General features: G+C 51.9%; 49 protein-coding genes, 2 tRNA genes, 1 pseudogene and 1 CRISPR repeat array. Of the genes and pseudogenes, 30 read left to right on the top strand and 22 right to left on the bottom strand.

The window, feature by feature from the left end:
- Positions 1-218: hypothetical protein (locus GDA54_05270; protein MBC6497712.1), on the top strand; the 218-nt coding region annotated here is incomplete at its 5' end.
- Complete coding sequence (locus GDA54_05265) at positions 215-985, top strand: sulfotransferase family 2 domain-containing protein (GenBank protein ID MBC6497711.1); 771 nt, start codon at positions 215-217, stop codon at positions 983-985. The genes GDA54_05270 and GDA54_05265, both read left to right, overlap by 4 nt.
- On the opposite strand, the gene GDA54_05260 is transcribed toward GDA54_05265, so the two are convergent.
- A tRNA-Val gene (locus GDA54_05260) sits at positions 936-1,010 on the bottom strand. The genes GDA54_05265 and GDA54_05260 overlap by 50 nt on opposite strands.
- A 173-nt stretch (positions 1,011-1,183) precedes the next feature.
- Here GDA54_05260 and GDA54_05255 point away from each other — a divergent pair.
- A complete protein-coding gene (locus GDA54_05255) occupies positions 1,184-1,942 on the top strand; it encodes a ubiquinone/menaquinone biosynthesis methyltransferase (protein ID MBC6497710.1) in 759 nt (252 codons plus the stop codon).
- Between the two features lie 33 nt (positions 1,943-1,975).
- Complete coding sequence (gene ubiB, locus GDA54_05250; protein MBC6497709.1) at positions 1,976-3,571, top strand: 2-polyprenylphenol 6-hydroxylase; 1,596 nt, start codon at positions 1,976-1,978, stop codon at positions 3,569-3,571.
- Positions 3,572-3,590: 19 nt separating this feature from the next.
- Here ubiB and GDA54_05245 read toward each other — a convergent pair whose 3' ends face one another.
- The 10 genes from GDA54_05245 to GDA54_05200 form a co-directional block, all read right to left on the bottom strand.
- Entirely contained in the window at positions 3,591-4,910 is a 1,320-nt protein-coding gene (locus GDA54_05245) for an insulinase family protein (GenBank protein ID MBC6497708.1), read from the bottom strand.
- 26 nt (positions 4,911-4,936) lie between these two features.
- Positions 4,937-6,235: an insulinase family protein gene (locus GDA54_05240; protein ID MBC6497707.1), complete on the bottom strand. Its 1,299-nt coding sequence runs from the start codon at positions 6,233-6,235 to the stop codon at positions 4,937-4,939.
- Positions 6,236-6,392: 157 nt separating this feature from the next.
- Positions 6,393-6,692 carry a hypothetical protein gene (locus tag GDA54_05235; GenBank protein MBC6497706.1) on the bottom strand — a complete coding sequence of 100 codons (300 nt, stop codon included), beginning with the start codon at positions 6,690-6,692 and terminating at the stop codon, positions 6,393-6,395.
- A gap of 70 nt (positions 6,693-6,762) precedes the next feature.
- A CRISPR array of direct repeats spans positions 6,763-6,996; the repeat unit is 36 nt; unit sequence GTCATAGCTTCCATTCCCACACGGCTGTGCTATACT.
- Positions 6,997-7,042: 46 nt separating this feature from the next.
- Positions 7,043-7,384 (bottom strand): CRISPR-associated endonuclease Cas2, encoded by a 342-nt coding sequence (gene cas2 / locus GDA54_05230; protein MBC6497705.1) that lies wholly within the window; start codon positions 7,382-7,384, stop codon positions 7,043-7,045.
- A gap of 91 nt (positions 7,385-7,475) precedes the next feature.
- Positions 7,476-8,393 (bottom strand): type II CRISPR-associated endonuclease Cas1, encoded by a 918-nt coding sequence (gene cas1 / locus GDA54_05225; protein ID MBC6497704.1) that lies wholly within the window; start codon positions 8,391-8,393, stop codon positions 7,476-7,478.
- The gene (gene cas9, locus GDA54_05220; GenBank protein MBC6497703.1) at positions 8,390-11,824 is read right to left on the bottom strand and encodes a type II CRISPR RNA-guided endonuclease Cas9; all 3,435 of its coding nucleotides are present in this window, start codon (positions 11,822-11,824) and stop codon (positions 8,390-8,392) included. Before cas9 ends, cas1 begins: the two co-directional genes overlap by 4 nt.
- A 164-nt stretch (positions 11,825-11,988) precedes the next feature.
- Positions 11,989-12,498, bottom strand: coding sequence for a signal peptidase II (gene lspA / locus GDA54_05215; GenBank protein ID MBC6497702.1), 510 nt, complete (start codon positions 12,496-12,498; stop codon positions 11,989-11,991).
- On the bottom strand, positions 12,495-15,356 hold the full coding sequence (locus GDA54_05210; protein ID MBC6497701.1) for an isoleucine--tRNA ligase: 2,862 nt from the start codon (positions 15,354-15,356) through the stop codon (positions 12,495-12,497). Before GDA54_05210 ends, lspA begins: the two co-directional genes overlap by 4 nt.
- Positions 15,357-15,368: 12 nt before the next feature.
- Complete coding sequence (gene ribF / locus GDA54_05205) at positions 15,369-16,361, bottom strand: riboflavin biosynthesis protein RibF (GenBank protein MBC6497700.1); 993 nt, start codon at positions 16,359-16,361, stop codon at positions 15,369-15,371.
- Positions 16,362-16,384: 23 nt separating this feature from the next.
- Positions 16,385-16,807 (bottom strand): MaoC family dehydratase, encoded by a 423-nt coding sequence (locus GDA54_05200; protein ID MBC6497699.1) that lies wholly within the window; start codon positions 16,805-16,807, stop codon positions 16,385-16,387.
- 142 nt (positions 16,808-16,949) lie between these two features.
- On the opposite strand from GDA54_05200, the gene rpiB reads away from it, so the two are divergent.
- The 12 genes and pseudogenes from rpiB to GDA54_05140 all read left to right on the top strand — a co-directional run bounded on the left by rpiB (position 16,950) and on the right by GDA54_05140 (position 28,203).
- Positions 16,950-17,417 (top strand): ribose 5-phosphate isomerase B, encoded by a 468-nt coding sequence (gene rpiB / locus GDA54_05195; protein ID MBC6497698.1) that lies wholly within the window; start codon positions 16,950-16,952, stop codon positions 17,415-17,417.
- 22 nt (positions 17,418-17,439) lie between these two features.
- Complete coding sequence (locus GDA54_05190; GenBank protein ID MBC6497697.1) at positions 17,440-18,738, top strand: serine hydroxymethyltransferase; 1,299 nt, start codon at positions 17,440-17,442, stop codon at positions 18,736-18,738.
- An 8-nt stretch (positions 18,739-18,746) separates the two neighbouring features.
- Positions 18,747-19,207, top strand: a pseudogene (nrdR, locus tag GDA54_05185) (transcriptional repressor NrdR).
- Entirely contained in the window at positions 19,188-20,300 is a 1,113-nt protein-coding gene (gene ribD / locus GDA54_05180) for a bifunctional diaminohydroxyphosphoribosylaminopyrimidine deaminase/5-amino-6-(5-phosphoribosylamino)uracil reductase RibD (GenBank protein ID MBC6497696.1), read from the top strand. The pseudogene nrdR and the gene ribD overlap by 20 nt, the downstream one beginning before the upstream one ends.
- 22 nt (positions 20,301-20,322) lie before the next feature.
- Positions 20,323-20,916, top strand: a complete 594-nt coding sequence (locus GDA54_05175; protein ID MBC6497695.1) for a riboflavin synthase — start codon at positions 20,323-20,325, stop codon at positions 20,914-20,916.
- Positions 20,916-22,058 (top strand): 3,4-dihydroxy-2-butanone-4-phosphate synthase, encoded by a 1,143-nt coding sequence (ribB, locus tag GDA54_05170; protein MBC6497694.1) that lies wholly within the window; start codon positions 20,916-20,918, stop codon positions 22,056-22,058. The genes GDA54_05175 and ribB overlap by 1 nt, the downstream gene beginning before the upstream one ends.
- Entirely contained in the window at positions 22,036-22,521 is a 486-nt protein-coding gene (locus tag GDA54_05165; protein MBC6497693.1) for a 6,7-dimethyl-8-ribityllumazine synthase, read from the top strand. The genes ribB and GDA54_05165 overlap by 23 nt, the downstream gene beginning before the upstream one ends.
- Positions 22,522-22,527: 6 nt before the next feature.
- A complete protein-coding gene (locus GDA54_05160) occupies positions 22,528-23,001 on the top strand; it encodes a hypothetical protein (protein MBC6497692.1) in 474 nt (157 codons plus the stop codon).
- On the top strand, positions 22,998-23,975 hold the full coding sequence (gene thiL, locus GDA54_05155) for a thiamine-phosphate kinase (protein MBC6497691.1): 978 nt from the start codon (positions 22,998-23,000) through the stop codon (positions 23,973-23,975). The genes GDA54_05160 and thiL overlap by 4 nt, the downstream gene beginning before the upstream one ends.
- A gap of 136 nt (positions 23,976-24,111) precedes the next feature.
- Entirely contained in the window at positions 24,112-26,211 is a 2,100-nt protein-coding gene (locus tag GDA54_05150) for a sodium-translocating pyrophosphatase (GenBank protein ID MBC6497690.1), read from the top strand.
- A gap of 58 nt (positions 26,212-26,269) precedes the next feature.
- On the top strand, positions 26,270-27,067 hold the full coding sequence (gene surE, locus GDA54_05145) for a 5'/3'-nucleotidase SurE (protein ID MBC6497689.1): 798 nt from the start codon (positions 26,270-26,272) through the stop codon (positions 27,065-27,067).
- Positions 27,068-27,159: 92 nt separating this feature from the next.
- Positions 27,160-28,203 carry a M23 family metallopeptidase gene (locus GDA54_05140; GenBank protein ID MBC6497688.1) on the top strand — a complete coding sequence of 348 codons (1,044 nt, stop codon included), beginning with the start codon at positions 27,160-27,162 and terminating at the stop codon, positions 28,201-28,203.
- Between the two features lie 20 nt (positions 28,204-28,223).
- Here GDA54_05140 and GDA54_05135 read toward each other — a convergent pair whose 3' ends face one another.
- Positions 28,224-29,081, bottom strand: coding sequence for an ATP-binding protein (locus GDA54_05135; GenBank protein MBC6497687.1), 858 nt, complete (start codon positions 29,079-29,081; stop codon positions 28,224-28,226).
- A 197-nt stretch (positions 29,082-29,278) separates the two neighbouring features.
- On the opposite strand from GDA54_05135, the gene yajC reads away from it, so the two are divergent.
- The 4 genes from yajC to dnaE all read left to right on the top strand — a co-directional run bounded on the left by yajC (position 29,279) and on the right by dnaE (position 35,863).
- Positions 29,279-29,611 carry a preprotein translocase subunit YajC gene (gene yajC, locus GDA54_05130; GenBank protein ID MBC6497686.1) on the top strand — a complete coding sequence of 111 codons (333 nt, stop codon included), beginning with the start codon at positions 29,279-29,281 and terminating at the stop codon, positions 29,609-29,611.
- Positions 29,612-29,618: 7 nt separating this feature from the next.
- Entirely contained in the window at positions 29,619-31,205 is a 1,587-nt protein-coding gene (gene secD / locus GDA54_05125) for a protein translocase subunit SecD (GenBank protein MBC6497685.1), read from the top strand.
- Positions 31,206-31,268: 63 nt separating this feature from the next.
- Positions 31,269-32,186 carry a protein translocase subunit SecF gene (secF, locus tag GDA54_05120; protein ID MBC6497684.1) on the top strand — a complete coding sequence of 306 codons (918 nt, stop codon included), beginning with the start codon at positions 31,269-31,271 and terminating at the stop codon, positions 32,184-32,186.
- 68 nt (positions 32,187-32,254) lie between these two features.
- Positions 32,255-35,863: a DNA polymerase III subunit alpha gene (gene dnaE, locus GDA54_05115; protein MBC6497683.1), complete on the top strand. Its 3,609-nt coding sequence runs from the start codon at positions 32,255-32,257 to the stop codon at positions 35,861-35,863.
- 52 nt (positions 35,864-35,915) lie between these two features.
- Here the strand turns inward: dnaE and GDA54_05110 are convergent, their stop codons facing one another.
- Positions 35,916-36,587: an NYN domain-containing protein gene (locus GDA54_05110; GenBank protein ID MBC6497682.1), complete on the bottom strand. Its 672-nt coding sequence runs from the start codon at positions 36,585-36,587 to the stop codon at positions 35,916-35,918.
- Positions 36,588-36,714: 127 nt separating this feature from the next.
- Here GDA54_05110 and folK point away from each other — a divergent pair, with 127 nt between their 5' ends.
- The 5 genes from folK (at position 36,715) to GDA54_05085 (ending at position 39,528) form a co-directional block, all read left to right on the top strand.
- A complete protein-coding gene (gene folK, locus GDA54_05105) occupies positions 36,715-37,212 on the top strand; it encodes a 2-amino-4-hydroxy-6-hydroxymethyldihydropteridine diphosphokinase (protein ID MBC6497681.1) in 498 nt (165 codons plus the stop codon).
- Between the two features lie 159 nt (positions 37,213-37,371).
- Complete coding sequence (rpoZ, locus tag GDA54_05100; GenBank protein ID MBC6497680.1) at positions 37,372-37,704, top strand: DNA-directed RNA polymerase subunit omega; 333 nt, start codon at positions 37,372-37,374, stop codon at positions 37,702-37,704.
- Between the two features lie 6 nt (positions 37,705-37,710).
- Positions 37,711-38,307, top strand: coding sequence for a DUF2062 domain-containing protein (locus GDA54_05095; GenBank protein ID MBC6497679.1), 597 nt, complete (start codon positions 37,711-37,713; stop codon positions 38,305-38,307).
- A gap of 55 nt (positions 38,308-38,362) precedes the next feature.
- Complete coding sequence (locus tag GDA54_05090; GenBank protein MBC6497678.1) at positions 38,363-39,109, top strand: pyridoxine 5'-phosphate synthase; 747 nt, start codon at positions 38,363-38,365, stop codon at positions 39,107-39,109.
- A 2-nt stretch (positions 39,110-39,111) separates the two neighbouring features.
- The gene (locus tag GDA54_05085) at positions 39,112-39,528 is read left to right on the top strand and encodes a holo-ACP synthase (GenBank protein ID MBC6497677.1); all 417 of its coding nucleotides are present in this window, start codon (positions 39,112-39,114) and stop codon (positions 39,526-39,528) included.
- A gap of 37 nt (positions 39,529-39,565) precedes the next feature.
- Here GDA54_05085 and GDA54_05080 read toward each other — a convergent pair whose 3' ends face one another.
- Positions 39,566-41,272, bottom strand: a complete 1,707-nt coding sequence (locus GDA54_05080; GenBank protein MBC6497676.1) for an acyl-CoA/acyl-ACP dehydrogenase — start codon at positions 41,270-41,272, stop codon at positions 39,566-39,568.
- Positions 41,273-41,297: 25 nt separating this feature from the next.
- Positions 41,298-42,560, bottom strand: coding sequence for a crotonyl-CoA carboxylase/reductase (gene ccrA / locus GDA54_05075; GenBank protein ID MBC6497675.1), 1,263 nt, complete (start codon positions 42,558-42,560; stop codon positions 41,298-41,300).
- Positions 42,561-42,790: 230 nt separating this feature from the next.
- On the opposite strand from ccrA, the gene GDA54_05070 reads away from it, so the two are divergent.
- Together GDA54_05070 and GDA54_05065 are read left to right on the top strand one after the other, a co-directional pair.
- Positions 42,791-44,836 (top strand): protein meaA, encoded by a 2,046-nt coding sequence (locus GDA54_05070; protein ID MBC6497674.1) that lies wholly within the window; start codon positions 42,791-42,793, stop codon positions 44,834-44,836.
- A 106-nt stretch (positions 44,837-44,942) separates the two neighbouring features.
- Positions 44,943-45,590, top strand: a complete 648-nt coding sequence (locus GDA54_05065) for a DUF502 domain-containing protein (protein ID MBC6497673.1) — start codon at positions 44,943-44,945, stop codon at positions 45,588-45,590.
- On the opposite strand, the gene GDA54_05060 is transcribed toward GDA54_05065, so the two are convergent.
- Both GDA54_05060 and GDA54_05055 read right to left on the bottom strand, forming a co-directional pair.
- Positions 45,578-47,719, bottom strand: a complete 2,142-nt coding sequence (locus GDA54_05060; GenBank protein ID MBC6497672.1) for an ATP-dependent DNA helicase RecG — start codon at positions 47,717-47,719, stop codon at positions 45,578-45,580. The genes GDA54_05065 and GDA54_05060 overlap by 13 nt on opposite strands.
- 115 nt (positions 47,720-47,834) lie before the next feature.
- The gene (locus GDA54_05055; protein ID MBC6497671.1) at positions 47,835-48,218 is read right to left on the bottom strand and encodes a hypothetical protein; all 384 of its coding nucleotides are present in this window, start codon (positions 48,216-48,218) and stop codon (positions 47,835-47,837) included.
- Between the two features lie 166 nt (positions 48,219-48,384).
- Between GDA54_05055 and GDA54_05050 the strand changes: the two genes are divergently transcribed.
- Together GDA54_05050 and mfd are read left to right on the top strand one after the other, a co-directional pair.
- Entirely contained in the window at positions 48,385-48,732 is a 348-nt protein-coding gene (locus tag GDA54_05050) for a succinate dehydrogenase assembly factor 2 (protein MBC6497670.1), read from the top strand.
- Complete coding sequence (mfd, locus tag GDA54_05045; GenBank protein MBC6497669.1) at positions 48,729-52,262, top strand: transcription-repair coupling factor; 3,534 nt, start codon at positions 48,729-48,731, stop codon at positions 52,260-52,262. Before GDA54_05050 ends, mfd begins: the two co-directional genes overlap by 4 nt.
- Here mfd and GDA54_05040 read toward each other — a convergent pair.
- The 5 genes from GDA54_05040 to GDA54_05020 form a co-directional block, all read right to left on the bottom strand.
- On the bottom strand, positions 52,259-52,873 hold the full coding sequence (locus GDA54_05040; protein MBC6497668.1) for a ribonuclease D: 615 nt from the start codon (positions 52,871-52,873) through the stop codon (positions 52,259-52,261). The two genes, mfd and GDA54_05040, sit on opposite strands and share 4 nt — an antisense overlap.
- A gap of 143 nt (positions 52,874-53,016) precedes the next feature.
- A complete protein-coding gene (locus GDA54_05035; protein ID MBC6497667.1) occupies positions 53,017-53,613 on the bottom strand; it encodes an HNH endonuclease in 597 nt (198 codons plus the stop codon).
- Positions 53,597-54,397 carry a site-specific DNA-methyltransferase gene (locus tag GDA54_05030; GenBank protein MBC6497666.1) on the bottom strand — a complete coding sequence of 267 codons (801 nt, stop codon included), beginning with the start codon at positions 54,395-54,397 and terminating at the stop codon, positions 53,597-53,599. Before GDA54_05030 ends, GDA54_05035 begins: the two co-directional genes overlap by 17 nt.
- A gap of 48 nt (positions 54,398-54,445) precedes the next feature.
- A tRNA-Leu gene (locus tag GDA54_05025) sits at positions 54,446-54,534 on the bottom strand.
- 4 nt (positions 54,535-54,538) lie between these two features.
- Positions 54,539-55,858 (bottom strand): adenylosuccinate synthase, encoded by a 1,320-nt coding sequence (locus GDA54_05020; protein ID MBC6497665.1) that lies wholly within the window; start codon positions 55,856-55,858, stop codon positions 54,539-54,541.
- A gap of 242 nt (positions 55,859-56,100) precedes the next feature.
- Here GDA54_05020 and GDA54_05015 point away from each other — a divergent pair.
- Positions 56,101-56,773 (top strand): formate dehydrogenase accessory sulfurtransferase FdhD (locus GDA54_05015; protein MBC6497664.1); only part of this gene is annotated, 673 nt, incomplete at its 3' end.

Genomic DNA, 56,773 nt, shown 5'->3' with positions numbered 1-56,773 from the left:
CCGAGAATATCTATGACACATTCAAGGGGATACGAGAGAAGGGCGCTGTGCGCCCGAAGAGTCTGACAGCGCGTGCGTGTTTCGAGGGTTTTCCAGAGGGTATAGAAAAGATAAAAAAGACCTATGCCATAGAGTTAGAAACGTTCGGTTATGACCTACCATGGTTGTCTGAGGGGCTCTCTGGGGGGCTCTCTGCTGAGGAAGAGCAACGGGTATGACGATTATTTCTTTCAAACACAGATTCATTTTCTTTAAGAGTGAGAAGGTGGCGGGGACAAGTTTAGAGATTGCTCTCTCCCATTTTTGTGGCAAGGATGACATCATGAGCAGGTTTGCATTTCCTAGAAGCAATACGTTAAGGGAGCGTCACTACCCGTATCCTGTGCGTTCCTTCTTAGATGTGGTGACAAATGGGGCAGTACGCAAGGTTAAGATAAATTCACCGATACCGGCTCGGAAGTACATGGGGGATGATACTTTCTTCTCTTTTCTCAAAATCTCTGTGACCCGCAACCCGTATGATAGAGCTGTCAGTGACTATGCTTGGCGTTGTAGGTCGAGGAGTGTTCAAGAGCGCTCAGTCTCTGACTTTAGAAATTGGTTTATGTGCCAAAAGACTCTGTATGCGCCCTATGCAACATTGACACTCGAGCGCCCCTATGATGCCGTTGATGTTATGATTCGTTTCGAGCATTTCGAGGAGGACCTCACAGCGCTTTCACGCAGGTTAGGACTAGCCGAGAATATCTATGATATATTCAAGGGGACACGGGCGAAGGGAGGTGTACGTCCGCCACAGCTCACGGCGCGCGCATGTTTCGAGGGTTTTCCAGAGGGGATAGCAAAGGTGAAAAAGAATTATGCCGTAGAGTTAGAAACGTTCGGTTATGACCTGCCATGGCTGTCGTCGGTGACGTCAGGAGGACAACAGGCGATGGTGGGCACGGCTGGGATTGAACCAGCGACCCCTACGATGTCAACGTAGTGCTCTCCCGCTGAGCTACGCGCCCTGATAAAAGCCCTTTGCAAAATGTCCTTCAGCTTTTTACTATGGAGGAAGAGAGAAGGCAAGGCAAAAGTGTGTGGTGCGCGGATGGCACATAGAGCCCATGCCATGTCCGTCCCATGCGCCTTGTTCTTTTTATAACCTCTATGCCAGCGCCTCTGTTTTGCCGTTCATGCCATGATGTCCCCGTCTCTTGTTCCCTTTGGCTTTCGCGACGTTACGAAGGAGGAGAAGCCATCTCTCGTTGATAGCGTGTTTTCTGACGTAGCCCATCGTTATGGCCTCATGAATGACGTCATGGCGCTAGGCATGCACAGGATATGGAAGACCATATTATGCGGGCGTATCCGCCTATCGTCCCCTATCCCCCCGTCCCCTCTTCATGTGCTGGACCTTGCATGCGGTGATGGCGACATAGGAATGCGTGTGGCGCGTGCTGGTGATGGCCGTCATGTCACGTTATGTGATGTGAATATTGCTATGTTACATGAGGGATACAAGAAGGCGTCTTCTCGTCACAGGTCTGTGACGTGGGTTAATGCGTCTGCTGATGCCCTTCCTTTTAGGCGTGAGTATTTTCATTGTGTGACCATAGGGTTTGGTTTGCGTAATATGGCGGATTATCGGGACGTGTTGCGTGAGATATATCGTTGTCTCAAGAAGGGAGGGCAATTGTTGGCCTTAGAGTTGAGCGCTGTGCGCGCTGCGTGTCTCGAGGATGTTTATCGTTGGTATGTCTTTCGTCATGTGCCAGCGATGGGGCGTCTTGTGGCGGGGCGTGAGGCTGCCTATCGTTATTTAGCCGAGAGCATCGAGCGCTTTGACTCGCCAGCGTGTGTCAGGGCGTCTATGGAAGAGGTAGGTTTTGTCAGGGCAACGGCTTGTCCCATGGGGATGGGCGTTGTTCATCTCTATGAAGGGTGGAAGGAGGAATAGGGCGATGGTCTCTTTAGATGGTGGCAGGTCTACGTGACAAAGGCAACGTTCATAAGTCGATGGGGGCGTTTGTTGCGTATGTGTTGGATTTTTGCTTGGCACGACAGCGCCTTTATTGTGGACATCGTGAGATTGCTTCCCACAAAGATGTCGATGGTGTCAAGGCGTGGCCGTTTTCCTACGTCGGGAGGCAAGGTTCGAGGCAAGCGTATCGCCACAGCCTTGACTCGTTTAGGCCCGGGTTTTATCAAATTGGGACAATTATTGGCGACTCGGGCGGACATCATCGGGCGTGATATGGCGGAAGAGCTCATGGCGTTGCAGGACAATCTTCCTCCTTTTTCCACCAAGCGGGCGCTCCAGAGCATCGAGACAGAATTTGGCAGGCCATGGCGTGAGCTCTATGCCCATATCGAAGAGAAGCCTATGGCGGCAGCGTCCATTGCCCAAGTCCATGCGGCGGTCACAACCGATGGCAAGCATGTGGCTGTTAAGGTGATTCGTCCCGATGTGGAGGCTATTTTTGCAAAAGATTTTGCTCTTTTTCGTTGGCTAGCGGCATGGCTGGACAAACGTCATCTGGTGATAAGGCGCTTATGTTTGCCGCAAGCTGTGGAAACATTGGAAGAGATTGTGCGGCGAGAGATGGATTTACGTATCGAGGCATCGATGGCGTGCGATATTAAGGGTTTTATGGCTGATGATAAGCGTTTTTATATTCCCGAGATTGATTGGACGAGGACATCGCGTCGGGTGTTGACGATGGAGCGTATTGAGGGGGTGCGTATTGACAATCATCAATTTGTGCAGGCCTCAGGGCTTTCTATGGAGACATTGGCGAAGACGTATGTAGAAGGTTTTTTTCACCAGCTCTTTATTCATGGGCTATTCCATGCCGACCTTCATCCGGGCAATGTCTTAGTGGATAGCAAGAAGCGTATCGTCTTGCTCGATTTTGGTATCACGGGGCGTTTAGATATGCGCAACCGCCATTATTTAGCGGAAATTTTCCGCGCCTTCCTAGAGAAGGACTATCGTCGCGTGGCGAGATTACATTTTATGGCGGGTTGGGTGCCTCTGGAGCAATCGGAGGATGCCTTCGTGGCGGCGTTGCGTGTGGTGGGTGAGCAGATCGTTGGCAAGTCATTGGACTCTATTGTCATCAGTGATTTGTTAGCGCATTTATTTTCTGTGGCGACAGAATTCGAGATGGCGATTCAACCTCCCCTGATGATGATGCAAAAGGGCTTGTTGTTGGTGGAAGGCGTGACGCGCGCCATGTGTCCTTCGGTGAATATGTGGGCATTGGTGCGTCCTCTCATTGAGAAATGGCAGAAGGACAGAGGGCGCATTGGGAAAAGGGTCGAGCGCATGGCGCATCGTTTATCCCTATGGCGTGATGACGTCCCGGGACGTCTTATGGCGTGGGCGAAGGATATAGAGTCTGTTGGACGGGACGGCATAAAACTTCATCCTGAGACCATAGAGGCATTGGCACAAGGCATGCAGAGGAGGAATCGTTCCCCTTCCCATCGTGTGACGCCAGCTTATCGCTTGACTCCACTCTTGCTGAGCGTTGCCATAGGCATGCTCTGTGGCGTTGCTCTTTATGTGTTGCTTCTAGGGTAGAGATGTCAGCGGCGGCAGTTCACTGACGCAAGACTGGCTGTCCTACGGCTGTGATAAGCCACGCATCGTCATGGAGGATGGAGCGCGCCACGCGCTGAATATCCTCTCTTGTGACGGCATGAAAGAGTTGCTCTCTTTTTTGCGGATAATCCTTACCGATACCCGTCATTTGCAGGTTAAGGGCAAAGCGCGCAAGGGACGAGGTGCGCACAAGGTTAAGGTAGAGGCTATGGATGACATAGGTTTTAGCGCCATCCAATTCTTCTTGGGTGATGGGTTCGTTGGCGATACGCTGTGTTTCCGCTTTAAGGATATCGAGGCTTGTTTGCACATGTTCGTTGGAGGTGGCAAGGGCGCCACGGAGCAAGGGAATGGCGTGGCTATCCCATAGAGACGTATAAACGCTATAGGCGAGTCCGCGTTTTTCCCGTATTTCGTCCATCAAACGTGCGCTAAAGCTGCCACCGCCAAGGATGTAGTTGAGGAGGTAATAGGCATAATAATCGGGATGGTGACGTGGCATGCCTTTTTTCCCAAAGGCGACCACCGTTTGCGGGATAGGGCGTTCCACGACATGGAGTGTTGGCGCTGGCAATGTCGCTTCGGGAAGGTCGGCGAGACGCCTGACGGCATGGGGAGTCCAATGGGCGAAGAGTCCATCAAGGATGGGTGCGAGTTCTTCCTGTGTGATGTCCCCTGCCACAGAGATAAGGAGGGTTTCTTGATTGAAGGCTTCTGTGAAAAAAGAGCGTATATCGTTCCTTGTGAGTCGCGCAATATCCTCTTCTTCACCAATGGATGGTGTCCCATAGGGATGGTTTGGAAAAGCGACACGTTGCCATTGCTCGTGGGCGACGGTTGCGGGGTCTTCTCGGCGTAGGCGAATGGAGGCGAGGCGTTCTTTTTTCAGTCGTTCGATGGCGTCTGCATCGAATCGTGGCTGTGTTGTTGCCAGCGTGAGGAGTTCCAGCCCTTTTTCCATGTCTTTCTTGAGCATTTTCATGCTTCCCCCGATTCTATCTTTGGATGTCCAGAAAGACAGAGAGATATTGTGTTCTTCTAGCGCCTCTTGAAAGGCTTTACTTGGGAGGTCTCCGGCGCCTTCCCGTAGCATATCCATCGTGAGGGATGTAAGTCCCTTTTTTCCTTGGGGGTCGAAGGCGCTTCCCCCCTCAATGGCGAATTGGATGGACACAATGGGGAGGTGATCGTCTTGGATAAGCCATGCGGTGACGCCTTTCTCACTTGTGACGTCTTGGATGTGGATACCGCTGTCTTTGGCGTGTGTGTCGTGGGTCGGAGAGAGCATAAAGAAGGCAGTGAGGAGGAAACGAAGCAAAAAGGAGGTTATGGGGCGGTGGCGTGTCATGGCGTGTTTGGGGGTTTGTCTTCTTTTTCTAGCCATGCAGTGAGGGCTTTATGTTCGCCTGAGAAGAGGCTCTGAGCGGCGCGCATGAGCTCTTTTTCTGTGACGTTAGAGACTTTCCGTGGATATGTTTCCACGTCATCGATGGTATGTCCAAGGACGAGGGCGTGTCCCATGATCATAGCGGGTCCCATCAGACTATCGCGGTCAAAGAGTGTTTGTGCAAGATAGGCATTTTTGATGCGTTTGACCTGTTGTGTGTCGAGGGGGGTTGTGAGGAAATCATCGAGGGCTTGGGAGATGGCGTCCTCTAGTGTGTCGAGGGAGACATTGGCGGCGGGAATGGCGACAATAGAGAAATGATCATAGTCGAGGGCGTGAGAGAAATAGGCGGAGACGGCAACGGCATGCTTTTGTTCGCGCACTAAGCGTGTGTAGAGGAAAGACGTGCTTCCTCCCCCTAGGACTTCGGCAAGAAGGTCGTAGACTTCTTCAGGTAAGCGTTCGCTATCGAGGTTCATGCTGGGCATTTTCCATAGGCGTTGCCATTTTTCTTGCATAACACGTGGGTCTTTGAGAGAGATACGTTGCTCTGTCCTTTGGGGCGGCGAGACACTACGTGGGCGTATGGCGGGTGAGGGTGTCTTTTTCACACTTGGAACAGCGCCATAATGTTTTTCGGCGAGGGTTTTGACTTCTTCTATGGATGTATCGCCACTGATAACGAGGATAGCATTATGGGGTTGATAATGTTGTCGGTAGAAGGCGAGGGCATCGTCTGTAGTGAGGCGCTGAATTTCATGTTCCCATCCTATGATAGGGTCGCTGTAGGGATGGTTAGGGTAGAGGGCGGCATCGACGGCTTCATCGAGGATGGATGTGGGGTCATTATCGACTCGTTGCTTGCGTTCCTCAAGGATAACGTCGCGTTCGGGATAGACTGTGTCGTCGGTAAGAATGAGTTGATGCATGCGTTCGGCTTCCATTTTCATGACGGTATCCAGCATATTTTTTGGGATTGTTTGAAAGTAGGCGGTGTAATCCTGTGATGTGAAGGCGTTATCGCGTCCTCCGTTGCGGGCGACAATTTTAGAGAATTCCCCTGGTTCGAGGTTTTTCGTTCCTTTGAACATGAGATGTTCGAAGAAATGGGCGATCCCTGATTTTCCATCTGGTTCGTCGGCAGCGCCTATTTTATACCAGACCATATGGGCGATGACGGGGCTTCTCTTGTTGGGGATGACAACGACATCCATGCCGTTATGAAGCGTCCATTGTTGTGCGCCAAATCCTGACATTGTGGGAGAGGCTTTGAGGGGCGTGTAAGGGATTATCATGAGGCAAGTGAAGAGGAAAAGACGATAAAAGCCCATAAGGGCGCGCGTGGATGTGCAAGATGTGAGTCTTGTAAGGCAACCAGAGGGTTTTTTTGTGTGACGTTTGTGTGTCGCCATGTCATTGTTGGGAGCGTTGTTCGTCTTGTCGCTTCTTTTTGATGTCCTGTATTTTGCGCGTTTGATATTTTTCATAAGCCTCGATTTGTTCTTGTGATGGTGGATTACCGCTTCTAGGCGCTTTGAGGGTGTATTCTGGGGGTATCGTGAGGGGAGGGACGCGTTTAATGGTGTTTTCGATTTCTGGCTTATCGAGTCCGACAGCTTGACGCATATCTTTACCACATCCCTGGACGATGAAGGCGGTGCAGATGATGGCGATCAAGGTATATGGGTGAGGGTAGTATGCGTGTTTGGTCATCGGTCTATGGGTCTTCATGGGTGGTTGTCATGTTCTGTGTATATCATATGCATTTTTTACGTGAATGCAAGTCATAGCTTCCATTCCCACACGGCTGTGCTATACTCATCGTTATATGCTTACTATCGGGGGCTTGGTCATAGCTTCCATTCCCACACGGCTGTGCTATACTATGACGGCAACACACAGAAGCGGTACACTTGTCATAGCTTCCATTCCCACACGGCTGTGCTATACTCTTAGTATGCTTATAGCGCTCGTAGCCCGCGTCATAGCTTCCATTCCCACACGGCTGTGCTATACTAGAGGGTGGTAAGGGGTTGATAGCACAGGGAAAATGGGGACATTGCTCAAAATAAAACGAGTTGATGTCCCCTTTTCTCATGGCGTTCCTGTCTTTTTTCTCGCGTTGTTCCCAACAGAATCTGCATGCGTCCATATTGGCGGTCTGTGATGTGAAGGAGGCGCACCGACCCTTTGGGCGGCACATGGGCTTTGAGACGCTCGATGTGCTTCTGGCTTCGCTCCAATCCGTTACATATCCGCACATAGTTCGACCACTGTAGCATCATATAACCATCACGCAAGAGAAATTGGCGGAATTGTGTCGCATGCTTACGCTCTTGCTTTGTTTTCACAGGCAAGTCGAACATGACCAATAACCACATGAATTGATCTCCGCGAATGCTCATCGTCCGTCACGTCATATCATGGCACATATGACGACATAAATACACCATACACGGAAATATAGGGGGGTGTGGCATACGTCATCCCTCTTGTTCATAAGGCGAAGGCGGGCATGTGGAGGGCATCAGCAGTCTTGAGGCGACTCGCCTTTTGCAAACTTTCCACCATACGCTCGATGGTCTCTGCCAAAGAATAGAGCTGTCCCGCCAACAGATATTGTTGTGTGGTGATGGAGAGGGCGGCATGCCTATCCTCACGGCTGAGGGTCTCAGGCACATGTCCATGCCATGTGTCAACCTTATGGTGGTAGGCAAGGATGTCACAGAAGGGACGCAGCACTTCCAACATATCATCGGCAAGATTAAAGGCATTCAATTTATTGCGATGATGTAAGCCAAAGGCGGGCAGAAAGCCATGGGCTACCAATGCGCGCGCCACCAACGCCCGCATAATAGCATAGGCGTAATTCAATAATCCGTTCAAACTGCACGTGCCGTGACGGCGAAAGCCATCGGGAAACAATACTCGCCAATAGAGGCGCGCTGCTTGTGCTTCATGGTTTTCCTTGTCCCCTGACAGCACATGGGACACCATCCTTTTTAAACGTTCATGGTCTTTGATGCCCAAACGTTGCAGGACATGGCTTTGGTTCGTGATTTTGGCGCGGATAATGGTCTGCCAACAGCGTTTGCGAAAGGCTGCTGACCATGCATGTTGTTGCCACGCCATGGCGGCTTGGCGGGAATGCTGGTGGAAGGGGAGCAACATGCCATTCGGCATATGGGTGGGGTCGCTTGTTACAACCACTGCCCCCATTCGCGCCATGTCCCCTAACATAGCGGATGACATGGTGACTTGGGGCGTGTCTAAAACAACGGCGAGGATGTCCTCCATAGGCACATGGTGGATGTCCTCCTCCTCCCCTTCCGTGTTTTTGAGGGCGATACGCAATTGGCGATGGTTGACGGACAGATATGCCCGCTGACTAAGGCTGACGACGCGCCACGTCACGCTAAGTCACGAGGCTTCTTCCCCTCTCTCTCCTTCTCCTCTACCATGTTACCAAAGTAATCCACATGGAATTTTTGTATCCGCAGCAGGGTTTTGACACCAACCCTATAAACAGTTTGGTCATCGCCCTTTGTTGTCGTCTGTGTGCTCGCCTTGGGGTCAAGAAGGGCGATAACTCCCGTAGCTCTATCTGTGCCGCAATAGTAGCCCTGCACGACCTCCCCTGTTTTCTTGGTGATGCGGACGAAATCTCTGGAATGGAGGGAGAAAAGGAATGTGTGTTTTTGGGGGTCGATGCTGTCCCAATCTTTTTCCTCTTTACCGTTGATAATGAGTTTTGTGGGGAGCTGTCCTTGCGTGACGTCCCACAGATAGACGGGACAGAGGCGATAGCCTTCGTCCTTGCCATGATACACATCGACTCGCACCATCGCCCCATGTTGAGCGGCCCCTTCTTTGATGTTGTCTCCTTTACCTCGCCGTACGGGAATCCACGTCTTTTCATCGGTACGTAGGCGTACGGAACGGATGATGGGCCCTTGACTGCCATTCTTCTTCTGTAGGTAGAGGGGATTTTTGGGGTCGCCGAAAGCCTTTTTGAGGTCAACCTTTTTCGTTGTAGGGTCTCTATGAGCCTCCAAGCGTTCCTTCAGCAGTTCGTAGAGCCATGCGTTATGTCCCTTCACCTTATCACCTTCCATACGCACCCCAACGATATGCTTGAGGCTTTTCTCCGTCAATTTATGGAGAGGGCGTCTCTCTACCGTATAGGTGGTGCCGCTCTCCTTGTCGTGGCGTATGGATTTTATGGTTTCCTCATGGATTTCGCCTGTATATTTGCGTTCTGGGCGATGATGGACCAACATTTTTTCACGTTGTGCCTTCGTATCCTCACGGAAACGAGGCCACGGGGGATGCGCGAAACGTAACGGGTCGTCTTTTCTTGCGCGGCGCTTCCATTCTGCTACTCTTTGCACCATAGATTGGGTGGAGGCGGCGACAACAAGGGCATCTATGGCGTGATGGCGGTTGTCATCCCGTTGTTTCTTGTCTGTTTGTTTGTCCTTTTTATCAAAATTGAGCCCCCATCTTTGACGCAATAAGGATGTGTGGTAACCCTTCCTCACCTGCACCCTGTCTTTATTGCCTTCTCGTCTGGGGAGATAGTCCCGAAGATGTTGAGACAGAACGCGCGCCATATAGCGGGTGTTATTGAGGGAACGCTCTAGCCAGCCATCCCTATCCACGTGCTTTGTCAGCAATTTTTTCTTCTTATGTATTGACATCAGGCCTGCTTTCACACATCTCGACACGAGGTGGGTAAATTTTTGCCATTCTTCGCTGTCGTCTTCCCCGCCAAGCCATTCATAGGGTGTCCTGTTACCCTTGTCTTGATTTGCTTTGGTAAAGCACAGCACCTTATTCGAATGGCTGTTATCGAAGGACTGACTGAGAGGAAGGGCATGGTCTATCTCGGTTCTCCCTTCATTCTTGAGGTCTTCTCCGCTGATCGTGTCCCCTGAATAAAGGCAACGGCGTTGCTGTTCGTCCCATAGTCGATATTTGTAAATACGTGGGTCGTTCTCATGTAAAGGGCCGAAGATTTCCTCTGCTTTTTCCCTGGCTTGTTTGTTACGCGCTTCGTTTTTTCTGTTTTGTATCTCGATCTCACGGCGTTCTTTGGCGCTATGGATGTCCCGCGCTAGCTCGATATGGATTCTGTCGATATTGCTGATCTTGTTGTCGCAATAGCACCGCACGATGGCATGGATGACTTTGCGTGTTTCCGCCAATGCTCTGTCCACCACGGGATTGCGGGTGGGGTCAAAGGGCGGTATGCGCTTGCCATCATCGGTCTTGTCGCGCTTCTTGTGGGCTTCTGTCATGCCTGCTTCCTCGCATGCCTCTTTGTATGTCAGTCCCTCCCTCAGACGGGGGATGAGTTCACGGCATGCCTTGCCTGAGAGATTGATGGTGCCCGTGAAATCATCAATCTCTTCACCGAGAGCTTGCACAAGGCTGGATTGGTCTGCAAGACATGGCTGTTTTTTGAGTTTGTCTTCTCTTTTCGCTTCATCTTTTTCGAAGGCGAGGATGCTGGCGATGGTATCCAACGCTTGCGGGTCTTCTTCGTGCACCTTGTGCCATAATGAGGGCGCATGCGTCTCGAAGAGGGCGCGCATCGTGACCGTTCCCTTCAGAGACACAAGGGGCTTTTCCTCAAGACGTTTGACGGTCGTTTGAAAGTCTTCGACGCCTTCCACCTCCTCTTGTCCTTTTTTCTCGTCCTTCTTTTTGCGCTTGGGTTTCTGCCTGTAGTTCAAGAGGTTGAATTGGTCATTTTCCTCCATATCGAGTATTCTGCGCGCTTGGGCGTATGTGACAATGCCACTCTTCGAGGTGATGGCTTTTTCATAGAGGGCAAGACGTTCATCGAGGGTGATGTCTCTCTCGCCACCATCATCTTGGCGTATCTTATGATTGTTCATGGACGACCATGCCACGAATTCCTCGGCGGAGGGCGCATGTTTTGCGGCGCGCTTTTCCTTTGGGTAAAACACACATGGCCCGACCATCTTGCTAACGCCTTTGATGGGGCGTTGCTCCCATATGAGCGCATGGACTTTCCTATAGAGGTCATCCGTGAGGGCATGGTTGTTGAATGTTTCTTTTTGCGCCGTCCATATTTTCTTGAGCTCCACCAAAATCATTTTTTCGCGTAAGGGCGTATGGTGGTAATTGCCTGTCGTGTTGCGTATTCTCTCTCCACCTTTTTTCTCCCCTTCCTCCATTTTGCGCGCAATATATTGCCCATAGGTGATGCCGTGCTTTTCGAGCTCCTTGAACAATGCTGCTGTTGCTTCCAGCATCTTATGACGCTCTTCGTCATCTTCGCTTTTCCCTTCCTTGCTCTTCTTTTTGCTCTCTTCTTTGAGGGCTTTCTCTTCTTCACTGGCTTTAGCGGTGGAGCGGAAGCCTCGATATTTACAGAGATGGCCTAAGACGGTGGCAAGCTCGCCTTTCTCGAGAGGTTGGCTCAGCCCTTTCACCCGTAATGCCCACGGGTTTATCTTTGACCTCTCTGGCTCTGTGATCTTGTCGTCATACATGCCTAAATCAGTCCAGCCATGCTCTTGTAGGAGGCGGCGTAACTGCTCTATCCGTTGGCTGCGCCGAGAGAGGCGGCGGCGTGTGATACGCGCCAGCCGCCGTGGGGCAGCGAGCGACTCTCCCGTTTTCGGTTGTTCTGCCTTGGAAAAGATATGGGAATTGCAACAGAGAATTGCGCCTGTCTCTCCTCCCTTTTCCTCCATCTCGATGAGGGCAAAGCCTATAGAGGCAATGCCGATGTCTAACCCTAGAATGCGTAACATGGGTCTATCTGCCTTGAAATAATCCTTGACGTTCTGTTGGATTGTTACTATACTCATACCTTAGCTTCCGTGTGGGAACAACCAATAATTGCAAAATTATGTTGAATGGTTGCTATGATAAGTGAGGCATGAGCATCCCTTCGGGGCCTCCGTACGGCGCTCCATCCGACATTGCTCTGGTCCCTGGAGTCTATGCGCGCCGCCCCTTCGGGCGGCGCGCATTAGTGTTTGGTGTGACGCATACGTATGTCGTGGATGACGAACAGGAGCGCGCCGCATGTGATAGCGGTGTCGGCAATGTTAAAGGCTGGCCAGTGATACCCTCCCCATAAGGTGACATCGATGAAGTCAACGACAGCGCCATAGAGGAATCTATCCATGCCGTTGCCAAACGCGCCGCCAGCGATCATGGCGAGGGCATAGACGAAGGGTTTGTGCCGTTGCATGGCTGCCCACAGGATGAGTCCCAAGGCTGCCCCCCACGCAAAAGCGCCCAACGCCCACGGGGGAATCGCCCATTGTGCCAGCATGCCAAAACTCACACCCCGATTTAAGACGAAGACAAAGTCGACATGGGGAAAGACGTCTATCGCCATGAAGGGACGGGGAAGGAATGTCTCGAGAATAAGGACTTTGCTGATATAGTCTGCCACCACGACTCCCCCCGCTATGCCTAGTGCTATCACGCCATGAATCGCGCCATAGCGTCTGTGTGTCAGAGGGGTCATCATGGCATGGCACGCTTTTGGGCTTGTGATGTGAAGAAGGGTCGATTTTTTTCCTCTGCCAGCACACAGCGTGGGCATAGGCCGTGGGGGAGGGTGTTGCCCTTATCGACTGTGATATATTGCCAACAACGAGGGCATTTGACGCCACGATGGCGGCGTACGACGACAGAGACGCCTGCGACATCCTCCATGCGATACCCATCCTTCTGCTCGTGGGTGAGCGTGAGGCAACAGGATGAGACGATGGCGATTTCCGCCCAATCAACAGCCTGTAGGGTTTTGAGGCTCTCTACATCGGCAAAATCCTTGTCGAGAAAAACCGACACGTCTGCCTCTAGACTCGAGCCTAAAAGGTTGGATTCACGGGCTCGTTCTAGGGCATGGGTGATGACGCGCCGTATGGTGCGTATATGCTTCCATGTTGTTTCTAGTGTCGTGTCATGCCATGCGGGGTCGGCATGGGGCATGATGTTGTTGTGCGCATGATCATAGGGTTTTCCCTGTTGCTGACAGTAAGCTTCCCATGCTTCATCGCATGTGAAACAGAGGACGGGTGAGAGCCAGCGTTGCAAACAGAGGAAGAGGATGTCCAGCGTTTGCAAGGCCGCATGGCGCTTCGGTGAGTCCCACGGGTCGCAATAGAGGCAATCCTTGCGTATGTCAAAATAGAAGGCCGATATATCGGTCGTACAGAAATGGTGCAATTGGGTATAAAAGGAGGCAAGGCGATAGCGAGAGCACAGCTCTTTATGGAGAGCCTCTAGATGGGCCAATTGATGGAGGATGAAACGCTCGATGGCCGGTAATGTTGTCCATGGTTGTTTATTGATGGTGTGGTGTCCTAGAGTGCCAAGAATAAAGCGAAAACAATGGCGTAGGCGACGATAGTTGTCCACGTGGCTTTGGATGATGGACTCGCCTATACGTAGGTCTGTGCTCGAATCGGACATGGCAACCCATAGCCTCAACACATCAGCGCCAAAACGGTCTATAATCTTTTGTGGCGAGAGGGCATCACCAGCGGATTTTGACATTTTATACCCTTTTTGGTCGAGGACAAAGCCGTGGGTGAGGACATTTTTATAGGGCGCTTTGCCTCTTGTCCCGCACCCTTCCAAGAGGGATGATTGAAACCACCCGCGATGTTGGTCTGACCCCTCTAGATACAAATCCGCCGGCCATTGGTGGGTATGGGGGGTGAGGGCATAGGCATGGGTTGCCCCTGAGTCGAACCATACGTCGAGGATGTCGTTTTCATAGTCGTATTCTTGTGGGTCATAGTCTGGCGCTATAAATCGGCGTGGGTCGCCATCAAACCAGCAATCAGCACCGTCTTTTTCCATCGCCTTTAAGATACGCTCTGTAACGTGGGCGTCGCACAAGAGATCCCCCGTGTCCTTATGGGTAAAGAGGCATAGAGGAACACCCCAAAGACGTTGGCGTGAGACACACCAATCAGGGCGTTGGGAGACCATAGAGAGGATACGCGCTTGACCAGTAGGGGGATACCATGTGATGTCCTCCTTAATGGCGCGGATGGCTTTTTCTCGCAACCCGTGATGTTCCATGTTGATGAACCATTGGGGCGTGACGCGAAAAATAAGAGGCTTCCCCGACCGCCAAGAGTGGGGATAGCTGTGGCGGAGCGTGCCTTGTATCAAGAGCGCGTGATGTTCACGGAGCGACTCCATGATAGGCTTGTCCGCCTTGAAGACATGCTGTCCCGCAAAGAGCGGAATGGAAGGAGCATATGTGCCATCACGGAGAACCGTCTCAGGCGCTTCTATCCCGTGCTGTGTACTGAGCTGAAAGTCGTCATCGCCATGACTCGGGGCGATATGGACAAGCCCCGTTCCTGTCTCTGTATCCACAAAATTGGCGGCAAGCATAGGCACGGGAAAGGGATAACCACATGAGGCTAAGGGATGATGGGCGATGGCGCCACGCAAGGCTTCTCCCTTGATGGTGAGGAGGACGTGGTAATCGGTGATATGGGCATGCTGGGTGATGGCGCTGATACGCCTTTGGGCGAGGAGGAGGCGCTCCCCCGGCGAGGCGAGGCTGTTCTCGCCAACCTTATCGACTTCTATCACGCTGTAATCGATGGTATCGCCATAGGCAATGGCGCGGTTTGCTGGCAGAGTCCAAGGCGTTGTCGTCCAGATGATGGCGGACGTACCCATCAGGGCGTTGAAGGGCGCATGGTGAATGGGAAAGCGCACCGTCGCTGTGGTGGAGCGATGTTCCTTATAGTCTATTTCCGCATCAGAAAGAGCCGTTTGCTCTACCACCGACCACATGACAGGGCGTGTCCCTCGATAGACATAGCCATTGAGGACAAAGGACGCGAATTCACGGGCAATAGCAGCCTCATTTTTTGGCGACATAGTGTGATAGGCGTGAGCCCAATCGCCTTGGACACCAAGACGCTGAAATTCTTCTTTTTGGATGTCTATCCACTTTTGGGCATAGGCACGGCAGTGTCGTCGAAATGTCAATATGTCGAGCGCGCTTTTATCAATCCCTTGTTTTTTCAGCTCTTCTTCTACTTTCCACTCGATGGGCAACCCGTGGCAATCCCACCCCGGGACAAAATGGGTAAAAAATCCATCCTGTTGTTTTTGTCGGTTGACGATGTCTTTCAGAATCTTATTGAGCGCATGCCCCATATGGAGATGTCCGTTGGCATAGGGTGGCCCATCATGGAGGGTAAAACGCTGTGCTGTGGGTGAGGGGGAACGTGTCACAGGACTCTTCTGCCAACGTTTGAGCCTGTGCGGTTCTGTTTTCGGCAATTGAGCCTTCATGGGGAAGGATGTGCGCGGCAGAAAAAGGTGGAACGAGTGTTTTTGTGCCATCATACCGTAGGTGTGTCAGAGAGACTCGGCATGATGATACCAGAAAAGGCGTGCTTGTTCACAATCCTTTTGTAAGCGCTGTTGCAACGCATGAGGCGATGGAAAGGCGCGCTCTTGGCGTAAGAAAGAGATAAAGGACGTATACATGATATGTCCGTAAAGGGGAGGAAGTGATGCCGCCACGGTGTCATCAAGGATATGCGTTTCTAGGAGAGGCATGGTCCCTTGGAACGTCGGGCGCATGCCGATATTGGCGATGGCAGGCAACCATCCTTCTGGTTGGAGAGAGGGAACGCGCGTCTTGACGATATAGACCCCGTAGGGGGGTTGAAGACTATGGCGAGGCGGACGCATATTCGCTGTGGGAAAGCCAATCTTACGGCCTCTTTGTGCTCCCCGTATCACATGGCCACGCCATGTCCATGGGCGGTGGAGAAAGGGAGTCGCCCGTTCGACATCCCCTGCCGCAATCCATGCGCGTAAGAGGGAGGAGGAGACGCGCGTCTCGTCATCAGACATGGTGACGATATCGATGGCATGATAGGAAAACGCATGGCACGCAGCGAGCATATGGCGGTCGCCAAGACGTTGCTTGCCAAATCGAAAGTCTCTTCCTGTGAAGACATGGGTTGTGCGTAATGCATGACAGAGAATCGATTGGATGAAGTCTTGTGCGCGCATGGACGCTAAACGATGGGTAAAACGCAAGGCAATGACGGCTTTGAGGGCAAGACCACAGGTGGCGTTGAATTGCTGTAGGCACGCTATCTTCGCTGTCAGGGGCATGAGGCGGAAAGAGGGTTCTGTTTTGTTGAATAATTGGCGCGGATGGGGTTCAAATGTCAGCATGATGAGCGGACATGACGTGGCGCGCGCTAAAGCACTGGCTTTGTGTAAGAGGGCTTGATGTCCTCGATGCATGCCATCAAAATTGCCCATGACGACAACCCCCCCTTTGAGAGTCGGGGGGAGCGTGTCAATATCTCTCACAAGAGTCAATGAGGACATGACATATATATATGTGTGTTATACTACGGGATATAGATGACGGCAGTGCCATCGAGGACGACATGGTTCTCGACCGAGCATTGGGTATGGAGACGGAGAAGGCGTTTTTTCTCGTCGATATGGGTGATCGTCACGAGGCTCTTCACCGTGTCACCGATACGCACGGGGGCTTTGAAAGAGAGACTTTGACTGACATAGACACATCCCGCCCCCGGTAAGTCATTGCCGATAACAGCAGAGATAAAGGACGCTGTGAGCATGCCGTGGGCGATAATGCCCTTGAAGCGTGTCTTTTTTGCAAAATCCTCATGGGTATGGAGAGGGTTATGGTCGCCACTGACGCGGGCAAATTGCTCTATATGCTGTCGCTCGACGGTATTGTCGCGTGATGCCGTTTGTCCGATAGTGAATTGGGGGAAAAGGTCTCGGTCTTGTGCCATCGTCATCCTGTCAAGGTTTACCTCTTTTTTACGCAAGGGACATGGTTTATTCTAGTGTTTTACACGTCTTATGCCATATATAGACTCAAGATAGGCCATATATATGTCTTGACGGCAAAGATGGTGAGATGAAAGGGTGAAACCGATGATGGGTGATACAGGGATACAAGGGGGTGCCATTGTGGCGGTGGGATGTGACCATGCGGGCTATCCGTTAAAGTCGGCATTATGGCCTATGCTCTCGGGTGGAGGGTATCATGTGGTGGATATGGGGGTCGAGTCGCCTCATCGTTCCAGCAACTATGCGCATTATGCTCACAAAGTGGCGTCTCATGTTGCTCTTGGCAAGGCATGGCGGGGTGTTCTCCTCTGTGGCAGTGGTATCGGCATGTGCATGACAGCGAATCGCTATAAAGGTGTGCGTGCTGTGTGTTGTCATGCTATGATGGACGCGCGTTTGGCGCGACAACATAACGATGCCAATATCATCACGCTGGGGGCGCGTCTGGTTGGTGTTGATGTGGCAAAGGCGTGCTTACACGAATTTCTCACCCAAGCCTTTGAGGGCGGGCGTCATTGTGAACGTATCGACTCCATCGACTCGCTACGCATGTAACATTTTATGATAGGAGAGACGCATGACACAGACTTTTTTTCAGCAACGGTTAAAGGACTCTGATGCTCCTGTGTTCGGGGCCATCAGTAAAGAGCATAGGCGTCAGAGTGAACAGATAGAACTGATTGCGTCTGAGAACATTGTATCGCAGGCTGTGATGGATGCCCAGGGGACGTTACTCACGAACAAATATGCGGAAGGGTATTCGGGGAGGCGTTATTATGGTGGCTGTGAGCATGTAGACGAGCTCGAGACGATGGCTATCGAGCGTGTCTGTCAGCTGTTTGGCTGTCGCTATGCCAATGTGCAACCCCATTCGGGCTCGCAGGCAAATCAAGCGGTGTTTTTGGCGTTGATTCGTCCAGGCGATGTCATTATGGGGATGTCATTGGCGGCGGGGGGGCACTTGACCCATGGCGCACCGCCTAATGCGTCTGGAAAATGGTTCAAGGCCGTTTCCTATGGCGTCGATGAGAAGACTCACCTTATCGATTATGATGCGATAGAGGCTCTTGCCAAGGAGCACAAACCCGCGTTGCTTATTGCTGGCGGCTCAGCCTATTCGCGTCCCATTGATTTCGAGCGTTTTCGTGCCATTGCCGATACTGTTGGCGCTTATCTTCTGGTGGACATGGCACATTTTGCTGGACTTGTCGCATGTGGCTTACATCCCGACCCTTTACCCCATGCCCATGTGGTCACTTCCACGACTCACAAGACATTGCGTGGGCCAAGAGGAGGCATTATTCTCACCAATCACGAAGACATTGCTAAAAAGATTAATTCCGCTGTCTTTCCGGGACTACAGGGAGGTCCGTTGATGCACGTCATTGCGGCAAAAGCTGTTGCCTTTGGTGAGGCATTAGGGGAGTCATACAAGGCCTATATGAAGGACGTTGTAGAGAACGCGCGCACCCTCGCATCGGTGATGGAGGAGAGGGGCGTGCATATTATCACAGGAGGAACGGACACGCACCTCATGCTCGTTGATTTACGTCCGAAAAAGCTGACGGGAAACGTGGTGGAGGCGAGTCTAGAACGGGCGGGCATGACGTGTAATAAGAATGGCGTGCCTTTTGACCCTGAAAAGCCTTTTGTCACATCGGGTATCCGTTTAGGCACGCCGGCTGCCACCAGTCGAGGTTTTGACGGCGAGGCATTCCGTCTGGTGGGTGCGATGATAGGCGATGTGCTTGATAGTTTGGTGCGTTCTTCGTCTCCTGATGCTCATGCCGCCGTCGAAAAAGAGACTCTCCAACGTGTCAAAGACCTCTGTGCCCGCTACCCCATTTACCCGCCCATTTACCCGCATGTCTTGTAGGATGACTGATGCGTTGTCCCTTTTGCTCTTTTGAGGGTACCCGTGTCAAGGATTCACGTACCAGCGAGCAAGGGCATGTCATACGGAGACGCCGTTATTGTCCGGCAGCTTTACGACCTTCGAGCGTGTCCAGCTACGTCCTCTACAGATAGAGAAGAGAGACGGGACACGCCAAGAGTTTGATAGAGAGAAACTTTATCGTTCCATCGCCATCGCATGCCGTAAGCGCCCCATTGACGAAGAACAGCTAGAGGACATGGTGAGCACTATCCAAAGGCAATTGGAACGTTTAGGCGATAATCCCGTACCGAGCAAGGTGATAGGTGGGTATGTCATGGACATGTTGCGGTCATTGGACCATGTTGCCTATGTGCGTTTTGCCTCTGTCTACTTAGATTTCACAGCCATCAGTGATTTTCGCAAGACCGTCATGGATTTAGAGAAAAAGCGTGAACGAGACTCTTCCTAAAGATAGACAGATGATGGCAGCGGCGCTCCATGTGGCATGGTGTCACACGGGTCGTTGCTGGCCTAATCCATGTGTGGGGGCGGTTCTTGTGGATAAGGGCGGGACGTGCATTGCCGTTGATGTCACCGCCCTTGGCGGGCGTCCCCATGCGGAGGCGCGTCTTTTGCGCCATGCGGGGAAACGGGCGGAAGGTGGCACACTCTATGTGACCCTCGAGCCATGTTGTCATGAGGGGGAGACGCCGCCTTGCACCGATATGATTATACGCGCATGTGTCAGGCGTGTTGTCGTGGCGATGGAGGATTGTGATGAGCGTATGCGGGGGGCGTCTATCGCTCTGTTACGGGATGCGGGCATCCATGTGACGTGTGGTGTCATGGAAGAGGAGGCACAACGCCTCTATCGTGGCTATGTGATGAGGAATCGTCATGGGCGTCCCTATGTGACCGCAAAATTGGCTTTGTCTCGTGATGGCATGACTGCCCGCAAGCGAGGGGAGAGGACACTTATCAGCAATCGTGAGGCGTTGCGTTATGGGCATATGTTACGTCTGACGTGTGATGCCGTGTTGGTGGGGGCGAACACATGGCGTGTCGATAGGCCGCGTCTCGATTGTCGTTTAGAAGGTGTCAGTCATGGCGAACGCTGTCATCTTGCGCGTGTCATCCTTGATAGGCGGTTGACGCTCTCACAGGATTCAGCGCTTGTGCGCCATGCCCATGAGACGCCCCTATGGATTATGGCGGAAGAACGCGCCATCAAGGAAAAGGGGCATGCGTGGAAAGATAAGGGGTGTGTTCTTATGGCTCTTCCCTATGATGTTGCGCCTCCCCATCATGTGGCGGTTCAAGATATTCTGTCCACTTTGGCAGAAAGAGGGGTGACACACTTATTGTTGGAGGGAGGCGGTATGCTCTTCTCTTCTTTTGTGCGGTGTGGTTATGTGGATGACATCATTCTCTTTCGTGGCGACCATATGCTGGGGGAGGAGGGATATGCGGGGTGGGGCGGTGAGGCAATGTTACGGGAGTATGTTTTATCACGCTCTGTGACCCTTGGCGCTCACAGCATGGAGTGCTATCATCGTGTTTAGTGGTATCATTAGGGATATTGGTATGGTGTCCTCGCGCTCTTATGGGAGGGGCGCATGCATGGACATCACCGTGACGTGCCGTCTTCCCTTAGGCGATTTGGCATCGGGGGCATCGGTTGCATGCCATGGCATTTGTATGACGGTGGTAGAGAGTGGGGAGAAGGGAGGGGCATCGTGGTTTCGTGTTATGGCGTCACCAGAGACTTTGTCTAAAAGTCGTGTCGAGTCTTGGCAGGAAGGACATAGGATTCATGTAGAACCTTCTTTGCGTATGGGTGACCCCATAGGGGGGCATATCACCTATGGGCATGTGGATGGTGTGGGCATGATTCGCTCTGTGGATAAGCAGTCGGCGTGTTTGCGTATTGTTGTTGCGCTAGATGGTTCTTTGATGCCGTTGATGGTGGCGAGAGGCTCTGTGGCGGTTGATGGTGTGTCATTGACGGTGGTGGAGGTTCATAAAGAGGAGAAGAGTATTGCTCTCATGGTGATACCGCACACGTTACAGCAGACGACATTGGCAAGATTACATGCGGGCGACAAGGTGCATATCGAGGCAGATATGATGGCGCGTTATCTTGTGAATGCTCTTGGGGAGATACGGGGATGCGTGTGATGGCACAAGATGTCTCTTCCCTTCCCGTAGCGCCCATTGAGGAGATCATCCGTGCGTTACAAGGGGGGCATATGGTCATTGTGACGGATGACGAACATAGGGAGAATGAAGGGGATTTGCTGATGCCGGGGCAGAAGGCTGATGCCGACGCCATCAATTTCATGGCGCGTTATGGGCGAGGGCTCATATGTTTGGCGCTTGAGAAGAAGCGCGTCGATGCGTTGGGATTGCCTTTGATGTCCGCTGTGAATCGCTCTCGTCATCAGACAGCCTTCACCGTGTCTATTGAGGCAAAGGAGGGTATCACGACAGGGATTTCCGCTGCCGATAGGGCAAGGACGATCGCTGTTGCCATCGACTCCCTTAAGGGCAAGGATGACATTGTCAGTCCGGGGCATGTCTTTCCTCTTGTGGCGCGTGAAGGAGGCGTCCTTGTCAGGGCGGGACACACGGAAGCCGCCGTCGACCTTGCGCGCATAGCGGGTTTTTCTCCTTGTGGCGTGATTTGTGAGATCATGAACGATGATGGCACGATGGCAAAGGGAAAGGATTTAGCCCTTTTTGCTCGTCGCCATGATTTACGTATCACGACCATAGCCCGATTGATTGCATGGCGTTTGCGTTTTGAGACATTGGTGACATCCATCCATCGGGAGACATTTCGCACCCGCTCTGGTTCTTCATGGACGTTGCATGTCTATATGGGTGGCTATGGGGAGAAGAGCGAGCATATGGCGTTGGTGAAAGATGACAACCGTCTCGGAAAGGAGGGATTGCCTGTGCGTGTGCATCGCTATCGGGGGCTCTATGACCTCCTCGATTGTTTGCGTGGGGATAACGACTATGTGCTGTCCCAAGCGATGCATGTCATCGAAAAACAAGGATGTGGCGTCATCGTCTTAATAGGAGGCGCGCCAAGACAGGGAGGGTGGGCGCATGACATGTCAACGCAAAGACATGTCGAAAAGGAGATCGATGTGCGCGAATATGGTATTGGCGCTCAAATCTTGTGTGATTTGGGCGTCAAAGATATGACGCTCCTGTCCAATAGGAAACCCATTCTCCATGCCCTAGAGGGCTATGGATTGCGTATTCGTCATTACCAGCCTCTCTCCCGCCATGGTGAGACAAGGGGAGCATAACGCCTATAACGTCATGTCGAAAAAACACGTACCAGAGAAAAAAGTCGCCATCATCAAGGCATGTTTTTACCAAGACATTGTCGATGGGTTAGAGGCACAAGCGATGTCTGTGTTGCGAGACGATATGTCGGTGGTTGTTGAGAGAATCGATGTCGTGGGCGCGTTTGAACTTCCGTCGGCTTTGCATATTGTCTCTACCAGCGGGGAGGGAGGAAAAAGCCCCTATGCTGGCTATCTTCTCTTGGGGTGTATTATTCGCGGGGAAACAGACCATGACCGCTATGTCTGTGAGTCCTGTTTTCGTGGTCTGATGGATGTTATCCTACGTGGGCGTCTTGCCGTTGGCATGGGCATTTTGACTCTTCGCTCGAGGGAACAAGCACAGGCGCGTCTTGTCTGTGGGGCGCGCGCTGGACGCGCATGTCTACAGATGATGGCATTGCAAGACACATATCGGGGGTGATGTGCCATGCTGTCTCGACAACATCAGCACGCGATAGAGGCGCGTCAATATGCTCTCCAAGCGCTATACCATATCTTGGTCGGGGACAATGATGACGCCATGGCGGACGCCATATGGATAGAGCGATTCAAGGAAGATTTCATGGAGGACGCCCATGACGAGACATGTCGTTTTTTTACGACATTGTGTCAGGGTGTTATGACGTGCTATGGACAGATGCTGGCGTCTTGGCAAACGTTCATGCATCCTCGCCGTCCTTGGCGCACTCTTCCTGTGGTGATACGAGCCGTGCTGTTGTTGTCTATGTGGGAGTGGTGTTATGCCTATGAAGGGGGGACGAGGCCTACGAGGCCTATGAATGAAAGAGAGTTCATACGCGCCTATTTATATCTTGCCGATGGTTTTTGTCATGGCAAGGATGTATCCTTTATCAACGCTCTGTTGCATAAGATTGTTCATGGGGAGGGTATATCGGTATGAAGGGACAGGAATTTTCCTATATTGAGCGTTATTTTCGCCCTCTGATTACAGGTGACATGTATGGGGGGCGTGATGATGCGGCGATGGTGTCTGGGCTATCGGGGACGATGGCTGTGGCGACGGATAGTATCATCGAGGGCGTGCATTTTTCTTCTTCCTTGTCAGCAGAGGGAATCGCGCGCAAGGCGTTGCGTGTTAATTTATCGGACATGGCGGCGATGGGTGTCATGGCACAGCATTATCTTGTGGCGTTGATGGTGCCACAAGGGACGCCTGAGTCGTGGTTTCGTGATTTTGCCGAAGGGCTTGCCACAGACCAAAAGCTCTATGGCGTATCGCTCTTGGGGGGCGATATGGCGGGGGGAAGTTCGAAAATTCATGTCGCCATGACCATGTTCGGTATGGCGCAAGCGGGCGTTTTGTCGAGGAGCAACGCACAACGAGGCGATGACGTTTATGTGAGCGGGACATTGGGGGATGCCGCCTTAGGGTTGAGGATAGATGACAAGGATGTCGTGTCGTGTCTTTCTAAAGAGGATAAGCATATGCTTGCCATGCGTCTCCATAGGCCATCGCCACGGATGGCGCTGGGGCAGATGTTGGTGGGTGTTGCCCATAGTTGCATCGATATATCCGATGGCCTTGTGGCAGACCTCACACATATATGTGAAGAATCGCAGCTGGGCATGGTCATCAGTCGTGACTCTGTGCCTCTTTCTTCTCCTGTGAGAAAGGCGCTCGAAGAGGATGAAAGTCTGTATCATTTGGCATTATGTGGTGGCGATGACTATGAGCTTGCGTTCACAGCGCCAGCCCATCAGCGAGAGACAATCATGGGGTGGGCGCTCGAGGCGGGCGCGCACGACATCACCCATATCGGGTATGTCGAAGCGAGAACAGAACATTGCGTTCGTGTGGTGGATAGTGATGGTCACCCTTACCCATGTTCTTATCATGGGTATCGACATTTTTAACATTGTTCCTGACACCATTGTCCCTTATAATGCCTCGATATGTGGGTATGGGCAGGGATATGGACTATTTATTGACAAGAGGTCTCCGTTGATAGAGGCTCATTGGTAAGAGGTATATGTGCGCATGGATGATGGTATGATATTTTTTATTCTCGTGATAGGCTGTTCGTTGCTTGCCATTTTGTATGGCGTGCTCGCTGGACGTTCTATTCTTTCCAGTGATACGGGCAACGCATCGATGCGAGAGATTGCTGGCGCTATTCAAGAGGGGGCGAAGGCCTATCTCAACCGTCAGTATGGCACGATCGCTCTTGTGGGGATTGTTCTTGGCGTTGTTTTGGGAGTCTTTTTAGGGGTATACGCCGCCATTGGCTATTTCTTAGGCGCTCTCTTGTCGGGCGCTGCGGGGTATATTGGCATGAATGTCTCTGTGCGCTCCAATGTTCGTACGGCCCATGCGGCCACCAAGGATCTCGATTCGGCATTACAAATTTCTTTTCGTTCTGGTGCTGTGACTGGCTTATTGGTTGTGGGACTGGCCCTGTTGGGGATTGTGGGCTATTACATGTATTTGCGAGAGCTCTTTGGCATAGGTGATGGTCAGCAATTGCGCCATGTCTTAGAGCCTCTCATTGCGTTAGGATTTGGTGCGTCCTTGATATCGATTTTTGCTCGTTTGGGGGGAGGTATTTTCACGAAGGGCGCTGATGTGGGGGCTGATTTGGTGGGCAAGATAGAGGCTGGGATTCCCGAAGATGACCCGCGCAATCCTGCTGTCATTGCCGACAATGTGGGCGACAATGTGGGTGATTGTGCGGGCATGGCCGCTGACCTGTTTGAGACCTATGTGGTGACGATTGTTGCTACGATGTTGCTTGGCGCTATTTTATTCACGGTGGAGGCGACACGTGACCTCATGATGCTTTACCCGCTCATTATTAGTGCGGTTTGTATTGTGGCATCTGTGCTGGGGACGTTTTTTGTGCGTTTATCGGCGGGGCAGTCCATCATGGTGGCGTTGTATAAAGGCTTTATAGCGACCGCCCTTATCGCCATTGCGTTGATTGGCGTTGCCACGTGGCATGTCGTTGGTTTTGAGACGGCTTATACGACCAGTGGGGGTATGGCTGTGGACGGATGGGCGATGTTCTTATGTGCTGTGTGTGGCTTGGTGGTGACGGGTTTGATTGTGTGGGTGACAGACTATTATACGGGGCTATCCCATCGTCCCGTGCGTTCCATTGCGCGCTCGTCTTTGACGGGGCATGCGACGAACATTATTCAAGGGCTTGCTCTGTCTATGGAGGCGTGCGCGCTTCCCGTTCTCATTATTTGTGGTGGCATTCTCGTCTCCTATAATGTGGCGGGGCTTTATGGTATTGCTTTGGCGGCGACGTCGATGTTGGCATTGGCGGGGATGGTTGTTGCCCTTGACGCCTATGGTCCTGTGACCGACAATGCGGGGGGTATCGCTGAAATGTCTTCTTTGCCTGAGCATGTGAGGCAGAGGACAGATGCGCTGGATGCTGTGGGGAACACAACGAAGGCTGTGACGAAAGGCTATGCTATTGGTTCTGCTGGGCTTGCTGCCCTTGTTCTGTTTGCGGCCTATACAAACGATATCGCCTATTATCTCAATATCGATGTCTCCTTCGAATTAATCAATCCCTATGTTGTCACTGGTTTATTTGTGGGTGGATTGCTTCCCTACCTGTTTTCCTCCATGAGCATGCAGGCGGTGGGGCGGTCGGCATCGGCCATTGTTGTCGAGGTGAGACGCCAATTTAAGGAGATTAAAGGGCTTATGCAAGGCAAGGCAAAGCCTGAATATGGGCGCGCTGTCGACTTGCTGACGAAAGCGGCGATACGTGAGATGATTCTCCCGTCTCTTCTTCCTGTTCTTGCGCCTGTTGCTGTCTATATCCTTGTCTCGACCACTGTCGGTGAGGAGGAAGCGCTCACGGCCATTGGGGCGTTGCTTCTAGGGTCGATCGTCACAGGTCTTTTTCTCGCCATTTCCATGACGTCTGGTGGCGGGGCGTGGGACAACGCCAAAAAACTCATAGAAGATGGCGCTCACGGAGGCAAAGGGTCGGATGCTCATAAGGCGTCTATCACAGGGGATACGGTAGGAGATCCGTACAAGGATACGGCTGGACCTGCCATCAATCCTATGATTAAGATTCTCAACATTGTTGCTTTGCTCTTGCTGGCGTTTTTAGGGCATGGAGGCTGACGTGCCTTCGACAGCATGGACAAGAGAGCGCGCTCTTTAGAGGCACAGCGGGGTTGTCGTGCCACTCTCCTACCCTCCATTAGAAAAGGCGCGGATACTTGTCTGTAACGATGATGGTGTTTATGCGCCGGGTTTGCGTATCTTGAAAGAGACGATGACATCCCTCTGTGCGGAGCTCTGGGTCGTTGCGCCAGAGCGGGAGCATAGTGGGGCGGGACATTCCTTGACGTTACATCGCCCTTTGCGCTTTCGTCAATTGGAGTCGCACATCTTTGGCGTGGATGGCACGCCTACGGATAGCGTTCTCTTGGCCGTCAAACATATTATGAAGGATAAACCGCCTCACCTTGTGTTGTCGGGTTTTAATGCTGGCGGCAATCTTGGTGAGGACATCACCTACTCGGGGACGGTGGCCGCCGCTATGGAGGCAACCTTGCTTGGGATACCCGCTATGGCGCTGAGCCAGATTCACAATTATGAAACGGGAGCAGAAGATTGGCGTATGGCGGCGGCTTATACGCCTTCCATCGTCCGTCATTTGCATGGACGTCCTTGGGATGACGGGGTCTTTTTTAATATCAATTTCCCCCATTGCCCACAAAAGCATGGGGCGAGCGTGGAAATAACCCGACAGGGACGTCATTGTGGAGGTGGGACGCTGTTAGAGAATGTGGACCCTCGCGGCAGAACATATTTCTGGATAGGCAGTGTGGGAAGTCATGTCAAACCAGAAAGCGGCACAGACCTCGATGCCATCTCGCGCAACGCCATCTCTGTGACGCCTTTACATTTGGATTTAACCCACCATGCCTCCCTTGACATGTTTTCTCTTCCGCACGATATGCGTGTTACGTGACCATGTACAAGGTGATGTCATTGTTGCTATGCGCCCTTTGGCGCTCATGGGCGCGTGTTCTGTGGACATGGTCATGGGTGAGAGGGACAGGGATGATGTGGATACGACCTTGTGATGTATCAAGGGGGGTGTATCGTTTCCTATTGATGTGTTTATTCCTCTTGGCGGGTTGTGAAAAGGCGATCTATGGCGAGGGCGCTTATTTAGAGGAACTTTCTTATGAGGAGGTGGGGGGTATCTTTGGGCGCGAGGACGATGGAGGGGGATATGCCATCGAGGCGGAGGCAGAGGAGGATTATGTCGTGGGCGAAGAGTCTCCTCAGCCCCCACATCGTCCCACCCCACCCCCGCACAGAACCCATATTCGCGTGGAAAAGGGTGATACCCTGTATGCTTTGGCGCGTCGCCATGGCATGAACGTAGAGGATTTGGCAGCGCTCAACGATTTGTCGCCTCCCTATGTCATTAGAGCTGGGCAGAGCTTGCGTGTGACGAAGACGCCTACACAACCACCTGTCCATAAAGTATTGAAGGGCGAGACAGCGTATGCCATCGCCAAACGTTATGGTGTGACGATCGCTGATTTGATCGCCGCCAATGATTTACCCGATGCGTCTCAATTGGCGGTGGGGCAGTCTCTTCATATTGGCAAAGAGAAAGCGCATGGCAGGACACGAGGCGATGGCGTGTCCGACAGCGCCTCTCAAAGACAAAGCGCGCCTAAGCGCCATGCCGTTCCACCCAATCTCCCAAAGAATCGTCATTTTCTCTGGCCTGTTCAGGGAAGGGTGCTGGGTGACTATGGCCACAGCAAGGATGGCTATCACAATGATGGCATCAATGTTCAAGCACAAGCGGGCACGCCAGTCCGTGCCACTGAAGATGGCGTTGTTGTCTATCGAGGTGATGATGTGAAGGGTTTTGGCAATCTTGTTCTTGTGAGTCATGGGTTGGGATGGACGTCGGCTTATGCGCATCTTGATGCCATTCGTGTCAAGAGAGGGCAAGCTGTCAAGCGAGGAAGTGTCTTAGGGATGGTGGGCATGAGCGGCCATGTGCGTGAAGCGCAACTTCACTTCGAGCTCCGTCACCATAGGAAGCCTGTCAAGCCACAGCTCTATCTTGAGAAACCATAAAGTGCCATTGTGAGCCTGTCTTAGGGGTGATGGCGACTTTTCCATGCGGTCATGAATTGGCTGACAATGCGTCCAGAGCGTCCGCCTCGCTGGCGCGCCCACATATCGGCTTCTTGATAGAAGAGGCGCTTATCGATGGTAAGATGTTCCGCATGGTAATAGGAGTCGAGCATGGCATGCCATTGTTTGGTTGTGCATGGATGAAATCCCAGCCATAGCCCAAAGCGGTCAGAGAGGGCAATTTTGTCGTCAGCGGCGTCATGTTCATGGAGGGTTGCTTGCGCTTCGTTTTCTTCCATCCGACGCGCCGTCAGGTGTCGTCTATTGGAGGTGGCATAGATAAGGACGTTCGGGGGGATGCTGTTGATACTTCCCTCGAGCATGGCTTTAAGGGCGTGATATGCCTTATGGTCTATGCTGTTGGACGGGTCAAAGGCAAGGTCGTCACAGAAGAGCACAAAGCGGTGCGGTGACAGCACGAGCTGTTCTAAGAGGGGCGTCAGCGTTGGCATATCACTTTGCTGGACATCGATGAGTTGGATGGCGGCGGGGGACAGAGTCTCGTTGATATGATGGATGACAGATTTAACGAGGGAACTTTTTCCCATCCCTTTTGCGCCCCATAGCAAGGCGTGATTCGCGCCCATGCCTTGTGCAAAGGCTGTCGTATTAGCGAGCAGTTGCTCTCTTTGTTTGTCTATGCCTTGCAAGAGGGATAGGGGGAGTGGCACATAGTGATAAGGAAGGCGAAATCCACCTTGATAGGGACGCCACAAATAGGCGTGGGACGCCTTAAAATCAGGCATGGAGATGGTCAAGGGAGGCGACATGCGCTCCAATGCGCGGGCAATACGTGCCATAGCGGGTGAGTCGGACATGGGCGGTATCACAGCAAGGGTCTGCATGTCAGAATGATGGGAAGTTTAGAACGCTAAGATATTTTTGCAATCATTTTCCATTGACGCAAGGGCTCTACGGGGTATCTGTTGATTTAGTTGTCATGGGAGGGGAATGGATGTATAGTGCGTGTCACGTGAGGGGTGCTTTAGGATTTGTCCCGCGGGAGGTGTATATCATGTTTGCCCATGCCAATGAACAGGGGGGTGGTCGCGGTGGAGAACCTAGCGCTCTTGGTTTGCTTCTTCCTTTTATCCTCATTTTTGCCGTTTTCTACTTCTTGGTGATACGTCCACAGCATACAAAGATGCGTCGCCATGCTGAGCTGATAGGGAGTCTCAAACGTGGTGACACGGTCGTCACATCGGGCGGTATCATTGGCGAGGTCTCGAAGTTGGTGGGCGATGACGAGGTTGTGATCGTCATCGATAAGGAGAATAATGTGCGGGTGCGCGCTGTGAAGGCGACCATTGCCGATATTCGCAACAAGGAGTCTACATCGTCCGTGTGATGTCTGCATGAATCGTCCTTCTCTTCTCAAGACATTGGCAACGGCGTTGGTGATTCTGTTGGGTGGCTTGTTTGCTCTTCCCAACATGCTCGATGACGAAGCGCTACGTGATGTGCCGTCCTTTCTTCCTAAACAGAGGGTTAATTTAGGCCTTGATTTACAAGGGGGCGCGCATTTGCTGTTACAAGTGGGCGTCGATGACGTCATCAAAGAGCGTTTAGAGTCTCTCTTAGACGATGTGCGCCGCACCTTGCGTCAGGGGGAGACAAAGGTAGGCTATAGGGGGTTGGTGCGTTCATCGGACCATGTGGGATTCACATTGACAGACCCTGCTTCCTTCGAGGATGCGCGCGCCTTGATTCTCGAGCGTGATATTGCTGGTGAATATGACATCGTTCGAGGCGAGGCTGATGGGGCTGTGAGAATATCATTCACGCCTGTCGCCAAGCGTGACATTCTCGTCCATACCATCGAGCAATCCATCGAGGTTGTGCGCTCTCGTATTGATGCCCTTGGCACGAGTGAGCCTATCATTCAAAGTGAAGGGGCAGAGCGCATCCTTGTCCAATTGCCGGGGGGCGACCCCGACAGGGTGAAGGCTCTTTTAGGACAGACGGCAAAATTGTCGTTTCGTATGCTGGATGAGAGTGTTCCTGTGATTTCGGTGCAACAGGGGCGAGTCCAATCAGGCTCTGAGGTCGTGCCAGCCTATCGCGCCACCTCAGCAGAACCCTATTATTTGGTGAGGCGTAAAGTCGATGTGAGTGGTGAGCGTCTCAAAAATGCCACAGCGACTTTCGATGCGTTGCAGGGGGGATATGTTGTGTCCTTAGCGTTCGATAATGTGGGGACGCGTCAATTTGCAAAAATCACAAAAGACAATGTGGGGAAGCGATTCGCTGTTGTTCTCGATGGTCGTGTCATTACCGCACCTGTCATTAACGAACCCATTCCGGGGGGAACAGCCATTATCAGTGGTTCTTTTTCGCCAGAGGAAGCGAATAACCTTGCGCTTCTCTTGCGGGCTGGCGCTCTGCCGGCGCCGCTGACGGTCATCGAGGAACGGTCAGTGGGACCAAGCCTTGGCGCTGATTCCATCGAGGCGGGTAAAATAGCCTCCGTCATTGGTTTGCTCCTCGTCATTGCCTTTATGATTCTTGTGTATGGCGTCTTTGGTTTGTTTGCCGTTACATCGTTGCTGACAAATTTGCTCCTTATTTTTGGCGCGTTGTCCTTCCTACAAGCCACCCTCACGCTGCCGGGGATCGCTGGTATCGTGTTGACCATTGGTATGGCGGTGGATGCCAATGTCCTTATTTTCGAGCGCATTCGTGAGGAAATGCGTGGGGAAAGAACACCCATCAATGCTGTGTCTCGGGGATATGAACGCGCTTTACGCACGATCATCGATGCCAATTTGACGACACTTTTTGCCGCTCTCTTCCTCTATATTTTTGGCTCGGGACCTATAAGAGGTTTTGCTGTGACGCTCTCCCTTGGTATTCTCACCTCCATGTTCACCGCCATTACATTGACGCGCTTCATCATGACGACATGGCTGTATCGTTCTAAGGCGAGAGTTCTTCCTTTATGAATGTCCCCGTATCACGTCATATGATATGCCTGATGCATAGAGCAGAACGTTAAGAGAAAGCCCATGACGATCTTCTTTTCCCATTGGCTTCGCCAGAAACCAACGTGGCGTTTCATGCGCTTCCATCGACACGGCTTGATAGGGTCGGCGTCTTTGGTGGTGTTATCTTTGCTGTTGTTCTCTGTTGTTGGCTTGGATTATGGCATCGATTTTCGAGGGGGGATGCTCATGGAGGTCAGCTACAATGAGCCCCCTGATGTGGGAGAAGTGCGCGACTCTTTGCGCGTCTTAGAGTTAGGTGATGTCCAGATTCAGACGTTTGGTAAGGATACAATCCTTCTTATACGCGTCCAGCGTCAACAAGGCGATGAAAAGGCGCAGATGGCGGTGATCACTCAGATAAAAGAGCGTTTGGGGAAGGATTTAGATTATCGGCGTGTGGAATTTGTTGGCCCTCGCGTGGGGCAGGAACTCGTCGAGAGTGGCATTTATGCCGTTTTATTCTCTCTCCTTGCTATCCTCTTATATGTATGGATGCGTTTTGATGGCTGGCATTTTGCCCTTGCGTCTGTGGTGGCGCTTCTCCATGATGTCCTCGTGACGATCGGGTTGTTTTCTGCTTTGCAGTTGGAGTTTAATTTGTCGACGGTGGCGGCCGTGCTCACGATCGCTGGCTATTCTATCAATGATACGGTGGTCGTCTTCGATAGAATGCGTGAGATGATGCGCCGTCATCGTTCATCGCCTTTTCACGAGATTATTGATATGTCTATCAACGCGACATTGTCGCGCACCGTCATGACGAGCGTCACCACCGCCCTTGCTCTCTTCGCCCTCTTGCTCTTTGGTGGGAGTGTTCTCCATGATTTTGTCCTTGCCATGCTCTGGGGTGTTTTCGTGGGAACATGGTCGTCAATTTTTGTGGCTGGTCCTATGATGTTGCTGTTGAAATTTGACATGCAAGAGGCACTACGCACATAATCAGTGGGTCCAGCATGAAGGAGGAGTCATCATTCATCGAAGGACATATCATGTGATGTCTGTGTGCTATGGCTAAGCCCTTTGTTCATTTTGCGGTGTCTTCTCGTTACTCTCTTCTCGAGAGCGCCCTCTCTTTTTCTCAGATTATCGAGACATGTCGCCGCCATGGCATGCCAGCCGTGGCGGTTGCTGACAGAGGCAATATGTTCGGTGTGATGGAATTTGCCATCGAAGCAAGCCGCCAAGGCATTCAGCCTATCATTGGCTGTTTGCTTAATGTCAGCATGACGGACATGCCACAGGACACGCCCTACCCCTTACCTCTGTATGTGCAAAACGAAGAGGGATGGCGTAACCTTGTGCGGATGGTTGGTGAGAGCTACAGCGTCATTGATGATGGTTTTCCGCCTCAAGTCGTGTGGCCTATGTTGGCAGAGCATCATCGGGGGTTGCTTGCTTTTTCTGGTGATAGAACGGGTGCTGTGCAAGCGCCCTTTTTTATCAGCGAAGGCCGCACGGGACAAGAGCATGCCGAACGTCTCGCATCGCTCTTTTCTGGACGTTTTTATATGCAGATAGCGCGCCATGGATATGTCTTTGAGAAAAAAATAGAGGCAACCCTTCTTAACCTTGCGCGTCATTTAGAGTGTCCTCCCATTGCCGTTCATCATAGCTATTATCACACAGCCGATTTTGCGCCGAGCTACAATGTGTTGCGTTGTATCGACTATCGTTGCGCCCGCAACGCCATGGGGGATAGGGAATATAATGCGAGTCATACCATCTATGACCCTGACGCCATGCATGCGCTGTTTCACGACATTCCCGAATGCTGTGAGCAGACAATTCTCTGTGCGCAACGTTGTTCGTGGTTTCCACAGCCTATCTCGCCGACGCTTCCTTCCTTTACGGGGACAGCCAGTGAGGACGAACAAGCGCTTCTCCATGCCCAAGCCCGACAAGGGTTAGAAAAACGCCTGCAAGAGTCACCTGTCTTGACGTCACCAGAAGAAGCAAAACCTTACCATGAGCGTCTTGCCTATGAGTTAGAGATGATATGTTCTATGGGCTATGCTGGCTATTTCCTTATCGTTGCTGATTTCATAGGATGGGCAAAAAGACAGCATATTGCCGTTGGTCCGGGGCGTGGGTCGGGCGCTGGCTCCATTGTGGCGTGGGCTCTTAACATCACTGACCTCGACCCTATCCGTTTAGGACTCTTGTTCGAGCGTTTTCTCAACCCTGAGCGTATCTCTATGCCAGACTTTGATATTGACTTCTGTCAAGAGAGACGAGACGACGTTATTCGCTATGTGCGGGATAAGTATGGACCAGACCACGTCGCCCATATCATCACATTCGGCACATTGAAGGCTCGCGCTGCCCTACGGGACGTGGGACGTATTCTCAATATGCCTTATGGGCAAGTCGATAGGATGTGCAAGATGGTGCCTTTTCAAGCCACCGGCGATACGCCACTCAAACAAATCGTGGCGGAAGAGCCAGCATTGCAGTCCATGGCGACACAAGACCCCAATGTCGCCTCCATGCTCGATATTGCCCATGATATTCAAGGACTCTATCGCCATGCATCAACCCATGCCGCTGGTATTGTTATCAGCGATAAGCCGCTCAGCGACACAATCCCCCTTTATCGCGATAAAGCCGCACAGCTCCCCGCCACCCAATACAGCATGAAATATGTCGAGATGGCGGGCTTAATCAAATTTGATTTCCTTGGGCTCAAGACGTTAACGATTATCGACAATTGTGTGGCGTTGATCAAAGACGCTCAAGGGCACGCCATCGCCATACAGCATATTCCTCTTGATGATGAGCCGACATACGCCTTGATGGCACAAGGTGATACCATTGGTGTCTTCCAATTGGAAAGTGATGGCATGCGGCGAGTCCTATGCGACTTAAAACCAGACCGTTTCGAGGAGATTATTGCCCTTATTTCTTTATATCGCCCAGGCCCCATGGACAACATTCCCACATATGTCGCGAGAAAACATGGACGTGAGCCCGTCACATATATGGATGAACGTCTCACCGCCATGTTACAGGAGACATACGGTGTCATGATCTATCAAGAGCAAGTGATGCAGATCGCGCAGGCGTTGGCAGGTTTTACCTTGGCAAAGGCGGATATTCTCCGCAAAGCCATGGGAAAGAAGGACCCCGCTATCATGGCGGGGTTACAGCATGAATTTATGGTGGGGGCGAGAAACATGGGCTTGGACGATAGAAAAGCGCGGCGTATTTTTCAGATGATCGAGAAATTCGCAGGCTATGGCTTTAACAAGAGCCATGCCGCCGCCTATGCTTTGATAGCCTATCAGACGGCATGGCTCAAGACGCACTATCCCGTTGAATTCTTTGCTGCCTCCATGAGCCAAGATATGGGCAATCAAGAACGTCTTCGCACGCTCAAGGAAGATGCCGAGAGGATGACGATTTCTGTGCTTCCTCCCCATGTCAATCATTCATGCCATCTTTTTTCTGTGGAATCTGTGGTGGATAAGACGTCCTCTTCTAAGCCTAAAAACGCTGTGCGCTATGCTCTGACGGCTATCAAGAATGTCGGTGCTGAGTCCGCCAAAGCCATCGAGGAGGAGCGCAAGAAAAATGGCCTATTTTCTGATATGGTCGATTTCGCAAGACGTTGCCACCCTCCCGTCCTCAATCGACGGATGCTCGAAGCCATGATTTATACGGGCTGTTTTGATAGTCTTGAAAACCATAGGCGCAAACTCTTTGACGTCAGAGATAACCTCCTACACTATGCCCATCAAAAAGAGAGGGAGGCGCGCCTCAATCAAGAGACCCTCTTTTCCTGTCAAGAGTCAGGCGAGGAGGATACATGGCTCTCCTCCTATGAAGGGCCTGATTGGTCGTTGGGTGAATGCCTTGCCTATGAATTCGATATGCTGGGCTTTTTCTTCTCTGACCATCCCCTTGTTCCCTATGAGGCGTTTCTCGAAAAGAATCATGTCATCCCATACCGCCAAGTGAAAAACCATGTCGCTCAAGGCGCAAGCAAACATATCGTTATGGCGGGCGCTGTGCTCAAGATACGGCAGAGACGCGCCCGTGAGAGCAAAAAGCGACTCGTTTTTCTCCATTGTTCCGACCAAGGGGACGCCTATGATGTGCTGGTGGATGATACTCTGTGGCAGGCACAGCACGCGCAGCTCACCGAAGGCGTCAATCTTATGATGAACGTCACGGCTTATATCCGTGAAGATAAGAGCATACGTCTTGTGCTCAAAGAGATGTCCCTCTTAGGAAAGGAGCATGAAGATGAAGCGCAAGGACATCGTCATAGCGCCAACAAAAAGCAACAGCACCAGCAGGCCAGTGAGGCTAAGACATCCTCGACACATCATGTGGCACATACCGCTATCGACCATATTGCCATCCATATTCGCCAAGAACGCGAACTCTATGCTCTTCGCCGTCATCTCGATAGGGCATCCACAGGGCAAACCCATCTCTCTCTCTGTCTCCATGTCGAGACGACGATGGAGGGAGAGGGTAAGACGATACGATTAGCGTTTCCTCATCGGCAAGGCTATATGGTCGATGCGGAACTCTTGTCGAAGTTACGCACCGACTGTGCTCATGTCGATGTGTCCCGCTCTAAAGAACCAACAGGAACGATTGTCGCATAGACGTCTTGGGCGTATCTTGTGGGCGTGTGGGGCGACTGGTATGGGGGCGCTTCTAGGGATTTCGATAGCGTTCGGGGAGCGCATCGGCATCAGAGACAGCATGGTCTGTTGATGTTGTGGCCAGTTCTTTCACCCTTGTATTGCCTCCTGTTTCATTGTCGCCTTTATACGTTTTCTCCACGAAGCGCCTTATTGTGGCGAGGTCGATAAAATGGTCGGCTTGGCGTCTGAGGTCATCGGATATAATGGGAGGCGTGTGTTCAGCTGTGCTCACGATGGTGGCGCGCAACCCTTTTCGTTGCACGGCCTCGATGAGGCGGCGAAAATCTCCGTCACCAGAGAACAGGACAGCATGGTCTATGTAGGGCGCCATATCCATCATATCCACGGCAATATCGATAGCGACATTGTATTTGGAACGCTTACGTCCACCAGTGGTATCGCTATACTCCCGAGAGTTCTTGATCACCATCGTATAGCCGTTATAGTCAAGCCAATCGACGAGAGGACGTAGGGGATTATATTCCTGTCCGTCATAGACGGGTGTATAATAAAAGGCGCGAATAAGGTGCGCATCTTGGGAGAAATACTCTAAAAGGCGGCTATAGTCGATATCAAAGCCGAGGACCTTTGTCGAAGAATATAAGCTCGTCCCCTCGATGAACAGGGCAATACGTGTGCCGTGCCACCATGGAAGAGCATGCGGTGTAAAATGTCTTGTCATTATTCAGTAAAAATCCTAGAGATAATTGTCATCTTGTGTCTCACATTGTCCCTCTCCAGACGTTATGGTGAGGAGAGACACATGGTAATTATGGTTTATAAAGGGTGTCAATGCAAGGGAGGAATCGATGATTATCATCGGGCTTGGCTCAAACCAAGAGGGACGGGAGGGGTGTTCTTATCTAGAGAATTGTCGCAGCGCCTTATCACGTTTCTCTTCTTACCACGTGCGCGTGGTAGCTGTGTCCCGTTGGTATCGTTCCAAGCCCATGCCTGTCTCTGACCAGCCGTGGTTCATCAATGGAGTCGCACAGATAGAGACATCCTTATCACCTGTCCATTTGTTGCGTTGTGCTCACGCCATCGAGCATGACATGGGACGTAAGAGGATGCGACGCAACGAGGCGCGCCCCATCGATATTGATATTTTGGACTATGGAGGACGTATCTGCACAGAACAACAAGATGGTATCACGCTTCCCCATCCTCGCATGCATGGGCGTGGCTTTGTGCTGTACCCATTATTGGATATTGCGCCTGCCTGGGTTCATCCCGTTCTCCATAAAACAGCCCGCTCTTTGCTCGATACCCTCTCTGACGAACAAGAAGGCATGTTTATAGAATAAAGTCTTGTCCTTATCTCTTGACAAAAAGTCAATCTTCTGTAAGATGGGGGAGACGTATGGTGAGAAATGCGACGTTCGTGTCACTATAGGGGTAGGCTGGCTATCACGTGGGGTGGGATAGATATAGGATAAAGGTTAAGAGAAGGGCATACATATATCATGGAGACGACCGTCATTGAAACATGCATGGAGTGCGTGGAAGACCGCTTTAAATTGGTGATGCTGGCTGTGCATAGGGCGCGCGCTTTAGAGAATGGCGCTGAGCCTTCTGTGGACGCGAGCCAAGACAAGCATGATGTTGTCGCCCTCAGGGAGATCGCAGAGAAAAAGCTCGATATGGAGGAGCTCGATATGTCCCTACGTTACCGTTATGAAGAGCTGTTGATGACCATGTATGGTCGCGATGAACGTAACAGGGACTATCCGTCTTATCCTGAGATGGTGTCGTCACCATCTCTTGCCGAGCACAAGGAATTCACAGGGGAGGGTTAGGCATTGATGTTTAAGCCGCGCGTGCCTCTCTCGTTGTATGAGCGTGTGCGTCGATGGGCTTGGCCTCACATCGGATGGGAGCGCATGGCGCGCTACCTGTTTTACAGGGTTGCGCGTTTTCATGATTCATCCCACAGCATTGCCTCTGGCTTTGCCACTGGTGTGGCGGTATCCTGTACGCCGCTACTGGGCCTGCATATTGCGCTGGCGTTCATTGTGGCCTGGTCGGTGAAGGGCAATATCGCAGCCTCCATGATAGGCACGCTTATAGGCAATCCCGCGACGTTTCCTCTTATATGGTTAGCGTGCTACACGCTTGGCTCGCTTATTCTTGGCTTATTCTCTGTGTCTGTTGATTTGTCATTTTTCAACGCTCTTTTTTCTCAAGAATCCCTGTGGCGTTCCGTGACGTCTTTCTTTTCTCGAGATGGTTTTTGGTATCACATTTTTCTTCCCATGATGTTAGGGTCTATCCCTTTGAGTATCACATCTTGGTGTGTGTCCTATTATACCGTGCGCCATGGTATTGATCTCTTTCGCACGAGGTGGTCTCATTTCTATGGGCGTATGAAGCGTCTGCGTTCGGCAAAGACGCGTTCTTGAACGTGCCATGGATATGGTTGTGGGGTATGGCTGTGCAAGGGTGGAGGCATGACAGATGGCCGTTCAGCATTGTCGTTTAGGTGTCAATATCGACCATATAGGGACGTTACGTGAGGCGCGCCAGCAGGGGTATCCAGACCCCTTACGGGCATTACCTCTCATCAAGGAGGCGGGGGCATCTCTTGTGACGGTGCATGTGCGTGAGGATAGACGCCATATGCAAGAAGATGACGTCAGGCGTTTAATGGGTGACCATCGTTTGCCTGTCAATTTGGAGATAGCGCCACGACAAGAGATGGTGGACATCGCCATCGCCCACTCTGTGGATAGATGCTGTTTGGTACCAGAGAATCGACAAGAATTGACGACAGAAGGCGGGCTTGATGTCGTCTCATGCGACGACATGCTCGTCCCCATTGTGAGACGTCTCCGTGATGTGGGAATCCATGTCTCACTTTTCATCGAGCCGTCTCTCGAGCAGGTGAACGCCGCCCATGCCTTGTCTGTGGATTCCGTTGAGTTACATAGTGGCGTTTTTGCCCGCACCTATCGGCATGACGCCCATGCCTTCGAAACGATTCGAGCATGTGCGGCTCATGCCCATTCTTTGGGGCTTGCGTGCCATGCGGGACATGGGTTATCCTATGACTCGGCATCGCTCTTGGCGCGTATCCCACACATCATCGAATTGAACATTGGCCATTTTCTCATGGGTGAGGCAGTCTTCTACGGGTTACGTCATGTCGTGGAACATATGCTCTGTCGCCTTAAAGAGGGCAGAGAGTCAGGGATAAGGGGGTAGGCGTGGTTATCGGCATAGGCCATGACATTGTGCCTATGGAACGTATCCGTAGGGTCTTGAGGCTTTATGGCACGCGTTTTACGAACCGTGTGTTTACGGAAAGCGAGCGGGCTCAGTGTGACAAGAAGCCCCGACCCACGGCATGCTACGCTAAGCGTTTTGCCGCTAAAGAGGCGTGTGCCAAAGCCTTAGGAACAGGTATCAGCGCGGGCCTCTCTTGGCAGGACATGCGTGTGACCCATGATAGACGAGGCAAGCCAGCGCTTGTCCTCTCAACGAGGGCTATGGATGTTCTCACCCGCCGCCAGCGTCATGGATGGCGAGAAGTCGTCCTTCACCTCACGCTCAGTGATACCGACTCCTGTGCTATTGCGTTTGTTCTCATCGAGGGGATAGAGTCTCATGAGCCTCATAGGTAGCGCTCAGGGAAGCTCTCATGACACATGGTGTGGCGTTTTAGCGTGTCAAGAGTCCTCTGGCGATGACATGGGCTTGAATTTCCGCAGCCCCTTCGAAGATATTGAGAATGCGCGCATCGCACAGGACACGGCTTATTTTATATTCTAGAGCGTATCCGTTCCCTCCATGGATTTGTAAGGCATTGTCGGCATTTGCCCACGCCACACGGGCGGCAAGCAATTTTGCCATGCCTGCTTCGATATCACAGCGCGCGTCATGGTCTTTTTCGTCGGCCGCATAATAGGTGAGTTGCCTTGCTGCTTGGGTTTCCGCCAGCATAATGGCAATTTTGCGGGCAATACGTGGAAACTCGATAAGGGCTTTGCCGAATTGTTTGCGCTCCATGCCATAGGTGAGAGCCGTTTCCATAGCATCTTGGGCGACACCGACTGCCCGTGCTGCCGTCTGAATCCGCGCCGACTCAAAGGTCGCCATCAACTGCTTAAAACCTTGTCCCTCCGTTTCACCAAGCAATTGGCTCTTATGGACTTTATAGTCATCGAAGGATAGTTCATACTCTTTCATGCCTCGGTAGCCTAACACGCGAATCTCGCTACCAGACATGCCTTTGGCGGGGAAGGGCGTGCCATCGTCTCCCCGTGGCTTTTCCGCTAAGAACATACTCAGCCCTCGATATCCTTTCTCTTTGGGGTCGGTGCGCGCCAGCACTGTCATCATGTCGCTTCTTGCCCCATGCGTTATCCACGTCTTGCTGCCATGGAGGTGATAATAATCGCCCTGACGCACCGCCCGTGTTGTCAGACGTCCCAAATCAGAGCCCGTATTAGGTTCGGTGAAGACGGCGCATGTCAGGACAGAGCCATCGGCAATCTTGGGAAGCCAGTGAGTCTTTTGCTGTTCTGTTCCTCCGATACGGATAAGTTCGGTGGCGATCTCACTACGGGTGCCTAATGACCCTACGGCAAGGAATCCTCTTGAGAGCTCTTCTGTGACGATACACATCGCGCGTTTTTTCATGCCAAGCCCCCCATATTCCTCTGGCGTGGCAAGGGAGAAGACTCCCAATGCGCTCATGCTCTCGATGAGCGAGTCGGGGAGCAGCATGTCATGGTCGTGCCACGTAGCGACATGAGGGACGACAGCGTCCTCACTAAAGCGTCTAAATTGCTCGCGTATCATCACATACGTGTCGCTGTCGTCACTGAGCACATCACCATTGTTGCTCCATTGTTGGCGGCACAAGCTGGCGAGCACGTGGGCTGTCGGCCCATGTGGGCTCATATCTTGAGCGTGACGCACCAATGTCGTGATGGCGGTGCTATGGAGTTGTTGGAGCGCGTCTTTGTCCTCTGTCAATTGGTGTGGACGGACAAATTCTTGCTGATTCATGGGCAGTCCCCCCTGTATCTGGGCGAGATATTCACCAAAGAGGATGCTGAGCGTCCCTTGTTCGCATGGCGTCAGCCACCCATGGCGATGGAGTGCTTGTCCCCATGCGCCCATGCATTCGAGGGCTTTTTGTGTTGTCATAAGCCATGCATAGCCGTGTGTGCGTTGCTGTTCTTGCTCGAAACGTTGGGCGTCGACCTTCCCATCAGAGAGGACATCTGCTTTCAATGTCTCACCGACATGGGATGTGAAATTCGAGACAGAACGTAAGCTTTCCTCACAGAGGGCAAGGAGCGTATCGGGTGTCAAGGATGGTGATTCTGCGATAGCAGACTCTGAGAGCGGCTTGAGCATAGGGATACCATAGGATTGCTGTTGGTTACTTTTTGTTGCGCCCCAGACCTTCCTTTGTTGCTTGGACAAGAACTGCCATATTGCCCGGGGCGTGTTCGTTGTTCATCATTTTCGTATGCGCCTGAGGGATATGGCGCCAAGGGAACGCTTCTGAGAGGCATGGGCGCAGTTTCTTCTGTATGACGAGCGTGTTGGCGAGGCTTGCTTGCTTTAATGTGGCGAAATGGCTTCCTTGCACTCTCTTTTGGCGCATCCAGACGAAGCGCGCATCCATTGTCAGGCGGTATCCGCTTGTGGCGGCACAAAAGACGACCATGCCTCCTCGTTTGACAAGGAAACAAGACACAGGAAACGTCTGCGCTCCCGGATGTTCGAAGACAATATCCACATCGACGCCTTTGCCTGTTATATCCCAAATGGCACGGCCAAAGGCGCGGACATTTTTCATATACTCTGCTGTTCCTTGAGTATCTGAGGTTTCTGGTAGGTCGCCCCAACAGGAGAAGTCCTTGCGATTGAGCGTGGCGTAGGCGCCACACTCCATGACGAATTGCCGCTTGCTGTCATCAGAGATCACGCCAATGGCGCGTGCGCCCGTGAGAGCACAGAGCTGCACTGCCATAGAACCAATGCCACCAGACGCGCCCCATACAAGGACGTTATGGCCTGGGCGTAATTCGTGAGGCATATGACCAAACAGCATGCGATAGGATGTGGCGAGAGTCAGCGTATAGCATGCCGCCTCCTCCCAACTGAGATGTTGCGGACGGGCAAGGAGTTGGCGTTCTTGCACCGTCGTGAATTGCGCGAAAGAGCCATCAGGAGTCTCATAGCCCCAAATACGCTGAGATGGCGAATACATGGGATCGCCGCCATTGCACTCTTCGTCATTGCCGTCATCTTGATTGCAATGGATAATGACTTCATCCCCTACCTTCCAGCGTTTCACACGCGCCCCTACCTGCCACACAACCCCTGACGCATCAGAACCGCCAATATGGTAGTCGGCTTTATGGACATCGAAGACAGACACGGGCTTGCCAAGAGATGCCCATATGCCATTATAGTTGACACCCGCCGCCATGACGAGGACGACCACTTCATCATCCTGAGGCTTTTTCACAGGCACAACTTCCTCCTTCATCGCTTCCTCTGGCACGCCTTGCCTGTCTCTGCGTATGAGCCACGCATGCATCGTCTCAGGCACATGCCCTAAGGGCGGGATTGTTCCTACAGGGTAGAGGTCTTTCTTTTCTGTCGTAAAGGGAAGAGATGTCGTCGTTTTCATGGATAGGATGGATAAGAGAGATGGTCATAGGGTGTTTGCACAAGGGGACGAGAGTCGAAGCCTTGCCGAGAGTCACCATAAAGGAGCGTGAACATTCTTGCAAGCACCATCCTTGCCATGAACATTGTTTAGGAGCATTGTCTGTCATTTTATGGTAATATGGGCGCACAAGATGCCTCTCATGAAGACGGGCCCCTCGAGGATAAAGAAAACGGAAGAAGGGAACATCGATGTCTGCCACCCATCATACAGGGCGTGACCGCCCATGGCTTATGCGCACCTATTCAGGCCATTCTTCGGCAGAGGCGAGCAATCGTCTGTATCGTTCTAATGTGGCAAAAGGGCAGACGGGATTGTCTATTGCCTTCGACCTTCCTACGCAAACGGGATATGACGCTGACCATCCCCTTGCGCGCGGTGAAGTGGGAAAAGTCGGCGTACCGATCAGTCACGTAGGCGATATGATGACGCTCTTTGACGGGTTGCCTCTCGACACGATGAACACCTCTATGACGATCAATGCCACAGCGTCATGGTTGCTTGCTCTCTATATTGCTGTCGCTGATAAGCAAGGTGTCTCGAGGGAAAAACTCAGCGGCACAACCCAAAATGACATTATCAAGGAATATCTTTCCCGTGGGACGTATGTTTTCCCGCCAAAGGAAAGTCTTCAACTGACGACTGATATGATTGTCTACACGAGTCAGCATATGCCAAAGTGGAATCCTATCAACATATGCTCTTATCACCTACAGGAAGCAGGCGCGACGCCCGTTCAAGAATTGGCGTTTGCCCTGGCGAATGCATGTGGCGTCCTCGATATGGTGCGGGAGAAAGTCGATAAGGACGTCTGGCCAAGGGTTGTCGGACGTATCAGTTTTTTTGTCAATGCTGGCACGCGTTTTATCACCGAGCTTTGCAAGATGCGCGCCTTTGCCGAATTATGGGACGAATTGACAGAGCACCGCTATGGCGTGCAAGAGGCGCGTTATCGACGTTTTCGCTATGGTGTGCAGGTCAATTCCTTAGGCTTGACAGAGCAACAGCCTGAGAACAACGTCTATCGTATCTTGCTGTCCATGTTGGCGGTGGTGCTCTCTAAGCAGGTGCGCGCTCGTGCTATTCAATTGCCCGCATGGAACGAAGCCTTAGGCTTACCACGTCCTTGGGACCAGCAATGGAGTTTACGTCTTCAACAGATTGTTGCCTTCGAGAGTGATATTCTCGACTATGGTGACATTTTCGAAGGCGCGCCCGTCATAGAGGAGAAAGTGCGCCGTCTCAAGGATGAAGCGCGCCAAGCCATCGACAAGATAAGTGCCATGGGTGGGCTTATCGATGCCGTGCAATCTGGTTATCTCAAGGCGCAGCTGGTCGACTCCCATACGAGAAGGCAGAGGATGATCGAGGAAGGTCGCCAGCATGTTGTGGGGGTTAATTGCTATCAAGAAGGGCTTGCCTCGCCCTTGCTCGAATCGAGAGACGGAGGGATCTTCACGGCAGACCCCGACGCCGAGCAGAAACAACGGGACAAGCTTGTGGCATGGCGGCAGCAACGGGACGAGAAAAAAGTCCAGCAAGCGCTCCACGCCCTCAAGACGTGCGCGCAGCAACGAGGCAATATCATGGAGTCATCCATTGCCTGTGCCCATGCCGGCGTCACCACAGGGGAATGGGGTGCGTGCATGCGTGATGTCTATGGAGAATATCGAGCGCCTACAGGCATAGGAGGCGAGGCGCACAGGCCTATGGCGTCAACGACACAAGGAGAAGAGGATACGCCATCTCAGCCGTGGCATGTCTTACGTCAGCAAGTCCAACAATCTTGTGAGCCGTTGGGGAGAAGGCCTAAAATCCTCATAGGAAAGCCGGGGTTAGACGGGCATTCCAATGGCGCCGAGCAGATCGCCATGCGGGCGCGAGATGCTGGATTCGAGGTCGTCTATGAAGGGATACGCTTGACGCCAGAGCAAATCGTCCAGACAGCTGTCGAAGAAGGCGTGCACATGATTGGCTTGTCTGTCTTGTCTGGCTCACACAATCATCTCGTCCGTGACGTGCTACGGCACATGAAGGAGGCGGGAATCGCCCATATTCCTCTTGTGGTGGGTGGAATCATTCCTCCTAAAGATAGCGCGCAGCTCAAAAAGCAAGGCGTCTCAGCCGTCTATACGCCAAAAAATTTCAACGTGACCGACATTATGCAGGACATACTACGTATCGTCCTTGCCAGCGCGACGCATGAACGACATGGAGACGCTGTGTCTCGTCACTAGGTGACACGCCCCCCAGTATCACCAGCTCTTATCATCGCAGGCGACATAGAGACGAAGGACAAACATCATGGGAGAAAAGAAAAGAAAAGTAAAAAAAACGCTGTTGATGCGTCTACGGGGTCATTTTATTGCTGGACTCCTTGTGTCTGCGCCCATTGCTATCACACTCTATGTGACGTGGCTTGCTGTCACATTTATCGATGCGCAAGTCGTCAAATTGTTGCCGCGCGACTACGAAGCGATGGTGGATTTTCCTCTACCGGGTCTTGGTCTTATCATTGTCCTGATAGCCCTTGTGTTTATCGGCTGGATTACTAAGGGTGTCATGGGGCGATTGTTCTTTCGCTATAGCGAGCGTCTCATTGCCTATATGCCTGTTGTGCGCGGCCTCTACGGCGCGATTAAGAAGATTTTTTCCACGGTCCTTCAGAGCAATTCGAAATCCTTTCGTCAGGTTGCTTTGATTGAATATCCTCGAAGGGGGCTGTGGGTCATTGTGTTTATCAGTAACGAGGTTGAGGGTGCTATTCGTAACGCTTTGGGCGAGGAGTCACTCTGTGTTTTTTTGCCAACGACGCCTAATCCGACATCGGGGTTTCTCCTTATCGTGCCAAAAAAGGATGTGACAATTATCGACATGACGGTCGAAGATGCCTTCAAGCTGGTGATTTCAGGAGGCATTGCCTTTCCCGAACATCATGGCGAGAGCGGTGAGAGGATGATACCGCCCAACATCGCGCCTCACCATGTGTAGGAGGGGTCTTCATGCCCCATGAGGTCTAAGAGCAGTCGTAGATTTTTACCGCGTGTCGTTTGCAGATGGGGGTCATGGGTGACGATATGCTGAGCGTCATGGTAGGCTTCTTCCAGCAGGTCTTGGTGGTCGGGCATGTGGGCGAGGCGATAGAAGAGGATACCGCTTTGCTTGATACCAGCAAGGTCGCCTTGTCCTCTTAGCATGAGGTCTTGTTGGGCGATGTGGAAACCATCGTGGGTTGAACGGATGGTTTCGAGACGCTTCTTGGCGACGTCCGTTAAGGGAGGATGATAGATGAGGATGGCATCCCCGGGCTGATGGCGGGCAATGCGTCCGCGCAATTGGTGCAGTTGGGACAAGCCAAAACGTTCGGCATGCTCTATTACCATCAATGTCGCTTCAGGGATGTCGAGCCCTGTCTCAATGACGGTGGTGCATACGAGGATGTGACTCTCGCCGCGACGAAAGGCGTCGATGGTCTTGATACGTTCGGTGCTGTCGATACCGCTATGGAGAAGGGCAACCTTGTTGGGAAAGCGTTTTTGTAGTGTGTGAAAGCGTGTGGTCGTATCCATCATCGCTTGTTGTTGTGACTCTTCGATCATGGGGCATACCCAAAAACAGCCTTGCTGGTGATTGAGGCGTTTTGCCACTGAGTCGATGACGGCATCGAGACGTTCGGAGGAGACAATGAATGTGCGGGGGACATATTTCCCTGTGGCGCGTTGGCGTAACAGGGACATAGGCATATCACCATAGTGGGCGAGAGCAAGGGAACGTGGAATGGGGGTTGCTGACATCATGACGACATCGGCATTGGGTGCTTTGTCTTGCAGGAGTTTACGTTGCTCGACGCCAAAACGTTGCTGTTCGTCAATGATGATAAGGGCAGGGTTATGGAGCTGTATTTTCTCTTGAAAGAGGGCGTGCGTGCCAATGACGAGGAGACATTGTCCATTGGCGATGGTGATACGGCGTTCCTTTTTTTCTGTTTCGGTGAGTGTGCCACCGAGATAGGTGAGGGATATAGGCAATGGCACAGAATGATGGGGAGGCATATGATGGGCGACTTTTGTCAGCATGCTATCAAACACGTGGAAGACTTGTCGTGCGAGGAGGTCAGTGGGCGCCATATAGATGACTTGGCGCTTATTTTCGATTGTTTCAAGAGCGGCAAACACAGCAATGATGGTCTTACCGCTTCCCACTTCGCCTTGTAGGAGGCGGGTGATGCGTTTTTGAGACGTCATGTCGCTGAGAATATCGGCAACGGCTTTTTTCTGTTCCTTGTTGAGTGCAAAGGGGAGTTGGCGCGCTAACACATCTCTCATGACGCCTCTTTTTTGTATGGGATGTGCTTTGCATGGTTGGTGGTGATGACGGAGCATGGCGAATGTCAATTGCTGAGCGAGCAGCTCATCATAGGCGAGACGCTGTCTGGCGGGATGGTGAGGCGAGAGGTCTGTTTCCGTTTTTGGGTGATGGGCGTGATAGAGGGATTGTTGGAAAGAGCGCCATTGATGGCGTCTTATGGTCTCGTTCCCTATCCATTCTTGTGGGGGCTTGTGTGTGGATGTCCGTTGTATGACGGCTAAGACCTGAGCGAGTGCTTTGTGTCTTTGATAGAGGGTGAGCCCTTGGCTGAGGGGGTAGAGGATGGAGTGTGCGGGAATGCGTTTTTGCCCGTCATCGATGACAGCATAGTCAGGGTGTATGAAACAAGGCGTGTGTTGATAGAGGGTGACTTTCCCTGAGACAAAGTAGGACGCGCCTATGGTAAAGCGTTGATACAGGGTGCGCCCTTTGGCGTGAAAGAATATAAGGTAAAGGGCTGTTCCCTCTGAGTCTGTGGCGAGGATACGCCATGGAATGGACGACTTTCCCCTGAGACGAGGGGGTGGTTGATGTTTGACGATGGTGATACGTAGTGTGATGATGGTGTCAAGGCATGGGGGGGATAGCGACTCGTGGGTTGGTCGGTGCAGGATGCCTGTGGGCAATTGGGTGAGGATGTGGATGAATGTCGCGCCGCGACAGCTCCGTTCGAGGGCGGGGATATATTTTTTGGGAATGGACGTGAGGTCTGCTAAGGGACGAAGCACATCACGCAAGGACGGGGATGTCATCTGACGTCACCTTTACAGCCCCATAAACGACATGCCTGAGTGGGTGGCGACAGCGCTCATGCATCACCACCCAAGAAAGAGCGTGGTTATCTCACACAAAACGAGTCATCCGACTCTATTGTGTCGTCCTGTAGGATTTAACCTTGTCGTTTTCATCGTACGTCACTGACAGCCTGACGGTTTCTCCCGCCACAGCTTCGATGGGCGTTCCCACGATCTCCCACAATCCAAAAGTGAGAACATCCATAGCGGCATGGCCAGCGGCTCTCCCCAGCGAAGGCTCATTGCCTATTTCATATTCAAATATATGGGTTGTCGTGCCATCACTATTTTGGTTAACCCTGCGGGGATTGCCTAAGTGAAATTCAACGGCCTCTCGTTCTACGCCCTTGCGTAAGAAGGCAACATTCTTTTCATCACTCCCGACAGCGGCCATGTAAACGGAACACCCAGACACAGCCATAGATACAGCGAGGATAGCGCCAATTACTTTCGTCATGTTCTTCTCCGTAAGAATTCTTTTCATGTCCCAACTTTGTATCAGTGATGTATAGCACAGAAAAGAAAGCAGTGGCAACGCCATTCCGTTTCGGGTAGGATGGCGCACAGGTCGCAAACAAGAAAGCTCTCTCCCCCGTTTTCTCTGAAAGAGTGTGTCGTAGGATATGATAGGCCATGCAGGGCAAAAAACATCGCTTGTCAGGGACGAGCAGAGCCGTCGAAAGCGTCTTCTTTATCGTTGTTGTCGACGTGGCACGCAAGAGATGGATATTCTCATTGAGGAATTCATTCGCCAATGTATGAAAGACCAGCGCTATCCCTTGTCGGCATTGGAGGCCTTTGTGGCGCTGAGTGATGATACGCTTTATGGCCTTCTCACCCACCGAGCGGGGCAGAAGCACGAGGCAGATGGCGCAATGCGCCATGTTCTAGAGACATTTTTACGGCGCTATGCTGTTGAGACGCCTCAGCAAGAGCAAAGCCCATCCCCGTCCCCCTCATCCACCTCATGAAGAGTGTCAAGAAGCGCATATGGCGAGGTGAGGTGTGTGCGGGAAGTGAGGTGCTGGCCCTTACCCAGTTGATGGACGAGAGTGATGCCACAGCCTTTCTCTATATCGTGAATGCCGAGCAAGACCTCTATGGGATGGCACACGCCATCGCGTTCTTTGGGAACGGGCGAGAGGTGTATACGCTCCCCGCATGGGATTGCATGCCTTATGACCACATGGACCCTCACCCTTCGAGAGTCGCCAGACGTATCGCCACCATGTGCGCCCTCGAACGCAAGGCGCGACAGAAGGCATGCCATGACGCGCAAGGAAAAACACGACAATATGTTGTGTTAATCTCAGCGGCATCTCTTTTACAACGTCTCACGCCTCTCTCTTTTTGGCAAGATAAGCGCTTTTCCTTGAGACAAGGGGAAGAGCTCGAGACAGACAGGCTCCAGCAGTTTCTCCATGCCTATGGCTACGAGCGTTGCGACATCGTCAAGCGTCATGGCGACTATGCATGGCGGGGAGGGATTATCGATATGTTTCCGCCTACAACGCCACACCCTCTACGTATAGACTTGTTAGATAGCATGGTCGAGAGCATGCGTTTTTTCGATGTGGAACGCCAGCGTTCCCTTGAGACATGTCAGCGGTTCGCCCTTCCGCCATCCCGTGAATATGGTTTGGATAAGGAGCATTGTCGTCTCTTTCGTTCTCGTTATCGCGCTCTCGAGGGAGGCGGACTCGATGGGGATATGGTGTATGCCCATGTCAGCGAGGGACGCCATCGGGTGGGCTTGTGTCACTGGTTGCCTCTGTTTTTTGATAAGACATCGACGCTGCTGGACTATCTCCCTGAAGATGTCGTCATCGTTACCCATGATGACGGGGATGACAGACTCGAGGGACGCTATGCCATGATTCAAGACTATAGGCGTAGCCGTGAGATGATAAGAGGGAGGAAAAGCAAAGAGGCCCATGATGACGAAGAGAGCCTCTCTGGCGGGCGTCTTCTTCCTCTCGAGCCTTCTTCCCATGCGCTCTATATGACTCCATCCACATGGGAAGAACGCGCGTCTTGTCTGGCGCGTTGTATTCTCTCGAGCTTCAAGGTGCCAGAGGGACAGACAGGGACCAACGTTCATTGCCGTCCCATCATTGACAGCAAGGAGCAGGCGCGTCCTCTCCATGTGCTCAAGGCATGTTGGCATCGCGCTCAGCAAGGCAACATACCGTTGCTTATCATTGCCGACAGCGAGCGCCATAGACAGCATGTTCGCGCCATGCTGACATCCCAGCAGAGTCATGTCGATGACGACCTTCCCGCTATCACTGACGTTGCGTCCTATGGCGCTGTGGGCAAGGAAGGTATCCATATCGCTCAAGGGCAGTGGCGAGGAAGTTTTATATCGCATGCGCTTGCTGTCGTCACGACCCGCGATCTGTTCGGTGAGCGCACAGACTCCTCCTCGTCCATACGCAAAGCGCAAGCCATCCTCTATGAAAAAGCTCCTTTCCCAGAGGATAGCCTCGTTGTCCATAAGGATTATGGTATCGGGCGTTATCAGGGAATCCAAGCATTAGATATTGATGGCGCGCCCCATGATTGTTTGACTATCCTGTATGCTCAAGGTGAGCAACTCTTCGTGCCAGTCGAGAATATCGCCTATCTCTCGAGATATGGGCAAAAGGATGACGTCCCCCTTGACCGATTGGGGCATGAGTCGTGGAAGAGACGCGCCCAACGGGCAAAGAAGCACATCTATGCGATGGCACATGAGCTGGTGGCCACAGAAGCACGGCGTCGCATGGTGCGCGCGCCTGTGATGGATGTCGCCTCTAGCGCGTATGATGAATTTTGCGGACATTTCCCCTTCACTGAGACGGATGAACAACGTAAAGCCTTTGAGGACGTCCTACAGGATTTATCCTCTGGCACACCGATGGAGCGTCTCCTCTGTGGTGATACGGGTTTTGGGAAAACGGAAGTTGCCTTACGGGCAGCCTTTGTCGCCACATGCGCTGGTTATCAAGTGTTGGTCATGGCGCCGACAACCCTCCTTGCGCGTCAGCATGCGGATGTCTTTTCCCGTCGTTTTCACATGTTTGGTATCAAATGTGTGATGTTGTCCCGATTCACGAGCGCAAAGGAGATACGCCTGCATAAAGACGCTGTGGCGCGAGGTGACGTCTCCATTGTCATCGGCACCCATGGCGTGCTCCATGCGTCTCTCCAATTTTCCCAATTGGGATTGGTCATCATTGACGAGGAACAGCATTTTGGTGTCCGCCAGAAAGAGACGTTTAAGAAGACATATCCCCACATACACACCCTTTCTCTGTCGGCAACACCCATTCCAAGAACGCTCTCTATGGCCTTGGGGGGTATACGTGACATCAGCATGATGACGACGCCTCCTGTGGATCGATTGCCTGTGCGTTGTTTTTGCATGCCTTTCGATTCGTTCGTTATCCAAAAGGCGTTATTGCGAGAGCATGAACGGGGTGGTCGTTCTTTCTATGTCGCGCCCCATATTCGGGATGTGGAACGTATTACACCATTCCTCAGACAGCTCGTGCCACAGCTACGTATTGCCGTTGCCCATGGCAGGGAGACGGCGGCGCGTCTCGAGCATATGATGGGAGGATTTTATGATGGCGACTATGATCTGTTGCTTTCGACCTCTATCATCGAGTCGGGGCTTGATATTCCCCTTGCCAATACATTAATTGTGGAACGCGCCAATATGTTCGGTATGGCGCAACTCTACCAGTTGCGAGGGCGTGTCGGGCGTTCCCACCACCAAGCATGGGCATATTTTACATGGCATGGACGCCTGAGTACCGATGGCGCAAGAAGACGTCTCCACGTGTTAGAACGTCTGGAGGATAGAGGCGCTGGTCTCACGGTCGCCCAAAGCGACCTCGATATCAGAGGCGCTGGCACGCTCCTTGGGAGCAAGCAGTCAGGACACATACGAGAGATAGGAAGCGAACTTTATCAGCAGATGGTACAGGATGCCGTGAAGGCTATGGGACGAGAGACGTCGCCTAAGACATCCCATACAGCAGACTATACGATACGTATCAATCTGGGTATCCCCGTCTGTATTCCAGAAGACTACATTGCCAATATGGCCTTACGCCTTGGTTTATATCGACGTATCGGTGACTTAGAGGATATTCATATGCTCGATGATTTTATCCTTGAGATGACGGATAGATTCGGCAAGCCGCCAGAGGTTTTTCACCATTTCATGGAGATGGTGCGCCTCAAGCATATGTGTCGGCCCCTGAGCATCGAGCAATTGGACGCTGGTCCTAAAGGCATGACATGTCGATTTCACAAGAACCAATGTCCCTATGGCGATAAACTTCTCGCATGGGCTCTCAAAGAGCCTTCACATGTAGGCGTGCGTCCCGACCAACGCTTTGTTGTGCGTGCTGACTGGCATAACACGGCACAGCGTATCGAAGGCGTCAAAACCTATATTGGCAAGATAGCGCGTTATGCGCAAGACGAGACGCGTCTCGCTGAGCGCTAATGGGCAAAGATATCTTCTTCCCATCCCCCTAAATCGATAAGCGCCCGTTGCGGGAGAAAGTCAAAACATGCTTGCGCATAGCGCATACGCCCTTCGCGTTCGAGCATGGCGTTGAGCCTCTCCATGAGGCGATGGAGATACAACACATCACGATAGGCATAGCGTATTTGATCTTTGCTGAGTGACGTGTTGCCCCAATCTGAACTCTGTTGTTGCTTCGATATGTCAAAGCCAAAAAATTCTCGGCATAAGACGCTGAGGCCATGGCGGTCTGTGTAGGTGCGCGCAAATTTAGAGGCGGTACGTGTGCAATAGATGGGTTGACACAGGATATTCATATGGTGGTAAAGGGCGGCCACATCAAAACGGGCAAAATGGAAAATCTTTAAGACGGACGGATTTTCTAAGAGTTTTTTGAGATTGGGGGCGGGAGGAGAGGACGTCTTGTCGGTTTTCGTCAAGCGCACCAGAAAGCAATTGCCTTGCGCATCAGCCAGTTGGAGGAGACAGAGCCTATCACGGGCGATACGCAACCCCATTGCCTCACCATCCACCGCCACAGCATCGCCAAAATCGACATCAGCGGGGATGTCATGGTCGCAAAGTGTCATGGATGTGGGCTGATGGCGTATCATATGGGATGTGACGAAAAAGGGTGCGTCTTGTGCCTATGTTGTATCATAGAAGGGTCAGGATATAACCCACCAATGGGTGACTCCCCAGTTGGGAGAGGAACATGGACGCTCTGTCCGCTTCACTTCTCCCACACAATATGACCATTCATAGCATGGGCTTCATATATTTTCAAGATGTCCGTGCAAAAGGTCAAGAGCTCGTCATTGTTTTCTTTTTTTGCGAGATGATAAAGCCTAATGAACATTTTTTTGCCTGTCTCGGTTTGTTTGAGGTTTTTTTTGATGAAATTATGCTGAGCGCACAGCGTTTGTCCGTTCTCTATTGTTGCTTTTCCTCCTAAATCTTTTGGCTTGATATGGTCGACATGCAGTTCGACTCCGTCTTTTTTTCCTCTTCCACATATAACGCACCGATATTGGTCACGCTCTAAAATCTTCCTCTTTTGTTCAGCAGAAAAGTCTTCTGGACGCCTTCTCTTCACGTCTTCAGGATGATAACGGTAGACGCCTTTTTTCACTTTTATGAGGTAGCCAGACTGATGGAGTTTGCGTATTCCCCTATCAGGATCTCTAAACACGTTGCCTGTTCTCTTCATCCACTCTGCCGTTGCCCAATCTACAATTTCGGGGTGAGGAATATCCCTATGGGGATTTTTCTTAAAGAAATCCATCAAGAGATGATGTTGGGTGAGAGGTGTTTTACGTTTGCTGTCCATGGCATGACGCAACAATATCTGTTTCTTTGCACAGACGACCAATGGCAATATCGCAATACTGTTGGTCAATATCTATGCCAATGCCTCTTCGTCCATGCGTCTGTGCGGCAATCAGTGTGGACCCACTCCCAACAAATGGGTCGAGGATGGTATCTCCTTTGAAACTAAAGATTTTGATACATCTCTTAGGGAGCTCAATCGGAAAAGCAGCAGGATGACCACCAGCCCCTTTTTTCCCCTGTCCGTTGAACGTCCATACCCCGTTTGTCCAATCCATGAACTCTTGCTTTGTTATATCGCTCGTGCTTCTTCCGTTGTTTTTCTTCCACCTTTTTTTATACAAGACGACAATGACCTCGACGGGAGCAATAACATAGGGTGCTGACGCAGACATCCAAGACCCCCATGCCGTCCGGCGTGAGATGTTGCCTTCATGCCAAACGATGGTCGAATGGTAGTGCCATCCAATTTTTTTAGCAATATGGGTGATATCGGCACAAACCGCTTGTTGTCCCCCTTTGTTCTTATCGAGGGGAATGTTTAGGCAAAATCGTCCGTCATCTCTTGCAAGGGCATAGCATTTTCTTATCCATTGCTCAGTAAATGCCAAATACGCCTCATAAGATACGTTATCCTTGTGAGCATTGTAGCGGATGTCCACATTATAGGGAGGAGACGTGACGATAAGGTCAACGGAGGATTCGGGGATATGCTGTATCGTCAATATGTCATCCTTGTAGATGACAATGTCACGTGTATTGAAATAGGGCGTAGCACAGGCCATCTTGTCGTTTGCTCTTTCGGGGTTTCATATCCATAACCTGTTCTTATATGGTGCTCAGGAGAAGACTCGAACTTCCACGACCGATGAAGGTCACTGGCACCTGAAGCCAGCGCGTCTACCAATTCCGCCACCTGAGCGCGCCTAGACTCTTATAGCAAAGGGCATGTGTTCTTGTCTTATGATTATGGCGTTGCGTTCGGGGCTGGTCGAGATAAGGGCGACAGGCACGCCAAGGAGTGTCTCGATACGTTGGATGTAGCGTTGGGCGTTGGGTGGCAAGTCCTCGAAACGCTCGATGCCGCTGGTAGAGCACATCCATCCCTCATGGCTCTCATAGACTGGGCGTAGTGACTCGATGGCGTCACGCGTGTGAGGAAGGTCATCGAGGCGGTCTGTCCCCGACTGATAATGGGTACATATATTGAGCGACTCAAATTGGTCGAGCACATCGATCTTTGTCAGGGCGATGGCGCGCACACCCGCCATATGGGTTGCATACCGCCCGAGGACGGCATCGAACCAGCCGCAACGTCTTGTGCGGTTTGTCACAGTGCCTTGCTCTCTCCCTTCACGTTGGAGACGCTCACCTAACGACTCATGGAGTTCCGTAGGGAAATACCCTTCGCCTACACGTGTTGTGTAGGCTTTTGCGACGCCTAGGACAGGGCTATACATAGGGTAGGGGCTTGCCGAGCCACACATGGCATGTGATGTGATGGTGTGTGAGGATGTAACATAGGGGTAAATTCCATGGTCAATATCCAGCAACACGCCTTGAGCGCCTTCATAGAGGATCGACTTCTTGTTTTGCGCCGCTTGAGCAAGAAAATTCCCGACTCTCTCCACATGGGGCGCAAGGGAAGGCGTCACGTCCGTGAGGGCATCCATGAGTGTCTCCATATCGATAGGGCGTTCGCCATAATGGCGGCGTAAAATATCGTGATACTCGACCATGGGTTGTAATTTTGCTCTGAGGCTTTGGGGATAGAGAAGGTCGCCCACGCGCACCATACGCCTCCCTACTTTGTCTTCATAGGCGGGCCCAATGCCACGCCCTGTCGTGCCAATTTTCTGCTGTCCGTTGCTTTGCTCTTCCCGTAGGCGGTCGAGGTCTTTATGAAAAGGCATGATAAGCCCGGCATTATCGGCAATCTTGAGGGAGTGAGGGGATATGGTCGCGCCTTCACGTGTCAGGCGCTCTATCTCTTCCACCAACGCCCATGGGTCGATGACGACACCGTTGCCGAGCACGCCAACAGTATGGGCATGGAGAACACCAGAGGGAATAAGACTCAATTTGTGTTTTTTCCCCTCATGGACAATGGTATGGCCGGCGTTCGCACCCCCTTGAAAGCGTACAACCACGTCAAAGGCTGAGGCGAGGACATCGATAATCTTGCCCTTGCCTTCATCACCCCATTGCATGCCGATAACGCTCAAGGCTTTGGGATGGAGAGGCATAGACATCGGGTGAGGCATATACATATATATGTCGTCTCTTTCATAAGGTTTGCCCAAAGGTTTGTTTGGGGGGATTGTTTGGGGGCTGTTCGGGACATGATGATAGCACCAGAATGTACGAGGACAAAACGCTCTATACATAGAGACGCACGTCACGTAAAATACATGACATCGATGATGCCCATGTGCCTCATGTGCCCCATGTGTCTATGGCATGGTCTCCAGACAAGTGTTTTCTCTGTATGTCCCCTTCTTCTCCTTCGCCACTGCCTATCGTTCCTATGCCAGACGCCTCAGGCTTGACGCGTGCCATGGAGGGATATGACGAACATCATACCATGCTGTCATTGGATGTCATCGAAGAAAAACCTCTCACCCTCTTTCTTAACCGACAGGAAATCGTCACCATGATGACCATAGGGGATTATCCAGAGTATCTTGCCGTAGGGTATCTCCTTAATCAAAACATGCTCCATGCTGATGATGTTATCACCTCCATCGACTATGAACAAGACATTGCGACGATCGTTGTGCGCACCGAACGTCATACCGACTATGAAGACAAGCTACGTAAAAAAACGCATACCTCTGGCTGTGCCGTGGGGACGGTCTTTGGCGACATTATGGAAAAATTCGACTCCGTGACTCTTCCCCAAGGATACCATGTGCACATATCGTGGATTTATACGCTCCTCAAAAAAATCAACATGATGCCGAGCCTCTATCTTAAGGCAGGGGCGATTCATGGGTGTGTCTTATGTCATCAGGATAATGTGTTGCTCTTCATGGAGGATGTGGGGCGTCACAATGCGGTGGATAAAATCGCTGGTTATATGTTTCGGCATGGGCTATCCCCAGAGGATAAGATATTCTATACGACGGGGAGGCTCACCAGTGAAATGGTCATCAAGACGG

The sequence above is a fragment of the Alphaproteobacteria bacterium GM7ARS4 genome (genome assembly GCA_014332745.1).
In the GTDB taxonomy this organism is placed as follows: Bacteria; Pseudomonadota; Alphaproteobacteria; order GM7ARS4; family GM7ARS4; genus GM7ARS4.
The sequence above is the reverse complement of the archived record's forward strand: the minus strand, read 5'-3'. Positions and strand labels throughout refer to the sequence as shown.

Excerpts from the sequence above, each read along its gene's own strand:
- GDA54_05070 (MBC6497674.1), top strand. The coding sequence starts at position 42,791 with ATGTCTGCCACCCATCATACAGGGCGTGACCGCCCATGGCTTATGCGC.
- folK (MBC6497681.1), top strand. The coding sequence starts at position 36,715 with ATGATTATCATCGGGCTTGGCTCAAACCAAGAGGGACGGGAGGGGTGT.
- GDA54_05160 (MBC6497692.1), top strand. The coding sequence starts at position 22,528 with ATGCTGTCTCGACAACATCAGCACGCGATAGAGGCGCGTCAATATGCT.
- GDA54_05060 (MBC6497672.1), bottom strand. The coding sequence starts at position 47,719 with ATGACATCCCCGTCCTTGCGTGATGTGCTTCGTCCCTTAGCAGACCTC.
- GDA54_05040 (MBC6497668.1), bottom strand. The coding sequence starts at position 52,873 with ATGACACTTTGCGACCATGACATCCCCGCTGATGTCGATTTTGGCGAT.
- GDA54_05080 (MBC6497676.1), bottom strand. The coding sequence starts at position 41,272 with ATGCTCAAGCCGCTCTCAGAGTCTGCTATCGCAGAATCACCATCCTTG.
- GDA54_05190 (MBC6497697.1), top strand. The coding sequence starts at position 17,440 with ATGACACAGACTTTTTTTCAGCAACGGTTAAAGGACTCTGATGCTCCT.
- GDA54_05255 (MBC6497710.1), top strand. The coding sequence starts at position 1,184 with ATGATGTCCCCGTCTCTTGTTCCCTTTGGCTTTCGCGACGTTACGAAG.
- yajC (MBC6497686.1), top strand. The coding sequence starts at position 29,279 with ATGTTTGCCCATGCCAATGAACAGGGGGGTGGTCGCGGTGGAGAACCT.
- GDA54_05090 (MBC6497678.1), top strand. The coding sequence starts at position 38,363 with ATGGCCGTTCAGCATTGTCGTTTAGGTGTCAATATCGACCATATAGGG.
- rpoZ (MBC6497680.1), top strand. The coding sequence starts at position 37,372 with ATGGAGACGACCGTCATTGAAACATGCATGGAGTGCGTGGAAGACCGC.
- secF (MBC6497684.1), top strand. The coding sequence starts at position 31,269 with ATGACGATCTTCTTTTCCCATTGGCTTCGCCAGAAACCAACGTGGCGT.
- GDA54_05135 (MBC6497687.1), bottom strand. The coding sequence starts at position 29,081 with ATGTCCGACTCACCCGCTATGGCACGTATTGCCCGCGCATTGGAGCGC.
- GDA54_05165 (MBC6497693.1), top strand. The coding sequence starts at position 22,036 with ATGGTGAGACAAGGGGAGCATAACGCCTATAACGTCATGTCGAAAAAA.
- GDA54_05265 (MBC6497711.1), top strand. The coding sequence starts at position 215 with ATGACGATTATTTCTTTCAAACACAGATTCATTTTCTTTAAGAGTGAG.
- GDA54_05065 (MBC6497673.1), top strand. The coding sequence starts at position 44,943 with ATGCGTCTACGGGGTCATTTTATTGCTGGACTCCTTGTGTCTGCGCCC.
- ribF (MBC6497700.1), bottom strand. The coding sequence starts at position 16,361 with ATGTCCTCATTGACTCTTGTGAGAGATATTGACACGCTCCCCCCGACT.
- cas9 (MBC6497703.1), bottom strand. The coding sequence starts at position 11,824 with ATGAGTATAGTAACAATCCAACAGAACGTCAAGGATTATTTCAAGGCA.
- thiL (MBC6497691.1), top strand. The coding sequence starts at position 22,998 with ATGAAGGGACAGGAATTTTCCTATATTGAGCGTTATTTTCGCCCTCTG.
- GDA54_05050 (MBC6497670.1), top strand. The coding sequence starts at position 48,385 with ATGATAGGCCATGCAGGGCAAAAAACATCGCTTGTCAGGGACGAGCAG.
- GDA54_05020 (MBC6497665.1), bottom strand. The coding sequence starts at position 55,858 with ATGCCTCTCCATCCCAAAGCCTTGAGCGTTATCGGCATGCAATGGGGT.
- GDA54_05055 (MBC6497671.1), bottom strand. The coding sequence starts at position 48,218 with ATGACGAAAGTAATTGGCGCTATCCTCGCTGTATCTATGGCTGTGTCT.
- GDA54_05140 (MBC6497688.1), top strand. The coding sequence starts at position 27,160 with ATGATGTGGATACGACCTTGTGATGTATCAAGGGGGGTGTATCGTTTC.
- secD (MBC6497685.1), top strand. The coding sequence starts at position 29,619 with ATGAATCGTCCTTCTCTTCTCAAGACATTGGCAACGGCGTTGGTGATT.
- ribB (MBC6497694.1), top strand. The coding sequence starts at position 20,916 with ATGGCACAAGATGTCTCTTCCCTTCCCGTAGCGCCCATTGAGGAGATC.
- GDA54_05150 (MBC6497690.1), top strand. The coding sequence starts at position 24,112 with ATGATATTTTTTATTCTCGTGATAGGCTGTTCGTTGCTTGCCATTTTG.
- GDA54_05235 (MBC6497706.1), bottom strand. The coding sequence starts at position 6,692 with ATGACCAAACACGCATACTACCCTCACCCATATACCTTGATCGCCATC.
- GDA54_05240 (MBC6497707.1), bottom strand. The coding sequence starts at position 6,235 with ATGTCAGGATTTGGCGCACAACAATGGACGCTTCATAACGGCATGGAT.
- GDA54_05035 (MBC6497667.1), bottom strand. The coding sequence starts at position 53,613 with ATGGACAGCAAACGTAAAACACCTCTCACCCAACATCATCTCTTGATG.
- rpiB (MBC6497698.1), top strand. The coding sequence starts at position 16,950 with ATGGGTGATACAGGGATACAAGGGGGTGCCATTGTGGCGGTGGGATGT.
- cas2 (MBC6497705.1), bottom strand. The coding sequence starts at position 7,384 with ATGAGCATTCGCGGAGATCAATTCATGTGGTTATTGGTCATGTTCGAC.
- ccrA (MBC6497675.1), bottom strand. The coding sequence starts at position 42,560 with ATGAAAACGACGACATCTCTTCCCTTTACGACAGAAAAGAAAGACCTC.
- GDA54_05110 (MBC6497682.1), bottom strand. The coding sequence starts at position 36,587 with ATGACAAGACATTTTACACCGCATGCTCTTCCATGGTGGCACGGCACA.
- GDA54_05030 (MBC6497666.1), bottom strand. The coding sequence starts at position 54,397 with ATGGCCTGTGCTACGCCCTATTTCAATACACGTGACATTGTCATCTAC.
- GDA54_05175 (MBC6497695.1), top strand. The coding sequence starts at position 20,323 with ATGGTGTCCTCGCGCTCTTATGGGAGGGGCGCATGCATGGACATCACC.
- dnaE (MBC6497683.1), top strand. The coding sequence starts at position 32,255 with ATGGCTAAGCCCTTTGTTCATTTTGCGGTGTCTTCTCGTTACTCTCTT.
- mfd (MBC6497669.1), top strand. The coding sequence starts at position 48,729 with ATGAAGAGTGTCAAGAAGCGCATATGGCGAGGTGAGGTGTGTGCGGGA.
- GDA54_05095 (MBC6497679.1), top strand. The coding sequence starts at position 37,711 with ATGTTTAAGCCGCGCGTGCCTCTCTCGTTGTATGAGCGTGTGCGTCGA.
- lspA (MBC6497702.1), bottom strand. The coding sequence starts at position 12,498 with ATGATGACCCCTCTGACACACAGACGCTATGGCGCGATTCATGGCGTG.
- GDA54_05210 (MBC6497701.1), bottom strand. The coding sequence starts at position 15,356 with ATGATGGCACAAAAACACTCGTTCCACCTTTTTCTGCCGCGCACATCC.
- GDA54_05200 (MBC6497699.1), bottom strand. The coding sequence starts at position 16,807 with ATGACGATGGCACAAGACCGAGACCTTTTCCCCCAATTCACTATCGGA.